Origin of the sequence: Limnobacter sp. CACIAM 66H1, assembly GCF_001601825.1 — a bacterium.
GTDB lineage: Bacteria > Pseudomonadota > Gammaproteobacteria > Burkholderiales > Burkholderiaceae_B > Limnobacter.
Genome location: NZ_LUJK01000009.1, coordinates 1 through 57,671, shown reverse-complemented (window position 1 = coordinate 57,671; position 57,671 = coordinate 1). Strand labels below are relative to the sequence as shown.

47 protein-coding genes and 3 pseudogenes (1 of these 50 running past the window's edge) are annotated in these 57,671 nt (G+C 53.9%); 26 read left to right on the top strand and 24 right to left on the bottom strand.

The window, feature by feature from the left end; translation table 11 throughout:
- A protein-coding gene (locus A0129_RS04460; RefSeq protein WP_291712763.1) for an SIMPL domain-containing protein crosses the window boundary here: on the top strand, window positions 1-376 show its 3' portion. 359 nt of this gene lie to the left of the window's left edge; the window shows 376 of its 735 coding nt (coding positions 360-735); its start codon lies off the left edge, out of view; its stop codon occupies window positions 374-376.
- Window positions 377-379: 3 nt separating this feature from the next.
- Here the strand turns inward: A0129_RS04460 and A0129_RS04455 are convergent, their stop codons facing one another.
- From A0129_RS04455 to A0129_RS04435, 5 genes and pseudogenes are all read right to left on the bottom strand, one after another.
- A complete protein-coding gene (locus A0129_RS04455) occupies window positions 380-1,513 on the bottom strand; it encodes a GDSL-type esterase/lipase family protein (protein WP_291712761.1) in 1,134 nt (377 codons plus the stop codon).
- Window positions 1,514-1,640: 127 nt separating this feature from the next.
- Window positions 1,641-2,420 carry a nitroreductase family protein gene (locus A0129_RS04450; protein ID WP_291712759.1) on the bottom strand — a complete coding sequence of 260 codons (780 nt, stop codon included), beginning with the start codon at window positions 2,418-2,420 and terminating at the stop codon, window positions 1,641-1,643.
- Window positions 2,417-5,528, bottom strand: a pseudogene (locus A0129_RS04445) (efflux RND transporter permease subunit). Before A0129_RS04445 ends, A0129_RS04450 begins: the two are co-directional and overlap by 4 nt.
- Complete coding sequence (locus tag A0129_RS04440) at window positions 5,525-6,637, bottom strand: efflux RND transporter periplasmic adaptor subunit (RefSeq protein WP_291712756.1); 1,113 nt, start codon at window positions 6,635-6,637, stop codon at window positions 5,525-5,527. Before A0129_RS04440 ends, A0129_RS04445 begins: the two are co-directional and overlap by 4 nt.
- The gene (locus A0129_RS04435) at window positions 6,634-7,281 is read right to left on the bottom strand and encodes a CerR family C-terminal domain-containing protein (RefSeq protein ID WP_291712754.1); all 648 of its coding nucleotides are present in this window, start codon (window positions 7,279-7,281) and stop codon (window positions 6,634-6,636) included. The genes A0129_RS04440 and A0129_RS04435 overlap by 4 nt, the downstream gene beginning before the upstream one ends.
- A 220-nt stretch (window positions 7,282-7,501) precedes the next feature.
- Here A0129_RS04435 and A0129_RS04430 point away from each other — a divergent pair, with 220 nt between their 5' ends.
- The 4 genes from A0129_RS04430 to A0129_RS04415 all read left to right on the top strand — a co-directional run bounded on the left by A0129_RS04430 (window position 7,502) and on the right by A0129_RS04415 (window position 11,561).
- The gene (locus A0129_RS04430) at window positions 7,502-7,918 is read left to right on the top strand and encodes a hypothetical protein (protein ID WP_291712752.1); all 417 of its coding nucleotides are present in this window, start codon (window positions 7,502-7,504) and stop codon (window positions 7,916-7,918) included.
- A 20-nt stretch (window positions 7,919-7,938) separates the two neighbouring features.
- Window positions 7,939-9,108 carry a hydroxymethylglutaryl-CoA reductase gene (locus A0129_RS04425; RefSeq protein WP_291712751.1) on the top strand — a complete coding sequence of 390 codons (1,170 nt, stop codon included), beginning with the start codon at window positions 7,939-7,941 and terminating at the stop codon, window positions 9,106-9,108.
- A 126-nt stretch (window positions 9,109-9,234) separates the two neighbouring features.
- A complete protein-coding gene (locus A0129_RS04420) occupies window positions 9,235-10,380 on the top strand; it encodes a ferredoxin reductase (protein ID WP_291712749.1) in 1,146 nt (381 codons plus the stop codon).
- A gap of 26 nt (window positions 10,381-10,406) precedes the next feature.
- The gene (locus tag A0129_RS04415; protein WP_291712747.1) at window positions 10,407-11,561 is read left to right on the top strand and encodes an acyl-CoA desaturase; all 1,155 of its coding nucleotides are present in this window, start codon (window positions 10,407-10,409) and stop codon (window positions 11,559-11,561) included.
- 4 nt (window positions 11,562-11,565) lie between these two features.
- On the opposite strand, the gene A0129_RS04410 is transcribed toward A0129_RS04415, so the two are convergent.
- Entirely contained in the window at window positions 11,566-12,168 is a 603-nt protein-coding gene (locus tag A0129_RS04410; RefSeq protein WP_291712745.1) for a LysE family translocator, read from the bottom strand.
- Between the two features lie 156 nt (window positions 12,169-12,324).
- On the opposite strand from A0129_RS04410, the gene A0129_RS04405 reads away from it, so the two are divergent.
- Both A0129_RS04405 and A0129_RS04400 read left to right on the top strand, forming a co-directional pair.
- Window positions 12,325-13,482, top strand: a complete 1,158-nt coding sequence (locus A0129_RS04405) for a YbfB/YjiJ family MFS transporter (RefSeq protein WP_291712743.1) — start codon at window positions 12,325-12,327, stop codon at window positions 13,480-13,482.
- Window positions 13,483-13,485: 3 nt separating this feature from the next.
- Complete coding sequence (locus A0129_RS04400; RefSeq protein ID WP_291712741.1) at window positions 13,486-14,928, top strand: PLP-dependent aminotransferase family protein; 1,443 nt, start codon at window positions 13,486-13,488, stop codon at window positions 14,926-14,928.
- Here A0129_RS04400 and A0129_RS04395 read toward each other — a convergent pair.
- Window positions 14,914-16,473 carry a carbon-nitrogen hydrolase family protein gene (locus A0129_RS04395; RefSeq protein ID WP_291712740.1) on the bottom strand — a complete coding sequence of 520 codons (1,560 nt, stop codon included), beginning with the start codon at window positions 16,471-16,473 and terminating at the stop codon, window positions 14,914-14,916. The two genes, A0129_RS04400 and A0129_RS04395, sit on opposite strands and share 15 nt — an antisense overlap.
- A 168-nt stretch (window positions 16,474-16,641) precedes the next feature.
- Between A0129_RS04395 and A0129_RS04390 the strand changes: the two genes are divergently transcribed.
- Window positions 16,642-18,234: a gamma-glutamyltransferase family protein gene (locus A0129_RS04390; protein WP_291712738.1), complete on the top strand. Its 1,593-nt coding sequence runs from the start codon at window positions 16,642-16,644 to the stop codon at window positions 18,232-18,234.
- Here A0129_RS04390 and A0129_RS04385 read toward each other — a convergent pair.
- From A0129_RS04385 to A0129_RS04360, 6 genes are all read right to left on the bottom strand, one after another.
- Entirely contained in the window at window positions 18,231-19,142 is a 912-nt protein-coding gene (locus A0129_RS04385) for a hypothetical protein (protein ID WP_291712736.1), read from the bottom strand. The two genes, A0129_RS04390 and A0129_RS04385, sit on opposite strands and share 4 nt — an antisense overlap.
- Window positions 19,143-19,145: 3 nt before the next feature.
- The gene (locus tag A0129_RS04380) at window positions 19,146-19,883 is read right to left on the bottom strand and encodes a phosphonate ABC transporter ATP-binding protein (RefSeq protein ID WP_291712734.1); all 738 of its coding nucleotides are present in this window, start codon (window positions 19,881-19,883) and stop codon (window positions 19,146-19,148) included.
- Entirely contained in the window at window positions 19,880-20,356 is a 477-nt protein-coding gene (locus A0129_RS04375; protein ID WP_291712732.1) for an ABC transporter permease, read from the bottom strand. Before A0129_RS04375 ends, A0129_RS04380 begins: the two co-directional genes overlap by 4 nt.
- 25 nt (window positions 20,357-20,381) lie before the next feature.
- A complete protein-coding gene (locus tag A0129_RS04370) occupies window positions 20,382-20,762 on the bottom strand; it encodes a hypothetical protein (protein WP_291712730.1) in 381 nt (126 codons plus the stop codon).
- 18 nt (window positions 20,763-20,780) lie between these two features.
- The gene (locus A0129_RS04365) at window positions 20,781-21,647 is read right to left on the bottom strand and encodes a phosphate/phosphite/phosphonate ABC transporter substrate-binding protein (protein WP_291712729.1); all 867 of its coding nucleotides are present in this window, start codon (window positions 21,645-21,647) and stop codon (window positions 20,781-20,783) included.
- Between the two features lie 151 nt (window positions 21,648-21,798).
- Entirely contained in the window at window positions 21,799-22,701 is a 903-nt protein-coding gene (locus tag A0129_RS04360; protein WP_291712727.1) for a VTT domain-containing protein, read from the bottom strand.
- Window positions 22,702-22,882: 181 nt separating this feature from the next.
- On the opposite strand from A0129_RS04360, the gene A0129_RS04355 reads away from it, so the two are divergent.
- Entirely contained in the window at window positions 22,883-23,167 is a 285-nt protein-coding gene (locus A0129_RS04355; RefSeq protein WP_291712725.1) for a coiled coil domain-containing protein, read from the top strand.
- Window positions 23,168-23,180: 13 nt separating this feature from the next.
- On the opposite strand, the gene A0129_RS04350 is transcribed toward A0129_RS04355, so the two are convergent.
- Both A0129_RS04350 and A0129_RS04345 read right to left on the bottom strand, forming a co-directional pair.
- Window positions 23,181-24,788 carry a neutral/alkaline non-lysosomal ceramidase N-terminal domain-containing protein gene (locus A0129_RS04350; RefSeq protein WP_291712723.1) on the bottom strand — a complete coding sequence of 536 codons (1,608 nt, stop codon included), beginning with the start codon at window positions 24,786-24,788 and terminating at the stop codon, window positions 23,181-23,183.
- 9 nt (window positions 24,789-24,797) lie between these two features.
- Window positions 24,798-27,251, bottom strand: coding sequence for a hypothetical protein (locus A0129_RS04345; RefSeq protein ID WP_291712721.1), 2,454 nt, complete (start codon window positions 27,249-27,251; stop codon window positions 24,798-24,800).
- 126 nt (window positions 27,252-27,377) lie between these two features.
- Between A0129_RS04345 and A0129_RS04340 the strand changes: the two genes are divergently transcribed.
- The 5 genes and pseudogenes from A0129_RS04340 (at window position 27,378) to A0129_RS04320 (ending at window position 33,608) form a co-directional block, all read left to right on the top strand.
- Window positions 27,378-27,977: a TetR/AcrR family transcriptional regulator gene (locus A0129_RS04340; RefSeq protein ID WP_291712719.1), complete on the top strand. Its 600-nt coding sequence runs from the start codon at window positions 27,378-27,380 to the stop codon at window positions 27,975-27,977.
- Between the two features lie 335 nt (window positions 27,978-28,312).
- Window positions 28,313-28,876, top strand: a complete 564-nt coding sequence (gene ahpC, locus A0129_RS04335; protein ID WP_105029543.1) for an alkyl hydroperoxide reductase subunit C — start codon at window positions 28,313-28,315, stop codon at window positions 28,874-28,876.
- A 96-nt stretch (window positions 28,877-28,972) separates the two neighbouring features.
- Window positions 28,973-30,543: pseudogene (gene ahpF, locus A0129_RS04330) on the top strand (alkyl hydroperoxide reductase subunit F).
- A 164-nt stretch (window positions 30,544-30,707) separates the two neighbouring features.
- Window positions 30,708-32,912, top strand: a complete 2,205-nt coding sequence (locus tag A0129_RS04325; RefSeq protein WP_291712718.1) for a TonB-dependent siderophore receptor — start codon at window positions 30,708-30,710, stop codon at window positions 32,910-32,912.
- A 15-nt stretch (window positions 32,913-32,927) separates the two neighbouring features.
- The gene (locus A0129_RS04320; RefSeq protein ID WP_105029546.1) at window positions 32,928-33,608 is read left to right on the top strand and encodes a Fe2+-dependent dioxygenase; all 681 of its coding nucleotides are present in this window, start codon (window positions 32,928-32,930) and stop codon (window positions 33,606-33,608) included.
- Between the two features lie 3 nt (window positions 33,609-33,611).
- Here the strand turns inward: A0129_RS04320 and A0129_RS04315 are convergent, their stop codons facing one another.
- From A0129_RS04315 to A0129_RS04305, 3 genes and pseudogenes are all read right to left on the bottom strand, one after another.
- The gene (locus A0129_RS04315) at window positions 33,612-33,920 is read right to left on the bottom strand and encodes a DUF3325 domain-containing protein (protein ID WP_105029547.1); all 309 of its coding nucleotides are present in this window, start codon (window positions 33,918-33,920) and stop codon (window positions 33,612-33,614) included.
- Window positions 33,913-35,632: pseudogene (locus A0129_RS04310) on the bottom strand (PepSY-associated TM helix domain-containing protein). Before A0129_RS04310 ends, A0129_RS04315 begins: the two are co-directional and overlap by 8 nt.
- Before the next feature lie 12 nt (window positions 35,633-35,644).
- A complete protein-coding gene (locus A0129_RS04305; RefSeq protein ID WP_105029548.1) occupies window positions 35,645-35,944 on the bottom strand; it encodes an iron uptake protein in 300 nt (99 codons plus the stop codon).
- Window positions 35,945-36,078: 134 nt separating this feature from the next.
- Between A0129_RS04305 and A0129_RS04300 the strand changes: the two genes are divergently transcribed.
- Together A0129_RS04300 and A0129_RS04295 are read left to right on the top strand one after the other, a co-directional pair.
- Window positions 36,079-36,657: a hypothetical protein gene (locus A0129_RS04300; protein WP_291712716.1), complete on the top strand. Its 579-nt coding sequence runs from the start codon at window positions 36,079-36,081 to the stop codon at window positions 36,655-36,657.
- Window positions 36,658-36,741: 84 nt separating this feature from the next.
- Complete coding sequence (locus A0129_RS04295; RefSeq protein WP_291712714.1) at window positions 36,742-38,667, top strand: alkaline phosphatase D family protein; 1,926 nt, start codon at window positions 36,742-36,744, stop codon at window positions 38,665-38,667.
- 22 nt (window positions 38,668-38,689) lie between these two features.
- Here A0129_RS04295 and A0129_RS04290 read toward each other — a convergent pair whose 3' ends face one another.
- Together A0129_RS04290 and A0129_RS04285 are read right to left on the bottom strand one after the other, a co-directional pair.
- Window positions 38,690-39,823 carry an efflux RND transporter periplasmic adaptor subunit gene (locus A0129_RS04290; RefSeq protein ID WP_291712712.1) on the bottom strand — a complete coding sequence of 378 codons (1,134 nt, stop codon included), beginning with the start codon at window positions 39,821-39,823 and terminating at the stop codon, window positions 38,690-38,692.
- Window positions 39,824-39,826: 3 nt separating this feature from the next.
- Entirely contained in the window at window positions 39,827-42,949 is a 3,123-nt protein-coding gene (locus tag A0129_RS04285; protein ID WP_291712710.1) for an efflux RND transporter permease subunit, read from the bottom strand.
- 153 nt (window positions 42,950-43,102) lie between these two features.
- Between A0129_RS04285 and A0129_RS04280 the strand changes: the two genes are divergently transcribed.
- Complete coding sequence (locus A0129_RS04280) at window positions 43,103-43,993, top strand: DMT family transporter (RefSeq protein WP_291712709.1); 891 nt, start codon at window positions 43,103-43,105, stop codon at window positions 43,991-43,993.
- A gap of 8 nt (window positions 43,994-44,001) precedes the next feature.
- On the opposite strand, the gene A0129_RS04275 is transcribed toward A0129_RS04280, so the two are convergent.
- The 3 genes from A0129_RS04275 to A0129_RS04265 all read right to left on the bottom strand — a co-directional run bounded on the left by A0129_RS04275 (window position 44,002) and on the right by A0129_RS04265 (window position 46,967).
- Window positions 44,002-45,630, bottom strand: coding sequence for a pilus assembly protein TadG-related protein (locus A0129_RS04275; RefSeq protein WP_291712707.1), 1,629 nt, complete (start codon window positions 45,628-45,630; stop codon window positions 44,002-44,004).
- Window positions 45,623-46,060: a TadE/TadG family type IV pilus assembly protein gene (locus A0129_RS04270; protein ID WP_291712705.1), complete on the bottom strand. Its 438-nt coding sequence runs from the start codon at window positions 46,058-46,060 to the stop codon at window positions 45,623-45,625. The genes A0129_RS04275 and A0129_RS04270 overlap by 8 nt, the downstream gene beginning before the upstream one ends.
- A gap of 334 nt (window positions 46,061-46,394) precedes the next feature.
- Window positions 46,395-46,967: a hypothetical protein gene (locus A0129_RS04265; protein WP_291712703.1), complete on the bottom strand. Its 573-nt coding sequence runs from the start codon at window positions 46,965-46,967 to the stop codon at window positions 46,395-46,397.
- Between the two features lie 133 nt (window positions 46,968-47,100).
- On the opposite strand from A0129_RS04265, the gene A0129_RS04260 reads away from it, so the two are divergent.
- The 4 genes from A0129_RS04260 to A0129_RS04245 are packed head-to-tail and all read left to right on the top strand — an operon-like array spanning window position 47,101 to window position 49,425.
- Entirely contained in the window at window positions 47,101-47,484 is a 384-nt protein-coding gene (locus tag A0129_RS04260; RefSeq protein WP_040513516.1) for a PA2779 family protein, read from the top strand.
- Window positions 47,481-48,434 (top strand): PA2778 family cysteine peptidase, encoded by a 954-nt coding sequence (locus A0129_RS04255; RefSeq protein ID WP_291712701.1) that lies wholly within the window; start codon window positions 47,481-47,483, stop codon window positions 48,432-48,434. The genes A0129_RS04260 and A0129_RS04255 overlap by 4 nt, the downstream gene beginning before the upstream one ends.
- Window positions 48,434-48,697, top strand: a complete 264-nt coding sequence (locus tag A0129_RS04250) for a SemiSWEET transporter (protein WP_291712700.1) — start codon at window positions 48,434-48,436, stop codon at window positions 48,695-48,697. Before A0129_RS04255 ends, A0129_RS04250 begins: the two co-directional genes overlap by 1 nt.
- Complete coding sequence (locus tag A0129_RS04245; protein ID WP_291712698.1) at window positions 48,694-49,425, top strand: SDR family oxidoreductase; 732 nt, start codon at window positions 48,694-48,696, stop codon at window positions 49,423-49,425. The genes A0129_RS04250 and A0129_RS04245 overlap by 4 nt, the downstream gene beginning before the upstream one ends.
- A 23-nt stretch (window positions 49,426-49,448) precedes the next feature.
- On the opposite strand, the gene A0129_RS04240 is transcribed toward A0129_RS04245, so the two are convergent.
- Window positions 49,449-50,753, bottom strand: coding sequence for an NAD(P)/FAD-dependent oxidoreductase (locus A0129_RS04240; RefSeq protein ID WP_291712697.1), 1,305 nt, complete (start codon window positions 50,751-50,753; stop codon window positions 49,449-49,451).
- 186 nt (window positions 50,754-50,939) lie between these two features.
- Between A0129_RS04240 and A0129_RS04235 the strand changes: the two genes are divergently transcribed.
- The 5 genes from A0129_RS04235 to A0129_RS04215 form a co-directional block, all read left to right on the top strand.
- A complete protein-coding gene (locus tag A0129_RS04235; RefSeq protein WP_291712695.1) occupies window positions 50,940-52,100 on the top strand; it encodes an efflux RND transporter periplasmic adaptor subunit in 1,161 nt (386 codons plus the stop codon).
- Window positions 52,101-52,124: 24 nt separating this feature from the next.
- Window positions 52,125-55,259, top strand: coding sequence for an efflux RND transporter permease subunit (locus tag A0129_RS04230; RefSeq protein WP_291712693.1), 3,135 nt, complete (start codon window positions 52,125-52,127; stop codon window positions 55,257-55,259).
- A 1-nt stretch (window position 55,260) separates the two neighbouring features.
- Window positions 55,261-56,745 carry an AdeC/AdeK/OprM family multidrug efflux complex outer membrane factor gene (gene adeC, locus A0129_RS04225; RefSeq protein WP_291712691.1) on the top strand — a complete coding sequence of 495 codons (1,485 nt, stop codon included), beginning with the start codon at window positions 55,261-55,263 and terminating at the stop codon, window positions 56,743-56,745.
- Window positions 56,729-57,328, top strand: a complete 600-nt coding sequence (locus A0129_RS04220) for a TetR/AcrR family transcriptional regulator (RefSeq protein ID WP_291712690.1) — start codon at window positions 56,729-56,731, stop codon at window positions 57,326-57,328. Before adeC ends, A0129_RS04220 begins: the two co-directional genes overlap by 17 nt.
- Before the next feature lie 56 nt (window positions 57,329-57,384).
- Window positions 57,385-57,671, top strand: a 287-nt coding sequence (locus A0129_RS04215) for an iron chelate uptake ABC transporter family permease subunit (RefSeq protein ID WP_291712688.1), incomplete at its 3' end; no start/stop codon positions are given.

Here is a 57,671-nt window from a genome sequence, read left to right as displayed (position 1 = left end):
GCCGGTTGAACCCGGCAAACGTTGGCGTGCACAAGGTGGCTTCGTGCTGGAGACCGCCAAGGTGGATGCGGTGGAACAGGCCTCGCTGAACAGCGATGTGTTCCTCAACGAGGGCATTCTGGTCGAGTCGAGCTTTATTCAGTTTTACTTCACTGACTTGAACAGCATCAAGCCCCGGATGCTGAAAGCCGCCACCGACAATGCCAAGGAGGCTGCACAAACTTTTGCAGCCGATTCAGGCGTGAAAGTGGGTGCCTTGAAAACAGCCACCCAGGGATTGTTTTCCATTTCAGCGCCACTGGGCGATTACGGTGGCGAAAACTCGGTGATGAAGAAGATTCGAGTGGTCACCAGGGTGCAGTATCTGGTTGAATGATTTTCAACGCGGTTTGGCCTTGCCCACCCATTCACCCAACGGTGTTGCCGCTGCCCATAGCGCGTGCCCCGCATCGTTGGAGTGAATGAAATCGCCACTGTTGTACTGTGGCAGGAATGTAAGCCCGCCCGGGGCCTCCACTTCTGCGTTGTAATCCGCCACGCCATCACACTCGCCACTGTTCAATATCCAGTCATTCAATTTGGCGCGTTCACCGGTCAAGTTGGCCTGAAACGATTGGGCACCGGGAATCCAGGTGGGGCAAAACACATTGATGCCGCGTGCGTGGGCTTGGGCAATGACATCCTTGTAATTGGCGATGATTTCATCGGCACTTCGGCTGGACAAATCATTGGTGACCCAGACCACCACCGAACTGACACCCACGGTGTCGAACACATCCCGTTGTAGGCGCGTCGCGCTGGCATTCTGCAAGGTATCTCCGCCAATGCCCCGGTTCACAATGGTGTTGCGCTGTCCCGGTGTAATCTCATTCAACATTCGAACCGACAGCAAATCGCTGATGCGCTTGAAACCATTCTGGCTGGTGTTGTAACCATGGAAGCTGGAACTGCCCAAAAACACCATGGCTCCTTTTGCGTCCCTGGTGAGCACCTCAATGTCGCGAAGCGCGTACACCGCGCAACCATTGCACATGATAGGCAAACCGGGAGGCGTGGAAAAACGGGTGTCATCGATCAAACCGTAACCCGCCCCGGAATCCTCAAGGGTTTGATTGCCTGAGCCATTGGGCAATTTGTAGGATTCAATCCAGGTGGCTCCGTACTCGCCCGGGTTGTCTGCACCCTTCACATACAGGCTAACCGCAAGATCATCCTGATTGCTCACTTTGAACGCAATCGGATCGCTGTAAAACGATTCGGTTTGGGGCGGAATGGTGGCGCTGGTTTGGCCGCAGTTGAAGGTGACTGCCTTGCTGCTGTTCAACTTCAGGTTTGCGCCTGTGGCGCCTTGACGCATACCAATGCTTGCGGCACCAATTTGCATGGGCTGATCGCTCAGGTTGATGAAACGAATACGCACCGCATTGCCACTGGCCGTGACACGGGCAATGTTTCGAACTGTTGTTTCCACAGGCGCCGTGCCGGTGACATGGGTAACACCCCAGGCTGACATCCACCGCGCACCGTCAGCCGCATTCGAATTGCTGTTGCAAGACAAACCCGAAGCCTGCGTGTTGCTGCCCGAGGGGCGGGCCTTGACAGATGCAAACCGGGATTAAGGGCTTACCGCAGCAGAACAATTACACTTCGTGTACGAACAATTCCCGCTCAAATCGGATTTGAGGCCAGAAAACGCCGTCGTCAGCGCGCTCGCCAGCGCCAATCACCATGATGGGGAACGCGTCGTCGCTGAGCTTCAACAATTTGCGAACACGGGCTTCATCGTAACCTTCCATCATGCAGGTATCAAAACCGTGCGCACGAAATGCCAGCACCAGGTTTTCACAAGCCAGTGCCGCGCTTTTTGCCGCCCACAATTCCACCTCGCTGCGGGTGTAGGGGCCGCGTGGCAAAGGTGCAATCAAACCACCCACATTGGATGCTGCTTTTTTCACCATGGCAAAACTGTTCAAAGGGCCGGGTGAATAATTGTAAGGAATTAACTGGTAATAACGGCGCACCAGTGTGGGCACTTCCGGCATGGGCCAGTCTTTGATCATTTTCTTGGAAAAGTCGCTGACACGGTCTACGCGCGCCACGCACACAATCAATTCCTGCGCGGTTTTTGCAGCCAACTGGCCCAGACAGGCGGTCACCAGCTTGGCTTTTTTCGCTGGCGTTTTGACAACGTAAAACTCCCACGGCTGCAAGCCTGACGAACACGGGGCCAACAAAGCCATGTCCAGGCATTCGTCTAACACCTCTTTGGGAATGGGTTTGTCAGTGAACTTGCGAACCGACCTTCGGCTTTCCACTACTTTTTTGAAATTGGCGGCGCTGATTCCCTTCGGCGCCGGTTCGTAATAACGTTGCTTGCCATCCACTTCAATGGTCTTGAATTTCTTTGCGGCTGCTTTCATGTGTTGCGTGCTCCAGACTGCTTGAATGTTGAACCCATTTTTTGATACAAACTTTTCATGCCATGCTCAAAGTCATCCATCAAGGTATACACCACGGGAATAACCAAGAGGCTCAAGAAAGTGGATGTCATCAAACCACCGATGACCGCAATCGCCATTGGACTGCGAAAGCTGGTGTCTGCATCGCCAGTGCCAATGGCGATGGGTAACATGCCCGCCGCCATGGCAATCGTAGTCATGATGATGGGGCGGGCGCGCTTGTGACAGGCGTCCACCACCGCATCCAGCCTGCTCATGCCTTTGTCATTGCGCGCCATGATGGCGTACTCCACCAACAGAATCGAATTCTTGGTGGCAATGCCCATCAACATGATCAAGCCGATCAGTGAGGGCATGGAGAAGCTTTTACCCGCAATCAACAGACCCACGAATGCCCCCCCCAAACTCAGCGGAAGTGCGGCCAGAATGGTGACTGGTTGCAGGAAATCCTTGAACAACAACACCAGCACCACAAAAATGCACAACACACCTGTGAGCATGGCCAAACCGAAACTGGCGAACAGTTCTTCCATCACCTCGGCATCACCGATATTGCGTTGAGCCACACCAGGTGGCAGGTTTTTTGATGCTGGGCAGTTGCTGAACCGCTGCAGCCACATCACCCAACGGTTGACCCTGCAATTCAATTTCAAAGTTCACGTTGCGGGCACGATCGTAACGATCAATCACCGAGGGGCCCGCGTTGATGCCCAAAGTGGCGACCTGGTTCAAAGGCACACTGGGGCACTCCTGGCTTGCTGGAGGCACTGCAAGGCGCTCAAGCACGCTGAGGTCGGCACGCGCTGCCTCGTCCAGACGAACCACGATCGGCACCTGGCGTTGAGACAAATTCAGTTTGGGCAAGGCCGCGTCATAATCACCGACCGTGGCGACACGCAGGGTTTCGCCCATGGCTGCGGTGCTGACGCCCAAATCGGCCGCCTTGGCAAAATCGGGCTTGATCCAGACTTCGGGACGAACCAAAGCTGCACTGGATGCAATGGAGCCCAAACCGGGAATGGTGCGAAGATCACGCTCCACTTCCGCGGCGGCCTTGGACAACGCGTCACCATCATCGCCTGACAGCACCAACACATACTTCTCGCCAGACGCACCCAGCCCCACTTTGTAACGCACACCGGGCAGGTTGCTGAGCGCCTCACGCATTTGTGTTTCGGTCACTTGCTTGCGTACGGCGCGTTCACCGCGCGGATCGAGCAGCACCGTGAGCGTGGCTTTGCGCACCTCGGCCTGACCGCTCATCATGAATGGATCCGTTCCCGCAGAACCACCGCCAATGGTGGTGTACACACTGCGAACGTATTCCACTTCACTGACCAGCTCACGGGCTTTTTCCGCAGCCTCACGAGTTTGCTCGTACGTGCTGCCCGGTTGCAGTTCCAGATAAACCTGGGTTTGTGACAGATCATCGGGCGGAATAAAACCGGTGGGCAACAGTGGGATCAACATGATGGAGCCCACGAAAAAAGCACCCGCCGCAATACAGGTAATCCACCTGTGAGCCAGCGCCCAGCGTACCCAGTCCAGGTAGCGGACCATCATTTTCCCGGGCTCGTTTTTCTCGCTTTCGTGACCCGCTGGCTTGAGCATGTAAGCTGCCATCATGGGCGTCAGCATGCGCGCCACCACCAGTGAGGCGAACACAGCCAGTGAGGCTGTCCAGCCAAATTGAACGAAAAACTTGCCAGCCACGCCGCTCATGAATGCGGTGGGCAGGAACACGGCAATCAAGGTAAATGTGGTGGCAATCACTGCCAGACCGATTTCATCGGCGGCTTCGCGTGCAGCATCAATCGGGTTCTTGCCCATTCTGGAGTGTCGAACGATGTTTTCAACCTCCACGATGGCATCGTCCACCAATATACCCACCACCAGCGACATGGCCAGAAGTGACACCACATTCAGACTGAAGCCCAGGTAATACATGCCGGCAAAAGCCGGAATGATCGACAAGGGCAAAGCCACTGCAGACACAAAGGTGGCGCGCCAGTCGCGCAGGAAAAACCACACCACCACCACGGCCAGAAATGCTCCCTCGTAGAGCATTTTCATGGAGCTGTCGAAATCCTCTTTCACAGGCTCCACGAAGTTGAACGCCTCCACAATGGTGAGGTCGGGCCGCTGAGCCTGCAGATCAGCCAGCGCCTTGGCCACCCCCTGCCCCACTTCCACTTCACTGGCACCCTTGCTTCGCGTGATCTCAAAACCCACCACGTCCTGACCATTCAGTAAAGCCGCCGAACGCCGGTCTGCAATCGTGTCTTTGATCGTGGCAATTTCAGTCAGCTTGACCCGGCGACCATTGCTCAAGGAGATGGAGATTTCCTTTAACTGATTGGCATTCTCCACGGTGGCGATGGTACGCAATGGTTGCTCGCCAACGCCCAAGTCTGCGCGACCACCCGCGGCCTCCAGCTGGGTGTTGCGCAACTGGCGCGACACGTCCAGCGCACTCACACCCAGGGCCTGCATCTTCAACGGGTCTAATTCAACCACCACCTGGCGTGTTACACCGCCCACCCGGTTTACAGCGCCCACACCTTTCACGTTCAACAGGGTTTTGGTGATGGTGTCGTCCACATACCAGGACAAACCTTCTTCATCAAAAGCTGTGGATGCAATGGTGTAAGCCAGCACCGGGGCACCGCTCAGCTCCAGTTTGTTGATCACCGGGTCGCGCAGATCAGTGGGCAAGTCTGCACGCACACGGGACACCGCAGAACGCACATCGTCCACCGCTTCCTGGGTGTCTTTTTCCAGGTTGAATTCAACGGTGATACTAACGATGCCGTCCTGAATCTTGGTGTAGATGTGTTTGAGTTGTTGCAGTGTGGCCAGCGAGTTTTCAATTTTGCGCGCTACATCATTTTCAAGCTGCGCAGGCGATGCACCCGGCAGGCTGGCAGTCACCAGCACCGTGGGCAACTCGATGTCCGGAAACTGCTGGATCTTCATGCTTGAAAAGCTGAAGAGCCCTGCCACCGTGAGCAGGAAAAACAGCATCACCGCAGGAATCGGGTTCTTGATTGACCAGGTTGAGACGTTCACTGAACCACCTTCACGAAATCACCATGGGCCAGGAAGGCCACACCGCTTCTCACCACCTTGTCACCAGGCTTCAAACCATTGAGCACTTCAATGAATTCGCCCTGGGCCCGGTTCACCTCCAGCTTCACGCGTTGAACCTGACTGGTTTTTTCATCCAGCGTAAAGGCGTAGGTAAACCCGTCACGTTCAATCACCGCGGTTTGCGGAATCACCGTGGCCGTTTGTTCACCCAAATCAAACTCACCGCGCAAGTACATGCCAGGCTTCAAGCCCTTGGAATACGCTCCGGGCAAATCGACATACACCATGCCATTTCTTGATTGTGAATTGATGACCGGGCTGATGGTACGAACAATCCCCTTGATGGGCTCTGCTTCATGGAGCACCTGCACTGCCATGCCCTCCTTGATGCGAGTCAACTCAGAATCCGTGACCTCCGCCTGCCACTCCAGGCGCTGCTGACGCACCAAGCGAAACAGCTCTTGCCCCGGGGCTGGCACTGAACCCAAGGTGGCCGTGCGCGCGCTGATCACGCCATCGTCCAGGGCAGTGACCGTGGTGTTGCGCAAACGAATTTCCTGTTGGGTTTGAAGCGCCTTGGCTGACAACAAACGGGCCTGTGCAGACTTCTCTGCGGCGATGACCTGATTGCGCTCCTGTGCACTGACCGCCCCTTGGTCGGTGATGTTGCGAATCATGTCGGCATTCAACCTGGCTTGTTCAAACAGGGCTTGCGCCTCGGCCACTCCCGCTTTGGCCTGTGCCAAATCGGCATTCACCGTTTGTTGATCGAATACGGCCAGCGTTTGACCTTTCTTGACCACATCGCCCACTTCAGCCCGCAAGGCATCAATGCGTACACCGTTCAACTGGGAACCGATCACGGCCTCTTGCCAGGCCGCCACGCTGCCATTCACCGACAGTTTCAGCGGAATCGTTTTCTGTTCAATCACAGCCAACTGAACCGACAAACTGGCTTTGCCGGGCGCTTGTGTGTCGCCTGCCACTTCAGGCTCGGCTTGCTCGGCGCTGGGTGAACAAGCTCCCAGCAGCAAGGTTGCCGCGAGCATGGCGACGGGGTATTTGCTTAAAACCATTGAAATGTTCATTTGCTGCAATCCTGTTTGCGTCGTTTGCTTTCACTTTCCAGCATGGCCTTGGCATAACCGGCCAAGCGATCACTCAAGGTATCAATGGCTTTGGCGTTGCCCATCAATTTGGGGCAAATCACATCGACCACATCTTGAGCCACATAAAAATTAACCGCCATGCCCATCATGGCGAAGGCCAGGCGTTGAATGTCCAGGTCGGGTTTGGTCAAACCAAAATAGGCGGTCAGCATGTTGACCAAGGCCATGTGCTGTGGCTTGATTTCCGCGTCTATTTCATGTTCCCAGGCACCGGTGGGTTCAATCATTTCGCGAAAGTGCAATTTCATCACCAAACGAAATGTTTCACCGTGCTTCAAAGGCTCCAGAAAATCCCGGAACAATTGCTTCAGCGCCTTGTCCACATCGGTGCTGTTCAAATCAGGAATGCCCTGCTCAAACGGCGTGCCGCACAGGGGCTCGGTATAAGCGGCCCTGTAAAGACCAGCCTTGTCGCCGAAGTAATAGCGAATAGAGGATATATTGGCACCCGCCTTGTCGGCGATTTCGCGCGTAGAAGCGCCCTCATAGCCTTTTTCAGCGAAGGTGATCAGTGCGGCCTGCACCAGCTTTTGCCGTGCGGACTGCTGCTTGTCTTGAAGCATGGGAAAAATCCAGAATTAATTCAATCGATTGATTTAAAAATATATCAAACGATTGATTAATCAGCAATCTGGAATTCAGATTGACACGCGGTTTAGAGGACCTTATCAACCCAGCTGCAATACGCTGAATGGCGGAGAATCTTTAGATTAAGCGCCACTGGCGTTTGGAAACTTGCTACTCTTTGCTTGTAATTCCAAAAACAACAATCAGGAGACAAGCATGGGCGTGGCAGAGAAAGGTGGTAACGCATTGCGCAAACTGAAAAGCGCGGCACAGAAAAGGGCATCCAGCCTGCCTGCAGGACACTTGATCAACGCAGTGGTTGACCAGGTGAATCAATTTGAAACCGGTATCAAGCAAACAGTAGATGGTGTTCAGGACAAGGTCAAAGGCTTGCAAGCCAACTTGTTGAAAATGTATCAAGCCAACAAAGAACTGGAGCAGGAAAACCGCGAGCTGCACAAAACCATGGTCGGGCTGGAGAAAGACAACGCCCACCTGACCATGCAACTGGACCGCACCCAAATGGAACTCAATGTGCTGAAGGCCAAGCTGGAAAACATTGGCAAGCTGGTGAGCGGCTACGAAGAGTCGATTGCTGCGGTCACCCGTGGCACCAAACCCAAGCGCAAATAAACAGAAAGACGAGCCCGCTGATGACCCGCACACCCATTCCACGTTTTGACGACAACTATTCGGAAGATGCTGCCAAAGCGCGCCGCGAATTTTTAACACAACAAACCGGAGCTAGCTTGCACCACACTGGCACCTATTCCCTGCCCCCTGAAAGTTTGAAAAGCAACACTGAGAACTTCATTGGTGTGGTGCAAATGCCGGTGGGTGTGGCAGGACCAGTGTTGATTCATGGTGAACATGCCCAAGGCTGGTTTTACGTGCCACTGGCCACGACCGAAGGCACACTGGTGGCCAGTTATAGCCGGGGCATGCGAATGGTGAGCGAATCGGGCGGCGTAAAGGTGACGGTGGCCGAGGAATACATGCAACGTGCACCACTTTTTGAATTCGAGGATGCCCGCGCGGCCAAAAGGTTTTTGCAATGGATCAATGAAAACCTGGCCACGGTCAAAGCCGAAGCAGAAAAAACCACCAGCTTTGGCAAACTGGAGCACATTCAAACCTGGCAAGTGGCGCGCATGGTGTACACGCGCTTTAACTACACCACAGGTGATGCAGCCGGCCAGAACATGTGCGGCAAAGCCACGCACGCAGCCTGCCAATGGGTGCTGAAAAACAGCCCGGAGGCCATCAGCTATTTCGCATTGAGTGGTGCCATAGAAACCGACAAAAAACATTCGCACATGAACCTGCTGCACAGCCGGGGCAAGCGTGTGATTGCGGAAGCCACCATCAAGCGCGAGGTACTGCAACGGCTTGCCCGCACCACGCCGGAAACAATTTTCAAGCAACGCCAACGTAGTGCCATAGGCGCGCAGCTGGCAGGCAGTGCCTACAGTGGCCCCCACTCGGCCAATGGCATTGCCGCCCTGTTTATTGCCACAGGGCAAGATGAAGCCAATGTAGTGGAAAGCCACACAGGCATGGTGTTCATGGACATTACAGCCGATGGGGATTTGTACTTCTCTGTCACATTGCCCTCGGTGATCTGCGCCACCAAAGGCGGTGGAACGGGCCTGGCCACGCAGGCCGAGTGCCTGAAAATGCTGGGCTGCGAGGGGGCTGGCAAAGCTCGCAAACTGGCTGAGATTGTGGGCGCCACGGTACTGGCCGGAGATTTGTCTTTGCTGTCCGCCATTCTGGCGGATGAATGGGTTTCCTCCCACGACGCCTACGGAAGGAACCGTTAAGCCGATGCAAGTCAGCGCCCGTCTTTAGGCGCTGTCAGTAAATCACCGACCGCTGGTGCAGTGCGGAATGACTTCAAATGTGTTTCAGTGCACACTCGTTTTACAATACAAAAACGAGGAGACACAATGCAGTCTGAGGCAGGATCCGCGCAGTTCAACAACTCATTGATCAAACGTGTAGCTGGCCTCGTGACGAAAGTCTCCGATGCCTTTGCATTTCCCCTTCGAACCTCCCACTACATCGAACTGGTCAACCCGCTGTGGAGTACTCATGCCCTGCAAGCGCGGGTTGAAGCGGTGTGGGATGAAACATCGGACTCGCGCACTATCACCTTGCGCCCTGGCCTGAACTGGCGAAGCCACCGCCCTGGTCAGCACTTGCGCATTGGCGTGCCCATTGGCGGGCAACATTTCACGCGCACCTATTCAATCAGTTCAGCCCCGGAACGCAATGATGGCTGCTTCACCATCACGGTGAAAGCCATCGACAATGGCCGCATGTCGCACCACCTGGTGCGCAAGCTGAAAGTGGGCGATTACGTGCCGATTGGTGTGCCACAAGGCGACTTTTACCTGCCCGACGCACAGCCTGTGCTGCCCCTGTTTATTACTGCGGGCAGCGGCATTACACCGATCATGAGCATGTTGAGAAGCCTGGTGCTGCAAGAGCGAATGCCCAACACCGTGCACATTCACTACGCGCCCCACACTTACGATGTGATTTTTGGGCGTGAACTGAAAGGAATTGCGGACAAGCAAAAGCTGTACAAACTGAACCTGGTGCACACCCGGGAACCTGGCCAGAAGCCTGAAGACATAACCGGCAAACGCCCCCACTTTTCCAAAGAGCAACTGGAGCAACTGTGCCCCGACTGGCGAAAACGTGATGTGTATGCCTGCGGCCCGCAAGCCATGCTCGATTCAATCGAGCAACTGTATGAAGCCGAAGGGCTTCGCCGACAGGTGCACACGGAGCGGTTCCGCGCTCAACTGGCTGGCGTTCCCACCGAGGTGAAAACCGGCGTGGTGAAGTTTTTGAACAGCAAAGTGAGCGCCAACTCAGACGGTGAAACCAACCTGCTTCGCCTGGCCGAAGATTCGGGCTTGAATCCGGAACACGGTTGCCGAATGGGGATTTGCCACGGTTGCGATGTGAAACTGGCCAGCGGCTGCGTGCGCGATTTGCGGACCAATGCACTGATCAATGAAACCGGCCAGGTGATTCAGATTTGCGTGTGCGCCGCGGTGGGCGACGCAGAAATCGAAGTGTAAGCAACTCGGGAAGCAGGAGACACAACATGGGCATGCCAAAACATTTGAGCGCCAGCGACATTGAGGAATTCGGTCGCGAAATGGACGCCATACGCAATGAAATTGCTGACTCGCTGGGTAGCAAGGACCGCGCTTACATCCTCTCCGTCATCAAATGGCAGCGCAGCCTGATGCTGGCCGGGCGTATTGTGGTGTTTCTCAGCTTTTTCCTATTGCCGATGAGCGAATGGCCATTCACCGGCTGGCCACAGTTCTGGGCCGTGCTGCTACTGGGCGCGATCATGTTGGGGGTATCGAAAAGCATTGAGAACATGGAGCTGGGGCACAACATCATGCACGCCCAGTTCGACTGGATGCGCGATCCCAATATTCAATCCAACACCTGGGAATGGGACAACGTCTGCCCTTCTGACCAATGGAAACACAGCCACAACGTAGTGCATCACACCTGGACCAATGTGCACGGCAAAGACCCCGACATTGGCTACGGTGTGCTGCGGGTTACCGACGACCAACGCTGGCATGCCAAGTACCTGTTCAACCCGGTCATCAATTTTGTGTTGATGATGCTGTTTCAGTGGGGTGTGGCCCTGCACGATCTGGAAGCAGACAAACTCATGGCTGGCCAGAAAAGCTGGAAGGAGGTGATCCCCATGCTGAAACGCATTGGCTGGAAGGTGCGCCACCAGCTGTTAAAGGATTATGTGTGCTGGCCTTTGCTGGGCGCCGCGGTCACCGTGCCGTTCACGGTGTTCTTCGGCTTTGACATTGTGCACATTGCCTTGGTGGCCATGGGCTTCACCGTTGTGGCCAATTTGATTGCCAACGGCATTCGCAATATTTGGTCAAATGTGATTATTTTCTGCGGCCACTTCCCGGCAGGTGTGCACCACTTCACCAAGGAAGAAGTGGAAGGCGAAACCCGCGCAGCCTGGTATGTGCGCCAACTGCTGGGCAGCTGTAACATTCAAGGCGGCAAACTGTTCCATATTTTGTCGGGCAACCTGAGCCACCAAATTGAACATCACCTGTTCCCGGACATTCCTGCCAACCGCTACGCAGAAATGTCACCACGGGTGCAGGCCTTGGCAGCCCGGTATGGCTTGCCCTACAACAAGGGCAGTTTCACGCGCCAGTTTGGCACCACCACCTGGAATATCTGGCGACTGTCCTTGCCTTGATCGATCAAACGGCCTGTGCGGTGCTGTACGCGAAAAACAGCACCAGGCTGGCAGCCATGGTTCCGTTGAACCACTTCAAGCGCAGCGGGCTGTTGATAAAAGCCCGCAAGCGCGCACCCAACACCAGCCACACGCCCACACACAACAGGCCCACACTGGCCATGATCACGGCCACCATCAACACATCCAGCACAGGCGTATTCGAGCGGGCGGGAAACAGGGCCACGGCGGCAGTCGCCATGAACCAGGCTTTGGGATTGACCCATTGAAACAGCACGGCGTTGACAAAGCTCAAGGGCCTGGAACCAGGTTTCAGCGCATCCTCGGAAGGTGAAAAGCTGGCAATTCGCCACGCCAAATACACCATCATCAGCAAGCTGAACACCAACAGTGCATTGTGAAACCAGGGCAGGCTTTCAAACACAGCATTCAAACCAAGCCCCATGGCCACCAGCATCAGCGGAAAGCCCACAATGATGCCGAAGAAATGCGGCAGGCTTTTTCGCACACCAAAATTCATGCTGCTGGTCATGATCATCAGGTTGTTGGGTCCGGGCGTGATGATGCTTAAAAACGCAAACAAAGCGATGGCTTGAAAGTGCTGCATGGCGAACTCCTTTCATGGAGTAAAAATGGAACACTCACTGTAAGAATTTTTGCATTTTCAGTACAGATTCAGGATAATGAAATAATGTGCAGTACAGAATACGCGGTAAAAAATCTGTACTGCTTCTGACCATTGACTTCTGTGCGGGTGGCCCCCATGAAACTGGAACGTTGGCAAGTCATTGCCGCAGGTATGTGTTCACTCGTCCTGACCGTGGGTTTGGCCCGCTTTTCTTACACCCCCTTGCTGCCCATCATGCGCGAGCAGGCTGGCTTAAGCGCCTTTGATGGTGGCTGGCTGGCCACGGTCAATTACATCGGCTACATCAGCGGTGCCTTGCTGGCGTCCACACTGAGCAACCTGAATTACAAATACTTGCTGTACCGTTTTGGCCTGATTGTGGCGGTATTCAGCACCATCGGCATGGGACTGACCACCGACACGAACCTGTGGGTCTTTCTGCGCTTTATTTCGGGTGTGTCCAGCACGGCAGGTATGTTGATTGCTTCAGGCTTGATCATGAACTGGCTGGCCCGCCAGAACCTGAAAACCGAACTGGGCTTGCATTTCGCCGGCGCGGGCATGGGCCTGGTGTTGTCTGGCCTTGCGGTCATGGCCATGGTCGACCACCTGGCCTGGAACCAACAATGGTGGGTGCTGGGGGTGGTGGGAATTCTTTTCTTCGTACCAGCCTGGATATGGATGCCAAAGCCCGCCAAAGCAGGCAGCACTGAAGCACAGGTGGCTGATGTACCACCGCCCAGTGCGAAATGGATGCGATTGATGCTGGGCGCCTACTTCTGTGCCGGTTTTGGCTATGTGATCAGCGCCACCTTTATTGTGGCCATTGCTGAAACCTTGCCCGAACTTCAGGGCAAAGGCCCCTGGGTGTGGGTGGTGGTTGGTTTGGCTGCAATTCCCTCCTCGTTCATATGGGACCGCGTGGCGCGCGTCACCGGCGTGTTTGAAGCCCTTGTATTGGCTTACCTGCTGCAAATCATCTCGATTGTGATGGCAGCCCTGATCGACGGATACTGGGCCAACATGGTCAGCGCTGTGCTGTTTGGCGGTACATTCGCCGGCATTGTGAACCTGACCTTGAGCATTGCAGGCAGGCAATTCCCCGCCAACCCCAGCAAGGCCATGGCACGCATGACACTCAGTTATGGCGTGTCGCAAATTGCGGCGCCCGCCTTGGCCGGTTTGATCGCTGAACGCACGGGCACCTATCGCGGCTCGCTGTACCTGGCGGCGGCCTTGATGGTGGCTGGCATGTTCATGGTGTGGCAACTGAAAAAGCAAACCGAGGCTTGAACCATGGACAGCTCCTCTTGCAAATACGAAACACTGGCGTTGAACCTGCAGGCCTTGATTGAGAACAATCACTTTGCAGCGGGGTACAAACTGCCGTCGATCCGGAAGCTCTCAGAGCAATGGCATTACTCCATCGACACAGTACAAAAAGCATTGAACCTGCTGGAAGACCGGGGCTATGTGCAACCTGTGGCCAAGTCAGGTTATTACGTGCAAGCCCGCACCCTGCCCAGTGCTGCGGCCTGTACGCAGGCGCCTGATTCAATCGTGCTGGAGCCACCGGTGAACCTGGAGGTGGCCAATCAAATCGCCATGCTGCTCAGAAGCTCCACCCGCGAAGGTGTGGCACCACTGGGCGTTGCATTCCCAGCCCATGAATTGCTGCCAATTGCCACCTTGCGTAGAAGCTACGCCACTGTGAACCGTACCCGCCCTGACCTGCTCACCTTGGGTAGCCACGTTGAACCCAATCAACCTGAACTGGTGCAGCAACTGCAACAGCGCTTTGAGTTGATGGGCATGAAATTGAAACGCGATGAGTTGGTGATCACCGATGGGTGTACTGAAGCGCTCAGCCTCGCCTTGCAAAGCGTGGCCAAACACAACGACATTGTGGCAGTTGAGTCGCCCGGTTATTACTTGCTGCTGCAAATGATTGAATCACTGGGCTTGCGCGCACTGGAAATTCCGAGCAGTCCGGAAAATGGCATGTCGCTTGAAGCACTGGAAATTGCAGTGAAGCAAACCCGAATCGCGGCCTGTATTGTGTGCCCCACGGCCAGCAACCCCATGGGTTCTGTCATGCCCGATGCCAACCGAAAAAAACTGCTGGAGTTGGCCGAGAAATATGATTTTCCGATTGTAGAAGACAATGTGTATGCCGACCTGTACTTCGAGCGTTTTCGACCACGGCCATTGAAAGCCGGCAAGCAGAGCGACCGGGTTCTCATGTGTGGTTCATTTTCGAAATCACTGAGCCCGTCGCTACGAATCGGCTATGTGGCAGGCGGCAAGTACGCCGCACGGGTGTTGTCGAAAAAGCGAATTTTAAGTGGCTCCACCAACCCGATCACACAGGTGGCTGTTGCGCATTATCTGGAGAAAGGATCTTTTGAGCGGCACTTGCGCACCCTGCGCCAGCAGTTTGAAACGCAGGTGCGAGCCATGGGCAGTTTGGTACTGAAACATTTTCCGCAGGGCACCCGAATTTCAGAACCCAAAGGTGGTTTCGTGTTATGGGTTGAACTGCTAGGCGATGTCGACACTGCAGCCTTGTTCAACAAGGCGATTGCCCGAAAAGTGGCCTACATGCCAGGCAGCGTATTCTCTGCCAGCGGCCTGTACAAAAACTGTTTACGGCTGAACTGTGGCCACCCGGTGACAGACGACACCGCAGTGGCGATTGCAAAGTTGGGAGCCCTCTTTGACGCCTCACTCGTCGCCTAACCACACCACTTTGTACAAGTCGCGGCGGCGATCGAGGTAATTGCGAACCGAACCTTCGTTTTTCAGAATTTGAAGCTTGTCCAGGTCCACATCCACAATCAGGGTCATCTCGGTGTTGGGTGTGGTTTCCGCCATGATGGCGTCGTGTGGAAATGCGAAATCAGAGGGTGAGAACACCGCAGTTTGCCCGTACTGAATGTCGACATTGTCCACCTTGGGCAAGTTACCAAAACTGCCTGAAATGGCCACATAGCACTCATTTTCAATGGCACGGGCCTGGGCGCAACGGCGCACGCGCAGGTATCCGTTTTTGGTGTCTGTCCAGAAAGGAACCAACAAAATTTGCATGTCTTTGTCGGCCAGCACACGCGACAACTCAGGAAACTCGGAGTCGTAACAAATCAGGATTCCGATCTTGCCAAAGTCGGTGTCAAACACACTCAGGTTGCTGCCACCCTCCATCATCCACTCACGTTTTTCATGCGGAGTGGGGTGAATTTTGTATTGCGCCTCCACAGTGCCATCTCGGCGGCACAAATAGGCCACGTTGTACAAGGCACCATCTTCCATCACCGGCATGGAACCGGCCACCACATTGATGTTGTAGCTCACCGCCATGCGACTCATCTCGTCGCGAATTTGATCGGTGTAAGTGGCGAGGTGACGAATCGCCTCCAAGGAATTGCCATTGCCCGCCAAACCCATCAGGGGTGCATTGAAAAATTCGGGGAACAGGGCGACATCACAACGGTAATCTGAAAGCGCGTTGATGAAGTACTCGGCCTGTTTCACCACGTCTTCCACGCTGTGGAATTCACGCATTTGCCACTGCACACAACCCAGGCGTGCGGTGGTTTTGGGTGCGCCAAACAGCATGGGCTTTTCGGGTTCATAGTAGATGTTGAACCACTCCAGCAAGGTGGCATAGCCCTGCGATTCTTTGTCTTCCGGTAAATAGCCTTTCAGCACCTGCTTCACTTCAAAGTCGTTGCTGAGCTGAAAAGTAAGAATCGGGTCGTAAATGTCTTTGCGTTTCACTGCGGCAATGTACTGCTGCGGCGACATGTCTTTCATGTGCGCTTTGTAACCGGGAATTCGCCCGCCCGCCATGATGGCGCGAAGGTTGAGGTTTTGGCACAATTCCTTGCGCGCCTCGTACAGGCGGCGACCCAAACGCATGTTGCGGTATTCAGGATCCGCAAACACATCAATGCCGTATAACACGTCACCCTTGGGGTCATGCGTGGTGGCGTAAATGTTGCCGGTGATCTCCATGTAAGTGTGTTTGTCGCCAAACTTGTCATAGTCGACCACCACTGCAAAGGCCGCGGCAATCACCTTGCCATCGTCTTCAATGCAAATTTGCCCTTCCGGAAATGTTTTTAGAATTGAACGAAATTTGGCTTCTGGCAAAGCACCGCCAGCGCTGTGGTAGACCACCTCCATAATTCGCTTGATATCGGGGTAATCAGAGGTCTGTAAATTGCGCAAGCTCAACTTGTGTTCGGTGTGTTCATACTCGGTATTTTCTATTTCTGTCGACATGGTCACCGCTCCATTCGTTTACTTTTTGAACCTCCCTATTAGAACATATTTAGAAAATTGATGAATTTTTGATCAGTCCGGGCTCAATAAATCGGGTTTTACTGAATGGCGAGTTAAAAAATAATTCAAGACAATTAAACATCGATTTACGACGAATAATTTCTGAAGATGATTCATACCAAACGCGCACTGGGTGGCGTGTTCGTTGCGCCCCACCATTTGGCTGCACAGGCTGGCCGGGATGTGTTGAAAGAAGGCGGCAACGCCGCGGAGGCCATGATCGCTGCTGCAGCGACAATTGCAGTGGTGTACCCGCACATGAACTCGATTGGTGGTGACGGTTTCTGGCTGCTCAGCGAACCTGGCAAAGCCCCCTTGGGAATTGATGCCTGCGGCAAGGCGGCAACAAAAGCCACGCGGGCTTTTTACACGGATCAAGGGTTCGACAGCATTCCCAACCGCGGGCCATTGGCTGCGCTCACTGCAGCGGGAACAGTCGGTGGCTGGATCAAAGCCCGGGAGGTGGCCACACAATGGGGCGGCAAATTGCCTTTGAACCGCCTGCTCAGCGACGCCGTCATCCACGCGCGAAATGGTGTGGCTGTGAGCAGCAGTCAGGAACGTTTAACCCGCGTGAAGTTCGATGAGCTGTCCACTGCCCCTGGCTTTGCCGAACATTTTTTGATGGATGGTCAGGTACCGGTTGAAGGCAGCGTACTCAAGCAAACTGCTTTGGGCGACACCCTTGCACGCATGGGTAAGGCTGGCCTTGACGATTTTTATCGTGGCGAGCTGGCGCAAGCCATGGCCGAGGATTTGGCCCGCGTGGGCAGCCCGATCAGCTTGGCTGATTTGAACAGTCACCATGCGCAGTTTGTGACCCCACTGCAAACCGAGCTGAATAACAGCACGATTTACAACATGACACCGCCCACTCAAGGCATGGCATCACTCATGATTCTGGGCATGTTCGACACGCTGGGTATCAAGCAGGCTGAAGGATTTGAGTACCTGCATGGCATGGTGGAAAGTACCAAGCAGGCCTTTCTGGTGCGCGACCGCTATTGCACTGACCCCGCCTACATGACTGTGAACCCCAGCGATTTTCTGACCCGTGAAGCATTGGCCGAACGTGCGAAGAAAATTGACATGCAACAAGCCCTGCCTTGGCCCCAAGACCCCTGGCAGGGCGACACCATCTGGATGGGTTGCATTGACAGCGAAGGCCGCACCGCCAGCTTTATTCAAAGCGTGTTCTGGGAATTCGGTTCGGGCGTGGTGTGCCCATCAACCGGGGTGATGTGGCAAAACCGTGGCATCAGTTTTTCATTGAAAGAGGACGCGCTGCACAGGTTGGAGCCAGGCCGCAAACCTTTCCACACTCTGAACCCGGCCATGGCGCGTTTCAAAGATGGTCGCAGCATGGTTTACGGGACCATGGGTGGCGAGGGTCAACCTCAAACTCAAGCTGCAGTGTTTAGCCGCTATGCCTTGTTCAATCAGCCTTTGCAAACTGCGGTAACCGCACCGCGCTGGCTGTTGGGCCGCACCTGGGGAGAGCAAAGCACCACCTTGAAACTGGAAAACCGGTTTGATGACAATCTGGTTGCACAACTGCGCGACGCAGGCCATGTACTGGAGGTACTGCCAGAAGCTTTTAGCGACACCATGGGGCATGCGGGTGCGGTGGTACGTCACCCCAACGGCATGATGGAAGGGGCGGCTGACCCACGTTCGGATGGTTCAGTGGCCTGTGTTTAAATACCTTCGCTGATTCGTTTGAAATACGAAGTATGCGCAGCAGTACCCTCGGGCCAATGCCTTAAAAAATGCTGCTGCCATGCAGTTTGATCAAATTGAACACGCACCTGCTCAATCCACACGCCGTTCAACTGCGTGGATTGAAACACCAAAGCGGGGTTGTTCAAAGACGTCATTGAAATTCGAGTGAAGAGCCCGTCCATCTGCGCGCTGGGCATTCCGGCTGCACCGTTGTTGCTGATCAATCCGGTTTGCCCATTGGGCAGTGGCTCCGGGTGAAACCCGGCACTGCAAGTGTGGCTGCTGGCAAATACGTTCACCTGTGCTTTTTCAAACAAAGCGGCACGCCACAAAGCTTCATCCGTTTGCTTCAAGTGAGCAGGGTCAAAACGCCAACCGGCCAGTGAATCGCCATCGCCGTGCACCACAGCCACCTTCAATTCATCCACGCTGTACCGTGCAAAGAAAGGTTTGGCCAACAACTTGCTCAGCAACTCGGGTTGTTGTTGTGCGCACCGCTTCAGCTCGGTATGAATGAAGTTCGACCGGTCCACCACGCCTTGATCCACATTTTCGGGATAGGCACAGCCGCAATCAGCCACATCCAAAGGTTCGCCAAGTTCAGCTTCCACGTTGCCCAGAATGCAATCGTGATTCAACACACGCTGGTTAATGTGAACAAAGTCTTCAAGCGATTTGTTGAACCAGTTAAAGTCGCCATTGAAACAAATGCGAACATTGCCCGATTCTCTCGAGGCCAGTTTTTCAATCGAATCCAGCGCAAATGGGTTGCCATACAAACCACCGACCACATACAACACATCGCATTGTGTAGCGGGGACCTGTGCAATTTTGGCCGCACCGTACTGGTATCGAATCGGGCAACTGCGCCCTGCCTTCTCAATCATGTTTCACTCGTACAAATCATCAAGGTGGGCCTGGGTTAATTCATGGCTTGCACAATCAAGGACCACCTCGCCCGCTTTCAGGCCGATGACCCGTTGGCTAAGAAGGGGGACCAGGCTCACATTGTGAACCACAGTAATCAAGGTGGAATTCTCTGTGGCCTTGACCAAGAGTTCACACACTTCATCTGCCGCTGTAGGGTCAAGCGCCGCTGTGGGCTCATCGGCCAGCACCAGTTCAGGTTGTTGCACCAGCATGCGGGCAATCGCCACCTTCTGTCGTTCACCACCCGACAGTTTGTCGGCCCGCTTTTCTGCCAGATGGGCCATACCGACTGCTTTCAATGCAGCTTGCGCACGCTGGGTTTCTTCATTCGTGAAAATTCGCGCCCAACTGCGCAAGCGCGGCATGCGTGCCAAACCACCCACCAACACATTTTCCATGGCGCTTAAGCGCGCAACCAAATGCAGGCCTTGCAAGACCTGCCCCACCTCGGCTCGCACAGGGCGCAAATCACGCTCACGACGAAGCGGAAACACGGTGTGGCGGTTGACCACGATGTGCCCGGCAGTGGGTTTTACAAAGCCGTTCAAACAACGCAACAGGGTCGATTTGCCTGCACCGTTGCGCCCAAGAATGGCCACCTTTTCGCCACGTGCAATGTGAAGCGAATCCACTTTCAGAATGCGTCGCCCGGCAATCACCATTTCCAGGTTTTGAATGTCGATCATGGGGGTGCTCATAGCAAGGCCGTCCGGATTCTGCGACTGATGGCATCGAAGGCGGTCACCATCAACACCACCACAATCAAAATGCTGGACAAGCGCCCCCATTGAAACAGGGACACTGCCTCAGAAATCAGCAGGCCCAAACCACCCGCACCAATAATTCCGAGAATGGTGGAGTCGCGAATGTTGTACTCCCACAAGTACAAGTGACTGCTGACCCATTGTGGCAACACGCTAGGCCACACCGACCAGAAGAAAGTTTGTGAAGGACTGGCACCTACGCCCCGGACTGCTTCGATCGAGGCCATGTCCAGTGTTTCAATGGATTCGGCAAACAACTTGCCATACGTGCCCAGGCTGTGAAATGCGATGGCCAGAATACCTGCTGTGGGACCTAGCCCCACAATGCCCACCAGCACCAAACCAAACACCAGAGTGTGAATGGAGCGTGAGGTGTCCAGCACCAAACGCGAGAATGCTGTGACCACACGAGGCGCCTTGATGTTCCGGGCGCTAAGTACTCCAAAAGGCAATGCCAGAATGGCCCCCCAACAAAGACCCCAGAGTGGCGATTTTGAAGGTGGTCCAGGTGGCAAAACCCAATTGCACCAACCACTGTTTTTCGACTTCCTGTCGATTCTCAGTGCGCAGCACGGTGCCATCGTCGCTTTTGTATTCGTATGCGGGGTCGCCCAACCACACGTCGACAAAACTGGGGCGTGCGAACTCCGTGGCTGTTTTAATGAAATTGGCCACCGGGTTGCGGCCCATGGACAAATCACCGGCCGTGGCCAGACTGTAAATACAGGCCAACACAATGAGCGCATACAAAAAAACCAGCCCGAAAAACCCGAGCCGGCCTCGCAAGTGAAGCTTGAACTGCATCCAATTCATGATGTGGCGGTCAATTCCTTACTTGGGTTGCAAGCGGCCGGTGGCCAGGCCTGCATCACGAATGGGTTTGTAGTAGCTGTTGTCTTTCTTGGCAAACCCGGTGTAGCGCGGTGGCAGCAGGTTGGGCTGGTTTTTCAGTTCCGCGCCAATGCCCAGCAGGGCCTCCTGCAATTTGGCCACAAAGGCTTTGTCTTCAAACAATTTTGCACTGACCGCAAATGCATCGTTGGGCAAAGGGTCCGAAGTCCAGATGATTTTGGAATCTTCTGCCTTGATCAAACCATCGGCAATCATGGCGTCGCGGTTGCGGTTGTAATCTGCGCCCGCATCAATTGCACCTTGGGTTACCTGGGTTTGAATGGCCTGATGGCTGGTGTTGATTACTTTCGAGAAATACGTGTCGGGGTTAATGCCCTGCTTCTGAAAATAATGGAAGGGAATGAGATAGCCAGACGTTGAACCTTTGTCGCCAAATGCAAAGGTTTTGCCTTTCAAATCGGCCATGCTTTTAATGCCGCTTTTCGGGTTGGTCACCATGATGCCAAAGTATTCCGGTTTACCTTCATATTCAATGGTGGCCACCGCTTGGGCTTTGGCTTCATTGTTGGCCAACACATAACCCCAAGGGCCCATCAGGGCAATGTCGGTCTCTCCATTGGCCAGCGATTTGGCCAACCCTTCCCAGGTGCTCACCGTGCGCAGCTTGACGGGTTTGCCCAGTTTCTTTTCAAGGTATTGGGCCAAAGGGGTATAGGTGGCGTCGTTTTTGTCTTTGTCAGGCTGGTACAAGCCCACACCAAACTGAATCACTTCTTGGGCAACAACTGGAGTAGAAACCAGGGCAAAACTGAAAGCACCGATCAGGGCTTTGGTCAACAAACGCATGGTCAAGTTCCGTAATGAAATTGAAGAATTGGGATATAAAAGAAAACAACAAGACTTATTACGCTAAACAATTCACAAAGGTTACAGTAAATCGATTTAAGTTCGATGAGGATTGTTGCGCCAGTGGCCAGATAGCGCTTCATTCTTGCGATTAATCGGATTGCTTGATGGCCAACCAGGCCTCGTAACCACCTTCCAGCGCTTTGGCCTGCCTGTAACCCTGTTTGCGCAAAAGGCCAGCCACATGGGCGGCACTGACATCATCAGGACAAGCACACATGGTCACGATCAAGTCAGTTTTGGGCCAGGCGCGGGCTGCGGCCAAAGCGCTTTCGGCGTTGGCGGGTAACCAGCCTGCCAATGGCTCGGCTTCCTGAACTATGGCGGGCCGCAGATCGACGAGCCGTAGATTGGAATGACCGGTTTTGACCAAAGCCAGCACTTCATCGGCGGGCACTTTGGGCATTTTCAAGCGCGCCTGAAATGCATCGCGGCGGGCCAACTTCCACATCAGCCAGAACGCGCAAATCAGTGCGGCCACCACACCCACAATGAAAAGATTGTCCTGCAAAGCTGCAAACACTGCATTGACCTGATCCTGAAACAACCAGCCAGCCAACAGGGCAGCCATGGCCCACAAAAACGCGCCCACAGCCGAGGCAATCGTGAACTTGAGAATGGACATTTTCACAGCGCCTGCAATGGGAGGCGCCACCGTGGAAAACCCGGGAATGAACTTGGCGACCACCAGTGACCAAGGACCCCACACGCGAAAACGGGATTCAGTTTGGCTGACACACGATTCAGGGTTAATGGACAATTTACACAGTATGGAGAGGACCCGGTAGCCGTAGTAACGACCCGCGATGTACCAAATCCAGTCAGCAATCAAGGACGCAGAAGTTGCAATCACTGCCAGCAAGAAAATACCCGACCACTGCCCTGACAAACTGGCTGACAAGATCATGGTGGGCACGGCAGGCACAGGTGCGCCCAACTGCTGCAACAGCACGTTGAAGAAAACCAGAACTTCTGTGGTTTCAAACAAAGACATGGTGAGGACCGCCAAAAACTGCCCGGCAAAAATGTGCGCTATTTGCAGATAGCAACATCATAAGCATTTTCCAGTGACGGAAACGTGTTTTAGAGGAATGACTCTGGGTTTTGGTCAACGTCGGGTCACAAAGTGACGTTACCCTGACACCTCGAGTAATTCAACATGAAGGAGTACACACATGGCAGACCTCGAACACTACAAGGCCAAGCTGAACGCCCAACTGGACGAATGGAAAGCAGACCTGGACAAACTCAAGGCCAAAGCCGACGGTAAATCTGCTGACGCCAAAAAAGAGTTGAACGAATCAATCGATGCACTGGAAGCCAAGCTGGCGCAGGGCCGCTCAAAACTGGAAGAGCTCAAGGGCGCCAGCGCTGAAGCCTTCGACAGCTTGAAAGAAGGTGCGAACAGCGCTTGGGACAGCATCAAAGAGGCCTTTGACAAGGCCAAGTCCAAGTTCTAAACCTTGATGAGGCTTATTGCGCAAACAGCGGATCGTAAGCCTGCAAATTCAACGCTGGGGTTGTAAAAGGCCCCAGCGACACAGTCTCCTCATAAAACGATTGGCATTCAAACAAGCCGTTGCCAAACTCATTTTCCGTCAAGATATATCCCAATGAATTGTGGGTCAGGCCCAGCAACATCATGGGGTTTTCGCTTCGCGCACGAATGGAGTCAGCCATGCCTTTGGAGCCTTCGCCAGGAATGGTGACCAGCTCCAGCACCTTGCCCTCGCCCTGCCCCAATTGAATTCGGCTGACCGGCGTTTCCGCATACAAAGCCACCTGCGGCAAGTTCTCGAACCCCGGAATATTGGCTGCAAGTTCCTCGCCCAGCGGGGTGAAGTTGTAATAGCCATTGAAACTTCGCAGGCCGCCTGCCCCCACGAACAGCGGGTTGGTCACCGGAAGAAATGCGGTGGCATGATTCACCAGCAAACCACCCTCTACCTTTTTGCGACCAGGCAAGGCATTCATCGCGGCTTGCGCCACTGACACGCCCATGGCGTTTGCCCTTTCATAGGGGTCTTCCGCAGCGGGCGCACGGGGCGATGCATCTGCAATCGCACCGTTGTAGAACAACACTGTTGAATCGAAGTTTCGCTCCAGCAAGCGCAGCGCTCCTCCCACCCAGTCGGTGTGCACCAGGCGGTTGCTGGAATTCAATACAGTGGGGTGTGCGGCATAGTTCAACACAGAGCCCAACACCTCACCTCGGGCAGTGCGGGCCTGCAGCAAAGTAAGCGTCGGGTCGGGAATTCTGGAATCATCCGGATCACATCGCCGGAAGTTGTTCAAGCGCGCTTCGCCTTCCAGTGCAGTTTGCGCGAAATCAATATAGGCTGGCTTCAAGTTGGCCACAGCCTCAGCCGTGGCTTCGGCGGCCAATTGGTACAGGCCACCTTTCAAAGCCGGGTCACATGCCTGCGCAGGGTCAGCCTTCTCACAATTCAACCAACTGGCGGGTACTCCACCCCACAAACCCTGCAGATCGGCACCGGAGTGCGAATGGGTTTGTGCAAACAATACATTGTTGGGTGGGACACTGGCAGCCTGAGCTACGGCGGCTTTCAGTTTGTTTTGAATCACATTGCCCGCACCTATCGCGTCGATGGTGACAAACACCACCCGGTTCGCAGGCTCAGCCTGCCCCTCCAGCACAAACACACGCACAAAAGTGCCATCGCCGATTCCGTTGGCGGGTGGCCCGCCGATATCGAAGTTCACAAGGTCTTGCGGTCCGTTGAATGCAAACCCGCCATACCCGCCCAGATTGAATTGTTGCAGCTTGCCAACCACCGGCGTGCTGCTGGTGACCACACCCTGAATTTGTGCGGGAGTCGGGTCAATGTTTCGTTTGGCCGAAGCTGCACGAAATTGGGAAGTGTCGAGCAAGTTCGGATTACCGCCACCGTTGCCGCCACCATTGCCACCACCGTTTCCAGGGGGTGGATCCACGATCACAGGTGGGTCGTTTTCATTGGTGTCAGTTCGCGAGGCAGTCACTGAATCGTTGCCGGAATTCAAACAGGCCGATAACAAGAAGCACTGAAACAAGGCAACCCATCGAATTGTTTTGATCATTGCGGCCCCTTACTTCAACGACGGGTTGAACCCGCGAGACGTGCATGGCATGCCATTGCACACATCAATCAACGCACCCTGCTTTTTCAAGAACGCAGACTTCATGTCCATGTTTTTTTCTTCGTTGCGGGGGTGACCGTGCGGATCGGCACCATAACCTGTGGTCATGGGTCGGTTGTCCAGCGGCGGCGGCGCACTGCCATTGGGATTCGCAGAACCATCGGCATTCGTCATGGGGCCGCTGTCCCACACGGTGAGCGCATTGCCTGCATGCGGATACTTTTTGATGCATGGCAAACCGAAATACGGATGATCATCGGGGTGCCTGCGCCCGAAAGACACATTCGGAAACTGCTCCTGTTCGGCACGCACAGCAGGGTGGGCCTGCTTGAGCACCGCAGGCCCGCGCTGAGCGGAAGGACCACCCACCACGGCGGGGCATTGCAATGGCGCCTCTATGGTTCTCGCCATGATTTCCGCAGTGTTCATATACACCTGGTGATCAGCAAATGCGGGGATCAGCAATACACGCTTGTTGGGTCGCGTGCCAGGCAACTCCCGACCTGGGGCCAAACTCCAGGCGTAACCATTGTTCTCACCCCGATCCCACAACATCTGAATCAGCGAGAGAATGAATTGCTGATCCAGCGAAGCGGGATAAGCCTCGTAAAACGCTGGGGCGTAGGGTGCAAAATCCACGGAGCGTTGCAACAAGGTGGAGTAAGCCATGCCCGGTACACCCAACGTTGCGGCTTGAATGTCCGGCGAAATCGCTGTGACAGGTCCACCATTGATGCCGCCTTGCGAATTGCCGTCGTAAAACAATTCGCTGCGGTTAATCAGGCATTTGCCCTCTTTCTGAAAAGCGGGGTGAGTACAAAATCCATTCTCGGAAATCATGGCCCGACCCAACATCGTGAAGTTCAAAAAGCCCTGTTGCAACCGATCGGTGAGGCGATTGAAGCCGCTGAAGTCCGTCAACATCAACACCGTACTGGCCAAATCACCGCCCGCCGCATCCCAGAAGGGATCGTATTTGCGATTGTCATCGGGATCATCAGGCTGATTGCCCGTGGCCAAGCCGGCCCAATCCACCATGCAGAACAGGAAATTGTGGCGCTCGGCCATCATGCGCACATTCAAATCATAGGTGTTGCCTTCATCGCGAGAGCCCAGCAAACCATGACCATACAAGGACGCGCGCGCAGGTTCACCCGTGTCCAGGTTTTTGCGCGCAATGGAGCAAATGAACGGCACGCTGGCATTTGGCGTCAGGGGGTTTCGCTGCGGCAGGGCTGTGGCCGGGCTGCCAGTGGGCACCAGCGGATAGTTGTAAGTGCCACCCGACAAACAATTCGGGCTGGTGAGAAAACATGGCACATCAATGTGACCACGAATTCGTCTTGCGGTAATTTCACTGGCTGATCCGTTCTCCGGATTCTCAATCACTGCATCAATCGTAAAGTTGGGCGATTGCGAGGCTGTCGCTTCGATGGACACATCACGCGCATGAATCAGGCGTTCAGTCAGGTTCCTTTCTGATGCGACAGTGAAGTCCCATGCAAGGTAGAGATTTTCACGTTCAACACCCGCCAGGTTCAGCACGCTGAAAATATTTTCCATCAGCGGTTTGCGGGCATTTTGCGCAGCGTTCGCCAGCGGTGTGCCATCCCGGTACGCCTTGAATACCGGGTTGGGCTGTAGGGTGTCGCCAGCACTGTTTTTCAGATTTCGCATGGCCACGATGTAACGTCGCCCCGGTTCCAGATTTTTGGCCACCCGAATGACCAACGCGGGGCCAGGATCTGCGTTGGGCAAGCTCAAACGGCCCTGGGTGATGTTGGCGTCCAGTTCAGCCCAAATCAATTGTTTCTTCAAAGTCAAGGTGTCAATCAGCACAATCGGCTGATTGCGCTGCAAACTCGCTTCGATATTGGTAATGGGCACTGCACCCGTTTTTTGCAAATCAAGCCCGGGTACACGCGTCAGAATAGGTTGACCGGGAGAAAACCCGTCATTGCGATTCCAGTCAGTGGGATCGATGGGCTTGCCCGCAATGTTCTTGGGCATGGCCAATGCATTCAAATTCACCCGCATCTTGGTGTCGGTTTGCGTGTCTGCGGTTGTGAAGTAATTGTTCGGAAATGGGAACAGACAGTAGGCCGGGTCCAGCGGATCACAGCGCTCGGCACCCGCTGGCGCAGCGCCGGTGCCGGCTGGCTCAGTTCGTACCACAGGGTCTTTAGGAAACAAGGGAGGCTCAACACCCCCGCCACCATCGTCACCCCCGCCATCGCCAGGGTTGTCTGGATCTTCCGGATCCACCGGCGTGTCGGGTTCCTCCTCATTGGGATTGGTGATGGTGGGGTTGTCAGCCTGCGGCGATGCTGAATCGCCCATGCACCCACCCAATAGCAAAGCCCAAGCCAATACAATGGCCCCAACCCGGTTTGTCGTCCTCATGTCTCTCTCTTTGTACGTGGGGCCTTGTGTTCGACCCTTAAGTTACATTACTGTAACTAGAGATTAATTTATGAAGTTGTAATACGTCTAGTGTAGTTTTTCCATAGTAAATTCAACGAGTTAACAATGTTAAAACCAGTGCAAACCCGCATGAAACCTGAGGACAGAGAACGTCAACTGCTCGAAGTTGCGCAGCGGATGTTTGTGGAAAGGGGTTACCAAGGCACAGCCATGGAAGACATCGCGAGAGCGGCTGGCGTGACCCGGCCCGTGGTGTACAAATTGTTCGGCAACAAAGATGGCATTTATCTGGCCTGCCTGAAAAAAGCACGAGAAGTGCTGAATAGTTACATTATTGAGCGCGCCCTTACAGGTGAAGGCCTTCAGGGTCGCTTGCGCGGCGGTATTGAGGGTTATTTTTCATTTGTGGAAGTTGAGCGAGATGCGTTTCGATTTCTCTACGACAGTGGTGCTGCTGTAGCTGGCCCAGCCGCACAAGCCGCAGGGCAATTGCGCTTTGACACGGTAAACCGCATAGCCCTTCTACTGGGCGATTTAAAAGGCATTGTGTCGGAAGAAGAAATTGTGGCCACCGCCCACGCCCTGTCGGGCGCAGGAGAACAACTGGCCAAGTGGTGGCTGACTCAACCCCACTTGCCCAAAGCCACGGTGGTGAACACCATGTTCAATCTGCTTTGGGCGGGGTTGATTCAACATCAAAAATAATGCTTAGGGTGGTGGACGACACGTTTACGATCACAGTCGGGGTTTGTTTTGCAGTGCACCACCACACTCAAGAAAATCATCAGAAATTCGTCAATCAGCATTTTTTTAGAGTCTTTTTTCAAAACAATTCTCATCCATCATTCTTCAAAAAACCCCTCAAAACCCTTTTCCCTTTTGGATTAGAGAGTTAGAGTCGATTCAAGCAAGCAATTGACTTGATAGTCATTTTTCATTGATAATCTTATCCAATAAACTTTTGCAATCGCACAATTTATTCGATACAATGGCATGGAATTAATTTACTGACTGTTCATTAACTTTTTGGAGGACTTCAAATGTCTCTGATCAACACCACAATCAAGCCATTCAAAGCCACTGCTTACTGGAACGGCAAAGAAATCAACCTGACCGAAGCCGACGTGTTGGGCAAGTGGTCTGTGTTCTTCTTCTACCCAGCTGACTTCACCTTCGTATGCCCCACCGAATTGGGCGACCTGGCTGACCAGTACGAAGAACTGAAGGCCATGGGCGTTGAAGTGTTCTCTGTATCAACCGACACCCACTTCACACACAAAGCTTGGGCCGACGCCACCGAAACCATCGGCAAAATCCGCTTCCCAATGATTGGCGACCCCACCGGTCAAATCACACGCAACTTCGGCGTGATGATTGAAGAAGAAGGTTTGGCACTGCGCGGTACTTTTGTACTCGACCCACAGGGCGTGATCAAAGTGATGGAAGTGCACGACCTTGGAATTGGCCGTGACGCATCTGAACTGAAGCGCAAGATTCAAGCCGCACAGTACATCGCCAAGAATCCTGGCCAGGCTTGCCCTGCCAAGTGGAAGGAAGGCGATGCCGCTTTGACTCCTTCACTGGACCTGGTTGGCAAAATCTAAATTCAAATTACCTTTGAATTTTTAGCAGTAAACCGCTCCCCACAAGGGAGCGGCCCCTTGTTCACACACATCTGACGAACATCCCCGGAGTACCCCATGCTCGACGCAAACATCAAACAACAACTGAAGACCTATCTGCAAATGCTGCGCCACCCCATTGAATTGGTGGCCTCGCTGGACAACAGCGAAAAGGCACGCGATATGGAACAGCTGGTGCAAGAAATCGCGGAGTGCTCAGACAAAGTGTCTGTGCGCCTGGACGGCAACTACAACCTGCGCCCCTCATTCTCAATTGCCAAGCAAGGTGAGGAAGGCCGCGTGCGTTTTGCCGGTTTGCCCATGGGACATGAATTCACCTCGCTGCTGCTCGGCCTGCTTCATGTAGGCGGCCACCCACCCAAAGTGGAAGCAGATGTGATCGAACAAATCAAAGGCTTGCAGGCACCCGCCCATGGTGGTCACTTTGAAACCGTGATTTCATTGAGCTGCCACAACTGTCCTGACGTTGTACAAGCCTTCAACACCATTGCAGCATTGAACCCGGCATTTAGCCACACCATGATCGATGGCGGCATGTTCCAGCCACTTGTTGAACAGCGCAAGGTCATGGCAGTCCCCACCGTGTTTCAAGGCACACAGGGGATAGCAACGAAAGCTTTGGCTCCGGCCGAATGACACTGGAAGAAATTGTCGCCAAGCTGGACACTGGCGCTGCTGAAAAGGACGCAGCCAAACTGAATGCCAAAGGCGAGTTTGATGTGCTGATTGTGGGCGGTGGCCCCGCCGGCGCAGCCGCTGCGATTTATGCTGCGCGTAAAGGCGTGAGAACCGGCATCGTCACCGAGCGCTTCGGTGGCCAGGTTCTGGACACACTGGGCATTGAAAACTTCATTTCCGTGAAAGAAACAGAAGGCCCCAAGCTGGTGGCTGCACTGGAACAACACGTGAAGGAATACGACATCGACGTGATGAACCTGCAACGCGCCAAAGGCCTGCAGAAACTGAGCGACGGCAAGGTTGAAGTTGAACTGGAAAACGGTGCCAAGCTGACCAGCAAAAGCATCATTTTGAGCACCGGCGCACGCTGGCGCGAAATGAATGTGCCAGGCGAAGCCGAGTACCGAAACAAAGGTGTGGCCTACTGCCCGCACTGCGATGGCCCGCTGTACAAAGGCAAGCGTGTTGCAGTAATTGGCGGCGGCAACAGCGGTGTAGAAGCTGCCATTGACCTGGCCGGCATTGTGAAAGAAGTCACCCTGTTTGAATTCGACACCAAGCTGAAAGCCGACGCGGTATTGCAGAAAAAACTGTACAGCCTGCCGAATGTGAAAGTGATCTTGAATGCGCTGACCACTGAGGTAAACGGTGATGGCACCAAGGTCTACGGCCTGACCTACAAAGACCGAGCAACGGACGAAGTGAAACAGGTTGAACTGGAAGGCATTTTTGTTCAAATCGGTTTGCTGCCCAACACCGACTGGCTGAAAGGCACACTTGAATTGAGCAAGCATGGTGAAATCGTAGTGGACCACAAGGGCCACACCAGCATGGAAGGCGTGTTTGCCGCAGGCGACTGCACAACAGCACCTTACAAGCAGATCATCATCGCCATGGGCGAAGGTGCGAATGCGTCGCTAGCCGCGTTTGATCACTTGATCAGACAGTAAAACGGCTCAAGGCCAAACCTAACAAAAACCCCGGTGTAACCCACCGGGGTTTTTTGTTTTCAACAGCCCGACTTTGCGACAAAAAAGACAGTGTTACAAAAAATATTTCATGACATTAATGATATCGATTATCATTCGTCTTCATATTATTTTTTGAGACGACTATGCAGCACTCTCCCAAACCCATCGCACTTGCCGTGGCGCTGGCTTTAAGCAGCCTCGCCAACGCACATGCCCAAGAAAACCCCCAAACTTTGCCTGATGTGGATGTCATCGACTTCCGAGGCGAACAAATGGACAGCATCAAGTACACGCGCCCATTACAAGAAACTCCACGCATCATCACCGTATTGCCGCAAGATCTGCTTGAAGAACAAAACGTCACTTCGCTCAACGAGGCGCTGCGTAACATACCGGGCATCAGCCTTCAGGCTGGTGAAGGCAACCCACCGGGTGGTGATCAACTTAAAATTCGCGGTTTCAATGCCCGTGATGACATCAATGTCAACGGCATGCGCGACATTGGCAACTACTTCCGCGATCCGTTTTTCATCGAACAGCTGGAAGTGGTCAAAGGTCCGAACTCTGCGTTCTCGGGTCGCGGCTCTGCGGGCGGCACCATCAACTTTGTGACCAAACAACCTTTGGGTGTTGATTTCAATCGCGCAGAAGTCAGCGTGGGGACCGACAGCTATTTCCGAACCACACTGGACATGAATCGTGTGTTGGACGATGACGAAGCTTTGCGCATCAACTTGATGAAACACAGTGCAGACTTGCCCGGCCGAAACACGGCAGAAGAAGACCGCTACGGTGTTTATGCCGCCTACACATGGGGCTTGAACAAACCCACATCGATTACAGCCGATGTACTACACATCAAAACCAATGACATTCCCGATGCAGGTTTGCCTTTTGACCGCCGAAATGGCGGCACAGGTCGCCTGCCGGATGGCATCAACTTTGACAACTTCTACGGCCACACCAATGACTACAAAGACATTGAAGTGAACCAGATTGGCCTGGCAGTTCAACATGCACTGGCCAGCGGACAAGTGATTCGCAACCAAACACGCTTTGCACAAGTCGGCAACGACTCGATTACATCGTCCCCAAGATTTGTGGACAACGGAACGGGCGCTGGCAACAACAACCCTGCATCAGGCTTTGCTGTGGGTAATTTGAAGCCTCGTGATCAGGTCGACACCAGCTTCAGGAATCAGACAGACCTTTTGTTCAGCTTGAATACCGGCAGTATCCAACACGACATGGTGGCAGGTTTCGACTTTGGTTTTTATGAATATGAAAACCGACGACGCCTGGACACCAACGGCCCTGTCACCAGCCTGTTTAACCCCGCCGAACGCGAGTTCACAGGCACACTGGCCTACGGTGGCATTCATCGGTTCGAAACCGAAGAAATGGGCCTGTACCTGCTTGACACCATGAAGTTCAACGAAAAATGGGAGCTGAACGCAGGCATTCGTTACGACAAGGTAAAGGCCTTTGCGAATGAAGAAGATCGCCAAAATTCCACTGCCGCAGGCCTCACACCACAACAAGCCGAAAACCGCAGCTTCATGCGCGAAGACACGGAGACGAGCTATAGTTTGGGCCTGGTGCACAAGCTAACACCCAACCACGCCTTGTATGCCTCTTACGGCACAGCCTTCAACATTTCCGGTAACTTCGACCGCAACCAAATTCAACTGGCCGGCGGAAGTATGAATGATCGGGTGGCTGGCAACACATTCGATACTCCTACCGAGAAGATTCAGGCGTACGAACTGGGCAGCAAAATGACCATTGGTGCGGGGCTGGATATCAACGCTGCTGTATTCCGGACTGAGACTGATGAAGGTCGTCTGCCCGCGCCAGCGGCGGGCGGAGTCACCACGCCGAACGTGGAATATTACATTGATGGTTTCGAAGTACTCGTTGCAGGTCAAGTGACCAAGGCATGGAAACTTTACTCAGGCTACACCTTCCTTGAATCTGAAGTGACCAGTGCACCCACCTCACCCTTCTCTGTCGGGCAAGAATTGGGCGGCACACCGAAGCACTCATTCAATGTTTTCACTACCTACGACATCACACCCAAATTCACTTTGGGCGGTGGCTTGCAGTATGTGGATGAACAAACCAGTGGTGTTCAACCCAACACCACCGGTAACGTGAAGGTGAGCATTCCAAGCTACACCGTGGTTGACTTGTACACCACCTACAAATTCACCAAAGACGTTCAGGTTCGTGTGAACTTGTACAATGTGTTCGACGAACGATACATCTCTCAACTGGCTGAAGGCGGCGGACAAGGCATTCCCGGAGAAGGTCGTCAGTTGATCGCCACTTTAAGATACGACTTTTAATTAAACGACACACACATGCTGGTCACCATCGACAATATTCTCAGTACCGAGGAGCTTGCGAGCATCCACAAGATGCTCAAGCAAGCTGACTGGGCGACCGGTCAAAGTGCGGGCACACAGGCCCGCCTTGCCAAAAACAATCTTCAAATTCCGGAAGGGAGCGAAGTGTTGAGAGACCTGCGTGTGCTGGTGATGCGCGCGTTAAACAGAAGCAGCCGATTAATTTCGGCTGCCCTGCCCTACAAAATACTGCCACCCAACTTCAATCGCTACGCCGGTGAAACGAATCACTATGGCTTGCACACCGACAGCACTGTGCGTTATCTACCCGACGGCAGCGCGTTGCGCACCGACATTTCTGCCACGCTGTTTTTATCCAATCCCGAGGATTACGAGGGTGGTGAGCTGGTCATTGAAGACACCTATGGCATGCAAAACGTTAAATTGCCCGCGGGCAGCCTGGTGGTTTACCCGTCGGGCTCCATGCACCAAGTGAACCCTGTGACCCGGGGTGAGCGATTGGCCTGCTACATGTTCATGCAAAGCATGGTGAAAGATCTGGAATGCAGGCGCCTGCTGTTTCAAATGGATGAATCCCTCATCAAATTGCGAACGCAATATGGCGAGGGTCACCCGGAGCTGGTTCGGCTTACAGGTTTGTACAACAATCTGTTGAGAAAATGGACTGAGTGTTAAGGATCAAAAACAAAACGCCTTCAGCAGTCGGGGTCGATGTGCGAGTATAAACGCCACCGCCACAGCAGACCCAACCATCAACATGATCCACACCAGTGCCGCAATCGAAGGTCGATCTGCAACAAGGCACACCACCAGTGACACAACAAGGGCAAGATAACCCAACAGTTTCAACACCGTTCGAGGTGGTTGGCTATCGGCCAAGGGAATCTGCTTCACCTGTGCCCAATGCACATCCATGGACAAGGCCAACCACGCCATGCCCACCAGGCTGAGCAAAGCGGCGGCAGTTAAATAAAATGCCTCAGGCATGGGCCACCTCACCCGTGTCAGATCCAGATTGTTTTTCAGTTTTACCAACCGGCACATCCGCACCACGCTCTCGGCGTGCAAGTTTCAATGCCGCCCAGCCGCTCATCACGGCACACGCCATCAGGCTCAAATCAACGCCTGCGACAGGCCAATACGTGTCAGTGAACACTGTTTTGATCAAATGGTCGCCAGTGGTGGCCCAGTTCAACAGAACCGCTGAAATACTGAGTGCTACTACTCCCCAGCATTGCTCACGCCAGGCCGGGTTGAACAAACCATGTGCAACAGGCGCACTGCGAACGTAAGCATGAACAAAGCTAAGGCCCCACACAGTCCAGAATGCAGCTTTTTCCCAATCGGCCTTGCCCAACAGGTCCGCTGGCAAAATTCGATTGATGACCAGCATACCGACTGCGGCCATCACCATGCCGGTCACTGTAGTAACGGCCAATGAATCGACCACACGGCTACCATTGCTGCCGCTTTTTGCATGTTGGGATTTTCGTTTTTCAACGAAGAAAATAAAACCAGTCGCAATACACACGGCACCGAGCAAGCCACCCAAGACATACAGCCAACGCAAGAACCAGTGCTCAAAGTGCTGCAAATGCAAGCCCGTCAGGAACTCATTCACCTCAGATACCGGCGTGCGTGGCGGGTCTTCGCTGAGCACTTCACCCGTGCTGGTTTTAAAATGAATGCCCTCGCCCACCAAGGCCACGCGGTCACTGCCAGCGCGGTAAATGCTCACATAACTGTTGGCATCGCCTACGTGGTGCATCACCAGAAAACCAACTTCACCCGCCATGTCGCGAGCTGCCCAACGGCGTTTGGCCTCTTCCACCATGGCATCCACACTGCTCATGGTGCCTGGCACACCCGCTGCCTCATGCGGCAAACCGGTGGCGGCCGCCTCGTGAATTTCATGTTGCTTGTGCAGGGGGTCAAGCAGAGTGCTGGTCACCGGCAAAAAATAAAAACTGGCAAAAATAACCAAACCCGTGAATGCAAAAAAAGAAATGGAATGGCAAAGCCACCACACCAGTCAGGTTGTGCAAATCCAGGCTGGCACGTTGTGTTCGCTTCCAGGGGCGGAAGGTGAAAAACTCGCGGAACACCTTTCGGTGCATGATGACACCCGTCACCAAGGCCGCAAGCATCATCAATGCGGCAAGGCCAACAATCCAGATGCCCAGGTTTTTCCACTTCAGCTGCAAACTGTAGTGCATGGGATAAAACCAGTGACTGCCAATTTTCAACTTGTCGTCTGGCAACACTTCGCCAGTTCGGGGGTCCAGCGTCACGTTCTTGTGAATGTGGTTGTGGTCTTCCGGGTTCTTCGCCAATGGCACACCATAACCCACACCGGCCGCCAACACAGGGTCGCGGTGGGTCACATAAGCCCAGTATTCATCGACAGGCAGTTCAGTGCGAGGTGTCATCTCGCCTTTGGCTGGGTCGTGCAGCCTGGGCATGTTGGTGGCGTAGTCCACCTCATCGGGCTCCAGCTGTTGCAAAGCAGGCAGAAGCACTTTGTCGAAGGACGGCATGGGCTGCGCATCGAACCGGGTTTCAGGAATGGCCCAGCGATCAATCTCCCGGTCAAACACCGACAACGATCCAAAGAAAAAACAGACCATTAACACAAAGCCCAACACCAAACCGAACCAGGTGTGAACCCAGGTCATGGACAATCGAAAATTACTGAACACCAAACTTCCCCTTCAAGACAACATGCTTTGCTGAATCCACCAGGCCGACAGGGTCATCAACACCCCACCCCCTGCCAACACAGCCCACACACGGGCCACACTGCTGCTGGCAAAAGCCCACAGAAAAACGCCCAGAAACACCAGAAATGCAAGCATCAAAATACCGGTTTCGGCCTCATGAAAATCAACACCGAGCGCGGCAAGGCCGGCGATGCCCAAGGATGAAAAACCCCACGTGAATGCATAGCCGCCCAGTAGCGCTGACAACACCCGATTCACAACCCAGTAGTTGAGACTGCCGACCTTATTCATTGCTGAAACGCTCATATTTTTTTAATGAACAGTAATGATAATTATTCTTACTTATTTAATCAATTGATACAGCGATTTAATTTGTTGATTGATCTGCTACGATCAGGGCCTTGCGGTTCACATGGATGGTCAACATGCCTATGTCCAAAGCCAAAATCGGCACATTACTGATGCTCTTGGCCTGCCCCGCCTTGCAAGCTCAAACTCCAGCCCCGGAACAGGCAAATGAAAGCGACTTGCGGGCCTGTTTACAACTCGAACAGCAGGGCCTGAAGCGGTTCAACACACTGGAGCAACGGGCCAGCGACCTGCGTGGCAGCGAGAAACTCTTAAGCGAGCGGCGCGTTGCCTTGCAAAACCAGAAAGCCAAACTGGATGCGGGCAAGCCCGATCAAAAGGCAGTTGCGAATTTCAATGAAGCGGTGAACACCTTTAACCTTCAGGCTGACCAGTTGAATGCAGACAAAGCTGAGTTTGAGAAAGAGTCAGCTACTTACGACAACTGGGTCAACAACAACCTGAAACCGGTGTGCAACAAGGTGATCAACAAACCGGTGAATCCGGTGACGTCGTATTACGCTTGCGGCTTTAACAGCACACAGCCGCTGGTCGATGTGCCCCACTGCAAAACCCTGCCCAATCTGGACAGCCTGAAAACCTGCATTCAAAAAGCAGGCAGCAAAACTGCCGCCTTGGAGGCTTGCAAGGGGTAACCCATGTGTGGGCTGTCCACCAAATTACTAGCTAAACGTTGATAGGGTTTGTGCATTGTTCTCACACCTCACCCCAATCGCAGTATGAGCATCAACACCCTTCTGGCTGGCCCCGTGTTGCGTCGCATGCAAAGCGAGCGAATCACTTTGTGGTTGGCAACATCGCAGCCCGTGCAATGGCGGCTTGCCCTGTTTCCGGACAAACATGACTCGCAGGTGCATGAAATTCGTGGGCATTGCCGTGCATTGAAAGTGGCCGAGCACTATTACATCCACCTGATTGACCTGCCTTTGAACATGCCTCTGCCGGCCGACACCTGGGTGGGTTATGAACTCAGCTACAAACATGGGGCAGATGGCGAATGGATCAACCTGACCCAGGAAGCACCACACTTGCTTTACCCGGGCAGAAGTACGCTGGGGTTTGTCATTCAAAGCCAGGTTCGCAGCGTATTACACGGTTCTTGCCGCAAGCCGCATTACGCCCGCAAAGAGGGTAGCTCAGCCGGCGATGGGCTGGTTCGGGCAGACCAACACTTGCTGGAACTGGCCGCCACACCCACTGAATGGCCAGCACTGCTGATGATGGGTGGCGATCAAATTTACACCGACGACGTAGCGGGCCCCATGCTGGTGGCCATACACCGCTTATTGGATGAATTGAATTCGCCAGCCGAGCCTTTGCCGGGCACCCAACTGCACAGCAGCCATACCCTGCACCGCGACCAGCCGCACTATTACACGCGCGATCAACTGTTGCCAAAAACCAAAGCCAACAAAGACATTCGCACCGTGCTGTTCACGGGTGTGAAAAAACCCGTGTTCACCACTGACAGTGCCCGAAACCATTTGATCTCCCTGTCCGAAGTCATGGCCATGTATTTGTTGGTGTGGTCTCCCATTCCCTGGCGCTACACCGACATGACCATCCCACCAGAAGTGCCCACTGAATTTGCAGAACGCTATGAAGCACAACTGGAAGCGATGGAAGAATTTGTCGCGGAACTGGACTGTGTGCACCGCTTGATGGCCCACATACCAGTGGCCATGATGTTCGACGACCATGACATCACCGACGACTGGAACCTGAGTGCCGAGTGGGAAGAAACTGCTTACGGTGAGCCATTCTCCCGTCGCATCATCGGCAATGCGCTGGTGGCTTACCTGGTGTGCCAGGCCTGGGGCAATGCGCCAGAAAACTTTTCCGATGACATGATGAAGCGCTGCGATGAGGCGCTGCAATTGCCCGGCGAGGAAGCGCATGAAGATCTGATTTCCGAGTTGATTGCCTTTCGCGGCTGGCAATACAAGTGGGACACCAAACCTGCTTTGATGGTGATTGACACGCGAACCAACCGCTGGCGGTCGGAATTCAACCCGGCTCACCCCTCGGGGCTGATGGATTGGGAGTCATTGTCAGAGTTGCAGCAAAGGCTGCTTGGCCATGATGCTGTGTTGCTGGTCTCACCTGCCCCAATGTTCGGTGTCAAATTGATTGAAACCATCCAAAAAGTGTTTACCTGGTTTGGCAAACCCTTGATGGTCGATGCGGAAAACTGGATGGCTCACCGAGGCGCCGCGAATACGCTACTGAATTTGTTCCGGCACGGTAAAACACCCCAAAATTTTGTGATTCTTTCTGGCGATGTGCACTATTCATTCGCTTATGAAGTGGAACTTCGCAGCAAGAAAAACAGCCCCAATATCTGGCAAATTACCAGCAGCGGTTTCAGAAATGAATTTCCGCGCAAACTGCTCGACATTCTCGATCGCTTGAATCGATGGCTGTACGCACCTTGGTCACCTTTGAACTGGTTCACCAAACGCCGAAAAATGCGCATTGTGCCGCGCAAACCCGACCATGGCAGTCGTGGTGAGCGCTTGGTCAACGGCAGTGGAATCGGTTTGCTGACTCTGGATGCTGCCGGTGCACCATTGAAAATTACACAACTGCTGGCCGATGGCGACACCATTGAATTTCGCAAGCGCATGGAGGACGAAGCGCACTAGCGAATGGACTGGGCCGAGGCTTTCAGCTTGCTGCAGGCTTCGCCACTTCCACCTGCTGGCCTGGCTTCAATAAAGCGTTGGGGTTCACCACCACGCGGTCCTCAATATTCACGCCCTGAACTACCTCTACCGTGGTCGGGAAATTTTTACCCAAGGTAATTTTTCTGAACTCAACCTGATTGTCGGCATTCAACACCACCAAAGTAGCACCACCATCCCGATACACAATGGTGTTGGCAGGCACGGTGACGCTGTTGCCTTTGCCGTTTGATTCAATTTTCAAGTTGGCATTCAACCCTGCAGGCAAGGCCAGTTCACGGTTGTCAAACTCATACTCAATTCGTACTGTGCCAGTATCCGCGCGCAATTCCTGGGACGAACGCTTGAAATTGACGGCAACCATTTGTCCCGGGCGCTCGGCAATACTCAGGCTGGCTTTGCTGGCCTGCTCAATGCGAAACAACTGGGGTTGCGGCACATCGACCTGCACACGAATCACATCACTGTTGATGATTCGGTAAAGCATTCGGGTGTCATTCGGGCTGACACGGTCGCCCCGGTCAATATTGCGTTCAGTAATTACGCCATCAAAGGGCGCCTTCAAAGTGAGGTAAGCCACTTCACTTTGCAGGCGGGCCACCTCTGCTTTTGCAGCACTCAAATTGGCCTTGGCCACTTCTTCAATGCCCATCAACTCATCGACTTGCTGGGCCGACACCGCACCTGCAGTGCCCAATGGCTCTACGCGTTCCCGATTGCGCGTGGCTACCAGCAATTCTGCTTCGCGTTGTTTCAATGCAGCCCGCGCAGAATTCAGTGATGCTTCCAATTCGGGTGCAGAAATACGTGCAAGTACCTCGCCTGCTTTGACTCGTGTACCAATGTCAGCATACCGTGCTTCGACAAACCCTGAACTGCGGGCAAACAGGCTGGCCTCGCGCGAAGGTGCCAGCCTCGCTGCGAATTGAATTTCACTGCTGGCCTGCGACAACGCAGGTTGCACCACATTTACCACGGGCAGGTTTGCCTGATTTTGGGCCGGTTTTAAATTGGCTTTGGCATCCTGCCCCCAATAGGCGAAACCTGCACCGCCAGCAATCAGCACGGCCACAGCAGATCCGAATAGAAACTTCTTGCTCACAAGTGGTGTATTCACGGTTTACTCCTCAACCAGCGGTTTGCCGGGTACTGCGTTTTTCATCGCAAATGTGAAAATCAAAGGCACCAAAATCAAGGTGGCCACCGAGCCTGTCATCAATCCGCCAATCACGGCGCGGGCCAATGGCGCGTTTTGTTCAGCGCCCTGCCCCAACGCTGTGGCCATCGGGATCAAACCCACGATCATGGTCAACGCGGTCATCAGAATTGGGCGAATTCGCTGACGCACAGTTTGCAACGCAGCCTCCCAGGCACCCATGCCCTGAACCCACGCGTCTCGGGCAAAAGACGTCAGCAACACGCTGTTGGCCGTGGTGATGCCCATGGTCATGATCAAACCCATAAGCGCAGGAACACTGATCGGTGTTCCGGTGACATACAAGGCAGCCACCGCACCCGAGAGCGCCACCGGCAAACTGCTCAAGGCCACAAAAGGCAAAACCCACGATTGAAAGTTGAACACCATCACCAGCACAATCAAGGCCAAGGCACCCAGCAAACCAATCGCCAGTTCCCTGAAGGCTTCGGTCATCGCGGTGGCCTGCCCATTGATCTCAATTTTGTTGCCAGGCTTCAAACGCGACTGCAAATCTGCCACCGCCTCTTGAGATTGCGCTGCAAGCACCTTTAAATTGTCGCCCGGCGCATTCGCCAGTACGCTGACCACCGGTTGCAGGGTGGAACGCACCACGGTAGCCGGTACAGTGCGCGGAGTGATCGTAGCGATTGCACCCAGTTGAATGCTTTCTCCGCTCGGCGTTGTAATAGGCAAACGCAACAAATCTTCTGCTGAGCCAATGGTTTGCAACGGAGCCTGCACCTGCACCACATAAGAAATACCCGCGCGCGGATCCGACCAATAACTGGGTGCCACGGTGCCACCTGTGCCCAGTACACCCAACAAAGTTTGAAGAGCATCCGCCGAAGTTACCCCCAAGGCAAGGGCACGGTCGCGGTCAATCGACACCATGTACTCTGGCAAATTGCCCACCTGCCGCAACATCAAATCGCTGATGTCACTGGAGCCATCCAGTTTCTTGAGCAACTCTTGGGCAATACCCATATTGCCAGGCACATCACGGCCAATCACCCGGATTTCAGTCGACGTTGGGGTAAGGCCGGAGAGTGTTTGATTGGTGATGTCGGCGGGTAAAAACAGAAACTTGAAATCAGGGTAACGTTGAGTCAGCTCCTCGCGCAGCAGGGTTTGATACTCAAAAGTACTCGCCTTCCTGGGATTTAACTCGATCAGCATTTCACCATCGAAACCGCCAATCGTCATGGTGTCGACCCACGACATGTTCACGGGGTCGGGCTGCCCAATCAATTCCACAATCTGCTTGACTTCATCCGCAGGAATCAACTCACGAATGGTGGTTTGCACCTGTGCAAACTTGTTGGCGGTTTCCTCCACACGCGTGCCTGCCGGGCCGCGCACGTACAGCTTCAACAAGCCTGCATCGGTGCGCGGGAAATACTGTTGCGGGCTGATGGCCAGCAAAGTGCCTGCGCTGGCCACAATCAACACCACCACCAACGCCACCACGGGCCACTTGGCGCGCAGGGCAGGCAGTCGGTTGGCAATGCCGTCACCCAAACGGTCAATGGAGGCTTCAAGCGTGTGAAAACCCTTGTAGTGTTTGTCATTCTTGCCGAGATTTAGTGCAGCAAGGGTAGGCACCACAGTTCTCGAAAAGAAGTACGACGCCGCCAACGCAGCAATCACTGTGATGGCCAATGGCTGGAACACATAACCCGCAATGCCCTCCAGCAAGAAAATGGGCGTGAACACAATGCAGGTGGACAGGGTGGACACGAATTCAGGGAACGCCACTTGTTTGGCCCCCGCCAAGGCGGCCTGCGGTGCACTCAGCCCCAAACCGATGTTGCGGTTGATGTTTTCAATTTCAACCATGGCGTTGTCCACCAGAATACCCACCGCAAGGGCAAGACCGGCCAGGCTCATCAGGTTAAGGGTATGCCCTGTCAGTTTGACTGCAATCACCGCGACCAACAGTGAAAGTGGAATCGATACCAGAACAATAAGACTGGATTTAATCGACCCCAGGAAAATGAACACCACCAGGCCCACGAGGAAACCCACAATCAGAATTTCCTTGGCGATGATGTCTACCGCACTTTGTACAAACACGGACTGATCAAAAATCGGAGTAATTTTTGCACCCGCGGGCGCCGCAGCTTGAATTTCTGGCAGTCGCTCTTTCACTTTCTTGATGATGTCGGTGGTGGAGGCATCGCCAATTTTGATCATCGACACCAACACGGCGCTGCTGCCGTCCACACGGGTCAGGTTGGTTTGAATGGCACCACCATCGCGCACATCGGCCACATCACGAAGCTTGATGATTCTGCCATCCCTGGCACTGATGGGCAGGTTGGCAAACACCTCAGCGCTTTCCGGACTTGCATCAACGGAAATTTGCATGTCGCGCGTACCCTCACGCACATTGCCTGAAGGCAGGGTGAGGTTTTGCTGGTTCACAGCCTCGGCAACATCGGCTGCAGAGAGTCCAAATGCCGGGAGCGCATCGGGTTTCAAATCAATCATGATTTGTCGAGTGGCACCGCCATAGGGCAAAGTCAGGCGCATGCCGCCAATGCTTTGCACCTGCCCGCGCAATTGAATTCGTGCGTAATCGGCCAATTGGCTTTGGCTGAGCGTGTCAGAAGACACCACCATGCTGAGAATTGGGCGACTGGACAATGAATTGCGCACCACGATGGGAGGACTGGTCCCCGCAGGCATGCGACGCAAAATGGTTTGCGAAATTGCACCGACCTGGGACAAGGCCACATCAATTTCCACATTGTCCTGAAACACGATCCGAACCAGGCCCACACCATTAAACGTTTCGGAGGAAATTTCCTTCACGTTGTCCACGTTGTTCAACAAGGCGAGCTCAGAGAACGAGGTAATCTTGGTGGCCATTTCACGGGCATTCAGACCCTGATAGGTCCACACCACATTCACCACCGGAGTTTTTACTTCAGGAAGAATATCAACCGGCAATTGCCGTAAGGATGACAAGCCCAGAATGAACACGAGAATTGCCAACGCGCCCATTGAGTAGGGTCTTCGCAATGCGTACTTCACCAACCACATTGTTAGTCCTTTAACTGCTGCCTCTTTGCACAGCCCACTTTGAGCGCCGTTGCTCGAAAATGTTCAAAATATTTGAGAATTATTCTCGAATCCCTGCAAAGGGATCGCTAATTTAAGCATACTTGCGCATTCACTCACCACCTGCTGAAAACCATGAGTCAAGCCAGTGCACTGCGATTGTTGTTGCTGTCCATGATCTGGGGCTCGTCGTTTGTGTTTTACAAAATTGCAGCCGCCGACATGGCACCTACTTTGATGGCAGCGCTTCGGGTGGTGTTCGGCGCACTGTTTCTGGGCGGACTTTTTGCACTCACCCGCAAGCAAACCCAGGTTGGAAAGCGCTGGAAGTTAATTGCGGTGATTGCCGTATTTGCCTCTGCCTTGCCTTTCACTTTGGTGGCCTACGCCTCGTTCACGGTCACCGCGTCGGTGCTGGTGATCATCAATGCCACGGCTCCAATTTGGGCTGCACTGGTCGCCCTGGTTTGGACTCGCGCAGTACCCTCGCCCATGGCCTTGCTCGGGCTTGTGTTGGGTTTACTGGGTGTTGCCATAATCGTGGGTTTTGATGCAGCGACCCTCAACACGGAAGGGACTGGACTGGGGGTTGCTGCGGCACTGGCCGCTGCGGCTTGCTATGGGATTGCCACCAACATGGCTAAATACCTGGGCAGTGACATTGACCCGCTCACCAATGCATTTGGCTGCCTGTTGATGGGTTCATTTATTTTGATGCCATTTGTGCCGTTCAACCTGCCTGAGCAAATGCCCGCAATGAGCAGCTGGCTGGCCATTCTGGGTGTGGGTGTGTTGTGCAGTGGTGTTGCTTACCTGCTGTATTTCAGGCTGGTCATGGACATTGGCCCCACCTCAGCACTTACCGTCACTTTTTTAACCCCGGTATTCGGCGTGCTGTGGGGAAACCTGTTTCTAGGTGAAACAGTGGGTTGGCACACCTTGATTGGTGGCTTGGTGGTGTTGGCTGGTACAGCCTTGGCGGCTGTGTACGGCCTGCAAAAAAACGAAGCCGTTCCTGTGGACTGACATTGATTTCAACGCGTCAACACCACACTTTGACAGTCCATGGAATCCACATTGACTGTCACCGTGTTCAGATCCACGCCCAACACCTGCAACAAACCATCAAGGATATTGCCTACCAGTCCCAGAATGGGACTTAACACGGGTTCAAGTGCATTGAGCAACAGGTTTACCAAACCGTTCACAACGCCGTTAATCAACGGGCCAACCAGTGGCAGTTCAATACCAAGGTCCAATTCCGTGTTTTGCAGCAAATTGCCCAGCGTTTCCCCCACACTCAGTTCAATGGTTTCGCTGAAAGGCGCCATGCCATCGAAGCTGTGTTGAACAGGGTCGGAGCGCAAACTGGTCTCGGCTGCCAAAGTAACGCCGGCATTCACCAAGCCCAGAAAATTCACATTCAGGATATCGGCAGGTGCTCCGCACTCGAGTGACCCCACAGTGGTGTTCAAATTGCCCGCGCTGTCCGAAATGCACACTTCTGCTACAGCAGGTACCACGGTCATTACCATGTTGTTGGTTGAACGGGGGTAACGACAGGTCAACTCATTTACCTCGGCCAATCCACCTGCTACCCGCAGTTGAAGCCCAAGATCGAGCGCACTTAAATTAACAAGTGCCAGATTAAGATTCAAAGGCTGGCGCACTCGCACATCCAGTGCAACCTGCGCTGTTCGACCCGTGGCGATGGGGTCTTTGTAGGGCATTTTTCGGCCCACAAACACCTGTGGCGCTTCCAGAATATTCACGCCGACATCCAGATTCAGCAAACCCGATGAAATAGGCAATACATAACCCACTCCTTCCACCGCGTTCAACACAGTGACCTGCGCAAGCTGACCCAGATTGACATCCAGGGTGGTGTTGGTTCGGCCAGACAAATCGAGCGCCAACAAATCCCCAACGGTCACATTGACGTTATTCAATGGTCCACTCAAGGCACTCAGAATACCTTCAACTTCCATTTTGTCGGCTGCATCGGCATTGCCTACCAACAAGGCGTCTTGCAGCAAGCCCAATGCCGACACGTTCAACGACAACAAGTCATTGACATTGGCCACACCCAATTCTGTAGCCAAGGCCAATAAATCCACACGGATGTCACTGCCGAGCAAACCGCCCCACTGGGCCACCGTCAAATTGATCGCACCACCACCCAAAGCGGTCAACAGGCCATTCAACAAGGCAGACTGGTTGGTGTCCACACTGACCAGGCCGCTGGACACCGACCCCACCACTGTGGGTGCCACGGTTGCTTCGGCCAGTACCGACACATCACGGTTTGGCAAGAAAGCCAGCAAACCATTGACCGGACGAACAATCGTGACCCGGCTGGTAATGGAGTTGTCGCAATCATTGGTAGGTGCATTATCGATGATGCACTCGATGGTCAAATCATCGTCTTCGCTCAGACCATTGGCCTGTGCGATGGCCTGCGCCTCGGCGAATTCAGGTCCGTTGGCCATTTGGCGGGCAGCGGTCAGGGCAACCAGATCGGCGACCCCTTGCAAGCGGGTTTTCTCCCAGGCCATGTGGCCCACAGCCAACACGCCAAGTGCGCCAACACTCATGATGAGTACGAACACGGTCAATAGGGAATAAGCACCGCGTTGCGAGCGCCGAGAACGTCGATTAACCATCATTGGGCTCCACACGTGTTGTGGACTCTGCTGACAAATTCTCGGGCAAAGGAATGAAGAAGGAATTCCCGACCAGCGGGTTGCTGCTGTAATTGGGGTAATCGAGACGCACCCGCAGGCAGGTTGAATCGCCGCAAGCAAAAGAATTCACGGAAGGCACAACGCTGTCCCGGAAAGAACCTACATAGCTGGGCAACATGTCTTCCAGCGCGTCTTGTGCAAGGACTTCATAATCGCTGACAGCAAAACCGCTGCGGTAGACCGTGGCTTGGCGGGCCGCCTCGCTGGTGGTGTTGTTCATGATCAACATCGCACCCAACAACACAGAGTATTCAACGATCGCGAAAATCACAGCCAGCAATATGGGCAGTGTCAGCACCAACTCGATCATGAGCGCACCTTGCTGACGTAATTTGGACCGAATTTTCATGGTGGGATCGTCTTTGCCGAATGGGTTAGTCAAAAAGTGTTAATCAAAACATTACCTAATCACTTTGCCATTCGACACTGAAAATAATAGGGATGAATAGGATGAATTTTACCCTCTTATTTGGGTAAAAGAAAAATATTTCACTTACATTTCAATTAGATAAAGCTTATCGCGATATCAAACCCAAATTCAATCAAACAATTGATCGATAACTCATTGGCTTACATTATGTCAGATTTTTACTTACAAATGATTACCCTGTCTTGGTAAAAAAACAAAAGCCGGCTGAACCAGCCGGCTTTGTGAATTCAAACTAAAACTGATTTTTTACAACTTAGTCGTCTCGACCTCGACCATGTTTGCCATGTCCATGGCCCCGATCATCGTGTTTCCAGTGTTTTCCATGTCCACGGTGATCGTGGTCACGGCGATACTCACGGTAATCACGGCGATCATAGTCGCGGCGATCGTAGTCCCTGCGATCATAGTAGTCGCGGCGGTCATAACCTCCACGGTTTACATAGGTCACACGGTCACGATAAATATAGCGCTGCTCAATGTAACGTGGGCTGAAGTCGTAGTAATCGCGAGACTTCACGAAATACACCGGCCGTGAACATGCATCATAACGACCGCAATAGCGACCCCATTTTTTCAGATGCCCCGGTGGCACGTGCAGGTAAATTGGCGAAAGAATTCGCGAGGGGCGAGTCACGATCAGCGGTTCTGCATAGACCAGCGTTGGGTAGCGCCCGTTGTCGATATTGACAGAGCCATATACGCCAGGAAGCACCTCCCCGCCAACGCCGATGGAGATGTTAACGGCCTGAGCCTGTAGGGGTGCCATCAGAAGACCAGTCAAAACAGCAAAGCTGGCCGAAAAAATCCTGAACAATCGAGTTTTCATCACAAATCCTCCTTGCTGTGATGTCAACTAAAACGCAACGGCCTTCGTTTGGTTGACTCGGAATAAATGAGCAGTAAAGCTTGTTTAACCCTATGATGGTCTTTCCCACACACAAGAATGATGGAGTTATAAAATGACTAAAACTATGCGCGCAACAGCAATGGCAGTTTTGTTGAGCTTTTCAAGCAGCTTTATTGTGGCACCAGCCCACGCAGCAATCGTGAGCACCGAAGAAGCGGTTGCCATGCATCAGCAAGACCGTTCCGAACTCAAACAATTCTTTGACCGTGAAGACATTGCCAAGGCCCTGCAAGCTCACGGCGTCAGCCCTGAAGTTGCCAAGGCCCGTGTGGATTCAATGACCGAAGAAGAAGCACAGAAGCTGGCCGCCCACATTGAGAATGCGCCCGCAGGCGCCGGTATTGTTGGTGTACTATTTACTGTCTTCATTATTTTGTTGGTAACCGACATTCTTGGCCTGACCAAGGTATTTCCGTTTACCCGTTCCGTTCGATGAAATTACGTTTTCCTAGTACCGCCTGGGCCCGCATGGCGGGCTCAGCAGTACTTGTAGGGCTGTTGGCTTCCTGTTCAGTTTTGCCAACAGTTCCACAAGATCTTCAAAACACCGTCCAGACTCAAGCCCCGGTTGAACTCAAAAATGTGCCTTTTTTTGCACAAGAGGAGTTTTATTGTGGTCCGTCCACCCTGGCCATGGTGCTCAACCATGCCGGTGAAAACACCGATCCGAACAAACTGGCTGAACTGGTTTATCTGCCTGGCCGCCAAGGCAGCCTGCAACTTGAAATGCTGGCTGCGCCACGCCGCTTGGGCTACCTCAGTTACCAAATAGAACCCAAGCTACCCGCCCTGTTTGAGGCCCTCAATGCTGGCGCACCCGTGGTGGTTTTGCTGAATCTTTCCTTGCCGATTGCACCGCAATGGCACTACGCCGTGGTGGTGGGCTACGAGCCTGGCAGCAACAGCATGATCTTGCGCTCCGGCCCGAAGGAACGTGAGTTGATTCCCGTGGCCACTTTTCTGAAGCTTTGGGAACGCTCACAAAACTGGGGCTTCACTGTGATTAAAACCACGGTCGAGCCTCCCAGCTATGTCAATGCCCAAGGCTATTTGAATTCGGCGGTTGCGCTTGAGCGCTCCAACACCGAAAAGGCTGGCCAGGCTTACCAGCAAGGTGCAAAAACATGGCCGACCGAGCCCTGGTTTCATTTCGGTTTGGGGAACCTGGCCTACGGCGCAAAAAGTTACGTAGAGGCCGAGCAACATTACCGCAAGGCCGTCGGTGTATACCCGGACATGGCCGACGCCTGGAATAACCTGGCCGAGACCTTGATCAAACTGGATCGCAAAAATGAAGCCCGTGCGGCAATCAACAAAGCAATTGCCATCGGCGGCGGGCGCCTTGCGGCTTACAAAGAAACAGCCCAGAAAATACAGGCCGACTGATGCAGCTTGATTGGGCCCAAGCCTTGGGCTTTGTGGCCGCAGCGCTCACCACTTTCGCCTTTATTCCACAAGTGGTGTATTGCTGGAAAACCCGTGACACGCGAAGCATCTCACTGGGTATGTACGCGTGTTTTTGTTTGGGTGTGCTGTTGTGGCTGGTTTACGGCCTACTGGTGCAGCAATGGCCTGTTGTGGTGGCCAATGCAGTCACATTGTTGCTCGCCAGCTCCATTTTGTATTTGAAACTGAATCAAAAATCATGATCAAGGCAATTTTGACGGGGCATAGCAAAGGGCTGGGCCTGGGCATCGCTCGGGCCTTGTTGAAACGGGGACATGCTGTATTGGGCATTTCCCGATCACAAAACACTGAACTTCAACAGCAATACAACGAAGATCTTCAGCAAATCAGCCTGGATTTGACACAACCGTCAGCGCTTGAACAACTTGAAAGCAGCACTCAATTGCGGAAATTCATTGCAAGCGCAACACAATTGCTTTTGATTAACAACGCGGGCTTGGTGTCACCGATTGGGCCACTGAATGCCCAAGCCAATGGCGACATTTCCCGCAGTGTTCAGCTCAATATTACAGTGCCTTTGGCCCTGAGCGCCCTGCTGGCCCGAGAAGTTCAGGGCAACCAACAACTTCGAATACTGCATGTCTCCAGTGGCGCAGCTCAAAGTGCTTACCCGGGCTGGAGCGTGTATTGCGCCACCAAGGCCGCGCTCGACATGCACGCACGGGCTGTGCAAGAAGACCAACTTCCGAATGTTGCCATTTGCAGCCTGGCACCCGGGGTGATTGACACCGCCATGCAAACACAAATTCGGGAAACCGACGAATCGCTTTTCCCCAACAAACAACGATTCATCCAGTTAAAAAACAGCAATTCTCTCAGCAGCCCAGAGTCAAGCGGTGAACGCTTGGTGCAGTACCTGTTGAGTCCGAATTTCGGCAGGCTTGCTGTGGACGATCTACGCGCCTACTGACCCGCAAACCCGCCGAAACAGGTTTAGTGCAGCTTCACCAAGGGTGTGGCGCGTTTGAGCAGAAAACGCGCCATGGCGAGTAAAAAAGTTTTCATGCCGCCCAGCACGGCATAGTGGTGCATCAAGTGCAAACTCGCGTACATGCTGCGTGCAAAAAAACCTTCCACAAACATGCTGCTCGCTTTGAATAATCCGCCCATCAAACTGCCCACAGAGCTGCGAGAACCCAGAGACACCAAAGAGCCATGGTCCTTGTACAAATAAGGCTTGCTCGACGCTGGCTTGCCGCGTTCGGCGTTCATGATGGTTTTGTAAATGTAATCAGCCTGCTGGTGCGCAGACTGTGCGCGGGGCGGAACCATACTGCCATCAGGTTGCACACAGGCTGCACAATCACCCAACGAAAAAATGTGCTGCTGACCCTTCACCCGCAAATCGCCCTCCACTTCCAGCTGATTGTTGCGGTTCACGGGCAAACCCAGATTGGCGAGCCAGGCAGGTGCCTTAATGCCCGCGGCCCACACGCACAAATCGGCCTTGTAGCGGTTGCCACTGGCGTCCTCCACTTGCTTGGGTGAAATTTCCACCACCCTGCAATTGTTGACTACCGTAATGTGGCGCTGCTCGAGCAAACGCAAGGCCGCGCTCGACACACTTTCTGGCAGCACAGGCAGAATGCTGGGAGCTCCTTCCAGAATGGTGATGGTCACATCGCTGGCTGCGTTTATACGGCTGAAACCATAACGGCTGTGAACGTGGCTGGCTTCCCGCAACTCCGCGGCCAGCTCAACACCGGTGGCACCGGCGCCAATAATGACTATGTCCAGGCTCGCCGATGGATCCAGTTTCTTGCGCAAATCAAGCGTGGCCAAATGCTTGAGCATTTTCAAGCGGAAGCTCTCGGCCTGTTGCGGCCCGTCCAGCGAAATGGTGAAGTCTTGCGCACCTTTCACACCAAAATAATTGGATTGACTGCCCACGGAAATCACAAGCGTTCCAAACTGCAACACGCGCCTGGGCAACACCTCATCGCCCACGTCGTCACGAACCGCAGCAATTTCAAGCTGTTTGCTGTGGGCATCCAGCCCCTCCATGGCACCCAGTACAAAGTTAAAACCATTGTTGTGGGCCAACATGGGATAAGACAAACCTTCCTGATGAATGTCCAGCGTGCCCGCCGCCACTTCATGCAGGGAGGGTTTCCAGATGTGGTACATCTTGGCGTCGATCAGCGTCACGCGGTCAGGCCCCAGCTTGCGCCCGAGTTTACAGGCCAACTCCAAGCCGCCTGCACCACCACCGACAATCACGATTGATGAAAGGTCCAAATCTTTTCCCCTTGATATAAAACCAATTGATCACATTAGAAGCCTAAGCGGTCTCTTCAGCAAATCCCATTCCTGCCCAGTGGTAAACCCCAAATTGACACCCAATTTTTTCAATGAAAAAATGAACGTTCATTCAGCATTCTAGTCTACTTACTGTTCCCGCATTGCTTATTTCGAGGTAGTACCATGATTAATAAAAGAAAAATGGCGCTGGGCACCAGCGCCTTGTTGACTGTTGGCACGTTGACCCTGGCCGGTTGCGGCAGTCAAGAAGGCGGTGCAAATGCAGCAGCTGCCCCCGCTTTGCCCAAAGTTCGGGTGTTTGAGGTGGCCGCAAAGCCAGTGTCGCTCTACACCGAATTGCCTGGCCGAACCAGCCCTTACCTCATTGCCGAGGTGCGCCCCCAAGTCAATGGCATTATCAAGGCACGCCAGTTTCAGGAGGGTGGCGACGTAAAAGCAGGCACCTCCCTGTATCAAATTGATGCTTCCACCTACCAGGCCGAATATGCCAGCGCCAAAGCCATGCTCGAAAAGGCGGAAGCCAACCTCACCAGCGCAAAAATCCGGAATGATCGCTTCCAGGAACTGGCCAAGCTCAATGCCGTGAGCCAGCAAGAACGTGATGATGCCTATGCCGCCTTGAAACAGGCCGAAGCGGATGTAGCTTCAGGCAAAGCTGCGGTGCAATCGGCACAAATCAACCTGAACTACACGAAAGTGACTGCACCCATCAGCGGTCGAATTGGCCGCTCGAGCATTACACCGGGCGCATTGGTGCAGCAGGGTCAAGCCAGCCCGCTGACCACCATTCAACAACTGGACCCCATCTATGTGGACCTCACTCAATCGACCAGTGAACTGCTTCAACTCAAGCGCGACCTGGAAAGTGGTGTTCTGAAAAGCGCAGGAAAGGACGCGGCAAAAGTCACATTGAAACTTGAAGATGGGTCCAGCTACGCGCAGGAAGGCAAGCTGCAGTTCAGTGATGTAACCGTGGACCAAAACACCGGCACCGTAACCCTGCGTGCGGTATTCCCCAACCCTAAACTGCAATTGTTGCCCGGCATGTATGTTCGAGCTTCACTTGAAGAAGGTGTGCGCGAAGACGGCATTTTGGTGCCGCAGAAGGGAATTATGCGCGATGCAACCGGTGCACCTTCGGCCTTCGTAATAGGCGAGGACAACAAAGTTGAAAAGCGCAGCGTAGAGACAGCCAGGGCCATTGGCGACCAATGGTTGATTGCAGAAGGCCTTCAGGCAGGTGATCGCCTGATTGTCGAAGGTATCCAGAAAGTTCGTCCCGGTCAGGAAGTGGAAATCCTTTCCGACTCTGAGAACAAGTAAATAACGCCTGGCAGGAGTAGTACCATGTCCCGATTTTTTATTGATCGCCCCATTTTTGCGTGGGTGATCGCGATAGTGATCATGCTGGCCGGCGCGTTGGCCATTTTCAACTTGCCTGTGGCGCAGTATCCAGCCATTGCACCGCCCGCCGTTACCATTCAAGCCACCTACCCCGGTGCCTCCGCAGAAACCCTGCAAGATTCGGTCACCCAGGTAATTGAGCAACGAATGACCGGCCTGGATGGTTTCCGCTACATGAAGTCCACCAGTGACTCCACTGGTCGACTGCGAATCGAGCTGACTTTTGAACCAGGTACCAACCCTGACATTGCTCAGGTTCAAGTTCAAAACAAATTGAGCCTGGCCGTGCCCTTGCTGCCCGATGCGGTACAACGCCAGGGTATTCAGGTGACCAAAAGTTCAACGGGTTACCTGCTGGTGATCGCCTTCACAGCCGTGGATGGTGCATACACTTCTACTGAGCTGGCCGACTTCATCACCACCAATGTACAAGACACCATGAGCCGCGTGAACGGTGTGGGTGAGGTACAGGTGTTTGGTAGCCCTTATGCCATGCGCATCTGGTTGAACCCGGACAAAATGAATCAGTTCAAGGTGACGCCTGGCGATATTCGCAATGCGGTGCTGGCCCAGAACGCACAGGTGTCTGCAGGTGAACTGGGCGGTGCACCGGCTGTGAAAGGTCAAACACTGACTGCAACCATCACCGCACAAACCTTGCTTGAAACACCGGAGGACTTCGAGCAAATCATTTTAAGAACCGCCGGAGACGGTGCCACTGTGCGCCTGAAGGACGTGGCTCGAATTGACTACGGCAGTGAGAACTACAATATTTTGCCCCGCTGGAACGGACGTAATGCATCGGGTATCGGTATTCGTCTGGCCTCGGGTGCCAACGCACTGGACACCGCGGAGGGCGTGATCGCCGAAATGGAGCGCATCACTCCCTTGATTCCCGAAGGCATGGAATGGGATGTGGCTTACGACACAACTCCATTTGTAAAAATCTCGATTGAAGGCGTGGTCAAAACCCTGATCGAGGCGATTATTCTCGTGTTCCTGGTGATGTACCTGTTCCTGCAAAATTTCCGAGCGACGCTGATTCCAACCATCGCCGTGCCCGTGGTGTTGCTGGGTACGTTTGCAGTGCTTTCTGCATTCGGTTTTTCAATCAACACACTGACCATGTTTGCCATGGTACTGGCCATTGGCCTGCTGGTGGACGACGCCATTGTGGTGGTTGAGAACGTGGAACGTGTGATGGCCGAGGAAGGTTTGTCGCCTTTGGAAGCCACACGAAAATCGATGGACCAAATTACCGGTGCCTTGGTGGGTATTGGTTTGGTACTGTCGGCGGTATTTGTGCCCATGGCATTTTTCCCGGGCTCGGCAGGTGTTATTTACAAGCAGTTTTCAATCACCATTGTGTCAGCCATGGCCTTGTCGGTGATTGTTGCACTGGTGCTGACACCGGCCTTGTGCGCCACCATGCTCAAGCCCATTGAGAAGGGTCACACCCACGAGAAAAAAGGATTCTTCGGCTGGTTCAACCGCAAGTTTGATTCAAGCAATGCGCGCTACCAAAGCGCGGTGGGTCGCATGCTGCACAAATCGGGGCGATACCTGATTATTTACGGTGGCCTGTTGGCTGTCACCGCCTTCATGTTCACCCGCTTGCCCACTTCATTCCTGCCCGATGAAGATCAAGGCGTGTTCTTCACGCAGGTGCAATTGCCGGCGGGTGCCACGCAAGAACAAACCTTGCAAGTATTGGCCAAGATGGAGGACTACTTCCTCAATGAGGAAGGTGACAATGTGAAGTCCCTGTTCACCGTGGCAGGTTTCAGTTTCTCGGGCACGGGTCAAAACTCAGGCATTGGCTTTGTGAGGCTGCGCGACTGGAGTGAACGCCCCGGCAAAGAAAACTCCGCGGCTGGCATTGTTCAACGTGCCTCGGCTGAATTCGCAAGCTGGCCAGAAGCACAAGCTTTTGCCTTTGCACCCCCAGCCATTCGGGAATTGGGCAATGCCTCCGGCTTTAACCTGTTCATTCAAGACCGCACTGGTTTGGGACGTGATGCGCTGATTCAGGCCCGTAACAGCATGATTGGCGAAGCCGCGAAAAACCCGATATTGACGGGTGTTCGCCCCAATGCGACTGCCGACACTCCGCAATATCAGCTTGATATTGACAACGCCAAAGCTGGCGCACTGGGTGTCACGGTTTCAGAAATCAGCGACACGCTCACCTCGGCCTGGGGTGGCAGTTTCATCAATGACTTTCTGGACCGAGGTCGTGTGAAGCGCGTGTACATGCAGGCCGATGCGCCATTCCGCATGTTGCCCGAAGACCTGAACCGCTTCTACGTACGCAACAGCGACGGCGAAATGGTGCCCTTCTCCAACTTCTCGTCAGCAGAGTGGTCCATGGCCTCTCCACGCCTTGAGCGTTACAACGGCCTTCCCGCTGTTGAAATTCAGGGGCAGGCTGCACCCGGCATGAGTTCAGGCGACGCCATGGATGCCATGGAGGCGATTGCAGAAAACCTGCCTGAGGGCATGGGCATTGAGTGGACCGGTTTGTCCTACGAGGAACGGCAGTCGGGTTCGCAGGCACCACTGCTCTACGCCTTGTCATTGTTGATCGTGTTTTTGTGTCTGGCAGCCTTGTATGAAAGCTGGTCCATTCCTTTCGCGGTCATGCTGATTGTGCCCCTGGGCGTGGTGGGTGCACTGCTTGCGGCCAGTGGCCGTGGCTTGGCCAACGACGTGTACTTTCAGGTGGCCTTGCTGACCACAGTGGGCTTGTCGGCCAAAAATGCAATCCTGATTGTGGAATTTGCCAAGGAGCAATTCGACCAGGGCCGCGATTTGCTGGAGGCCACACTGGATGCGGTACGCATGCGTTTGCGTCCCATCATCATGACCTCGCTGGCCTTTGGTTTGGGTGTGGTGCCCTTGGCCATCTCGACCGGCGCCGGCTCAGGCAGCCAGAATGCAATTGGTACCGGCGTACTGGGCGGCACCATTTCTGCAACCGCGCTGGGCATTTTCTTTGTACCCATGTTCTTTGTGGTGGTCACCCGCTTGTTTGGCAAAAAACGGGCCGGGAAAAACGCCACTGCACAGGGAGAATGACATGAACAAGATTCACGCATGGAAACTCACACCAGTGGTGTTTGCGCTGGCCTTGGCCGGTTGCGGCACACTGGCTCCAAGTTATGAACAACCTGCCGCGCCGGTGGCCAGCAACTGGCCCGAGGGTGAGGCCTACCAGCCCGACAGCCCTGCAGCGCAGGCGGCAATTGACCTGGCCTGGCGAGATTTGTTTGTGGACCAGCGCCTGAAGCAATTGCTGGAACTGGCCTTGAAAGAAAACCGGGATTTAAGAATTGCAGCGCTGAATATTGAGCGGGCACGTGCGCTCTACCAAGTGCAGCGCAGCGATTTGTTTCCCACCATTTCTGCTGACGGTGAAGGCAATCGTCAACGCTTGCCCGCTGATTTAAGCGGCGGTCGCTCTGGCGGTGCCACCCCGAAACAGTACAGCGCAACAGTGGGTTTTGCTGCCTATGAACTCGATCTGTTTGGCCGGGTGCGTAGCCTCAATGAAGAGGCCTTGCAGCGTTTTCTGGCCACCGAAGAAGCACGCAAAAGCACACAAATCAGCTTGATCGCAGAGGTGGCCTCCAGCTACCTCACCCTGGCCTCTGATCAAGCCTTGCTTGAACTGGCGCAAGACACCCTGAAAAACCAGCGTGATGCCTACGATTTAATCAAGCGCAGTTTTGATTTGGGTGTGGCCTCTCAACTTGATTTGCGCCAGGCTCAAACCAGCGTCGAAGTGTCCCGCGCCGATGTGGCCCGGTTTACACGTGCTGTGGCCCAAGACCGCAATGCGCTCGAGCTGCTGGTGGGCAAAAACATTCCGAAAGAATTGCTGCCTGACAGCAACCTGGAGGGTGCCGCAGCGATGGTTGAACTTCGCGCTGACATTCCCTCCGAGGTATTGCAACGTCGCCCGGATGTGGAGTCAGCCGAACGTCTGCTTCAAGCCAGCAATGCACGTATTGGCGCAGCCCGTGCCGCATTTTTTCCCAGCATCACCCTGACCGCTGATGCAGGCACTGCCAGCTCCTCGCTGGATGGCCTGTTTGAATCCGGCTCGCGCACCTGGAGCTTCATTCCCAGAATCAACTTGCCGATTTTTGATGCTGGCCGCAATAGTGCCAACCTCGAGGTCGCAAAAACAGATCAGCAAATTGCATTGGCTGAATATGAAAAAACAGTACAGGGCGCATTCCGTGAAGTGGCTGATGCCCTGGCTGCACGGGGCACACTGGATGCAGAACTGGATGCACAAAATGCCTTGGTGGAAGCCACCTCGGAAAGCTACAAACTCAGCGAGGCCCGGTTTAAACGTGGCATTGACAGCTATTTGAATGTGCTCGATTCGCAAAGGGCGCTTTATTCAGCACAACAAGACCTGATCGCAGTTCGACTGGCGCGCACTGCCAACCTGGTGACCTTGTACAAGGCGCTGGGTGGTGGCTGGACTGAGAGTGACGCTAACCTGGCGAGCGACTATCCATCGAGGGGAGGCAGCTATGATCAACGAGGCTAAAACCGTGACCAGCAAAGCGGAACTTCGCCGTCAGCAAATTCTGGATGCAGCCGCCGAGTGTTTTCGGAAAAGCGGCTTTCACGGTGCAAGCATGTCCGAGATTGCGAAATCTTTTGGCATGAGTGCCGGGCACATCTACAACTACTTCGAAAGCAAGGAAGCGATTATTGAAGCCATGGTCAAGCGTGACCTGGACCAAGCGCTTGAGCGAATCGCAAAAATTCAAGGTGAGAAAGACATTCTGAAAGCCATGCTGGGCACGGTGGATGAGGGTGTGCAGCGGCGCATTGACCGAAGCGAACTTGATACGGAGATTTTGGCAGAGGCTGCACGAAACCCGAAAATTGCCGCCACGGTTCAAGGCACCGACGCAGTGATTCGAGAGAAGGTGACGCATTTGATCAAAGGTATTCAGCCTTTGAAAGACTCGCCACCCTGCGAGTTTAATCTGGCTGCGAAATCCACGATTCTGATGGCCTTGTTTGATGGACTCCAAATTCGGGCCATACGCGACCCGGACATCAAGGCTGACGACATTGCCCGTGTGTTGAAAAGCGTCATACAGCAGATGCTTCAAAGCTGAGATTGGCGCGGCAGGCCTGGGGTATACTCGGGCTCTATTTCACTGCCGCGCCCCACATGCCACGAGCTGTCCTTCCCTACAGCCTGCCCTTGCTGCTGATCGTTTTGATCGGCATTGCTGCACTGTCGCTTACCCTGGGCGCCTACCCCTTGAGCATTCCTGAAAGCCTGCGTGCCTTGTGGGGTACCGGCGAACCAATCGCAGTGCAAGTGGTTCAAGACATTCGGCTACCCCGCACGCTCGGTGCCATTTTAGTGGGCGCTGCATTGGCGGCAGCAGGTACGGCCTATCAGCTGCTGTTTCGAAACCCGCTGGTGTCGCCCGATATTTTGGGTGTGTCCTC

What these genes read in the sequence shown, in the direction of transcription:
- A0129_RS04430 (WP_291712752.1), top strand. Translation starts at nt 7,502, where the DNA reads ATGGGCGTGGCAGAGAAAGGTGGTAACGCATTGCGCAAACTGAAAAGC.
- A0129_RS04425 (WP_291712751.1), top strand. Translation starts at nt 7,939, where the DNA reads ATGACCCGCACACCCATTCCACGTTTTGACGACAACTATTCGGAAGAT.
- A0129_RS04260 (WP_040513516.1), top strand. Translation starts at nt 47,101, where the DNA reads ATGACTAAAACTATGCGCGCAACAGCAATGGCAGTTTTGTTGAGCTTT.
- ahpC (WP_105029543.1), top strand. Translation starts at nt 28,313, where the DNA reads ATGTCTCTGATCAACACCACAATCAAGCCATTCAAAGCCACTGCTTAC.
- A0129_RS04370 (WP_291712730.1), bottom strand. Translation starts at nt 20,762, where the DNA reads ATGAATTGGATGCAGTTCAAGCTTCACTTGCGAGGCCGGCTCGGGTTT.
- A0129_RS04395 (WP_291712740.1), bottom strand. Translation starts at nt 16,473, where the DNA reads ATGTCGACAGAAATAGAAAATACCGAGTATGAACACACCGAACACAAG.
- A0129_RS04350 (WP_291712723.1), bottom strand. Translation starts at nt 24,788, where the DNA reads ATGATCAAAACAATTCGATGGGTTGCCTTGTTTCAGTGCTTCTTGTTA.
- A0129_RS04405 (WP_291712743.1), top strand. Translation starts at nt 12,325, where the DNA reads ATGAAACTGGAACGTTGGCAAGTCATTGCCGCAGGTATGTGTTCACTC.
- A0129_RS04365 (WP_291712729.1), bottom strand. Translation starts at nt 21,647, where the DNA reads ATGCGTTTGTTGACCAAAGCCCTGATCGGTGCTTTCAGTTTTGCCCTG.
- A0129_RS04360 (WP_291712727.1), bottom strand. Translation starts at nt 22,701, where the DNA reads ATGTCTTTGTTTGAAACCACAGAAGTTCTGGTTTTCTTCAACGTGCTG.
- A0129_RS04390 (WP_291712738.1), top strand. Translation starts at nt 16,642, where the DNA reads ATGATTCATACCAAACGCGCACTGGGTGGCGTGTTCGTTGCGCCCCAC.
- A0129_RS04255 (WP_291712701.1), top strand. Translation starts at nt 47,481, where the DNA reads ATGAAATTACGTTTTCCTAGTACCGCCTGGGCCCGCATGGCGGGCTCA.
- A0129_RS04355 (WP_291712725.1), top strand. Translation starts at nt 22,883, where the DNA reads ATGGCAGACCTCGAACACTACAAGGCCAAGCTGAACGCCCAACTGGAC.
- A0129_RS04305 (WP_105029548.1), bottom strand. Translation starts at nt 35,944, where the DNA reads ATGAATAAGGTCGGCAGTCTCAACTACTGGGTTGTGAATCGGGTGTTG.
- adeC (WP_291712691.1), top strand. Translation starts at nt 55,261, where the DNA reads ATGAACAAGATTCACGCATGGAAACTCACACCAGTGGTGTTTGCGCTG.
- A0129_RS04280 (WP_291712709.1), top strand. Translation starts at nt 43,103, where the DNA reads ATGAGTCAAGCCAGTGCACTGCGATTGTTGTTGCTGTCCATGATCTGG.
- A0129_RS04340 (WP_291712719.1), top strand. Translation starts at nt 27,378, where the DNA reads ATGTTAAAACCAGTGCAAACCCGCATGAAACCTGAGGACAGAGAACGT.
- A0129_RS04440 (WP_291712756.1), bottom strand. Translation starts at nt 6,637, where the DNA reads ATGAACATTTCAATGGTTTTAAGCAAATACCCCGTCGCCATGCTCGCG.
- A0129_RS04270 (WP_291712705.1), bottom strand. Translation starts at nt 46,060, where the DNA reads ATGAAAATTCGGTCCAAATTACGTCAGCAAGGTGCGCTCATGATCGAG.
- A0129_RS04400 (WP_291712741.1), top strand. Translation starts at nt 13,486, where the DNA reads ATGGACAGCTCCTCTTGCAAATACGAAACACTGGCGTTGAACCTGCAG.
- A0129_RS04455 (WP_291712761.1), bottom strand. Translation starts at nt 1,513, where the DNA reads ATGTCAGCCTGGGGTGTTACCCATGTCACCGGCACGGCGCCTGTGGAA.
- A0129_RS04320 (WP_105029546.1), top strand. Translation starts at nt 32,928, where the DNA reads ATGCTGGTCACCATCGACAATATTCTCAGTACCGAGGAGCTTGCGAGC.
- A0129_RS04250 (WP_291712700.1), top strand. Translation starts at nt 48,434, where the DNA reads ATGCAGCTTGATTGGGCCCAAGCCTTGGGCTTTGTGGCCGCAGCGCTC.
- A0129_RS04285 (WP_291712710.1), bottom strand. Translation starts at nt 42,949, where the DNA reads ATGTGGTTGGTGAAGTACGCATTGCGAAGACCCTACTCAATGGGCGCG.
- A0129_RS04315 (WP_105029547.1), bottom strand. Translation starts at nt 33,920, where the DNA reads ATGCCTGAGGCATTTTATTTAACTGCCGCCGCTTTGCTCAGCCTGGTG.
- A0129_RS04435 (WP_291712754.1), bottom strand. Translation starts at nt 7,281, where the DNA reads ATGCTTCAAGACAAGCAGCAGTCCGCACGGCAAAAGCTGGTGCAGGCC.
- A0129_RS04325 (WP_291712718.1), top strand. Translation starts at nt 30,708, where the DNA reads ATGCAGCACTCTCCCAAACCCATCGCACTTGCCGTGGCGCTGGCTTTA.
- A0129_RS04235 (WP_291712695.1), top strand. Translation starts at nt 50,940, where the DNA reads ATGATTAATAAAAGAAAAATGGCGCTGGGCACCAGCGCCTTGTTGACT.
- A0129_RS04230 (WP_291712693.1), top strand. Translation starts at nt 52,125, where the DNA reads ATGTCCCGATTTTTTATTGATCGCCCCATTTTTGCGTGGGTGATCGCG.
- A0129_RS04300 (WP_291712716.1), top strand. Translation starts at nt 36,079, where the DNA reads ATGCCTATGTCCAAAGCCAAAATCGGCACATTACTGATGCTCTTGGCC.
- A0129_RS04415 (WP_291712747.1), top strand. Translation starts at nt 10,407, where the DNA reads ATGGGCATGCCAAAACATTTGAGCGCCAGCGACATTGAGGAATTCGGT.
- A0129_RS04410 (WP_291712745.1), bottom strand. Translation starts at nt 12,168, where the DNA reads ATGCAGCACTTTCAAGCCATCGCTTTGTTTGCGTTTTTAAGCATCATC.
- A0129_RS04245 (WP_291712698.1), top strand. Translation starts at nt 48,694, where the DNA reads ATGATCAAGGCAATTTTGACGGGGCATAGCAAAGGGCTGGGCCTGGGC.
- A0129_RS04380 (WP_291712734.1), bottom strand. Translation starts at nt 19,883, where the DNA reads ATGAGCACCCCCATGATCGACATTCAAAACCTGGAAATGGTGATTGCC.
- A0129_RS04385 (WP_291712736.1), bottom strand. Translation starts at nt 19,142, where the DNA reads ATGATTGAGAAGGCAGGGCGCAGTTGCCCGATTCGATACCAGTACGGT.
- A0129_RS04295 (WP_291712714.1), top strand. Translation starts at nt 36,742, where the DNA reads ATGAGCATCAACACCCTTCTGGCTGGCCCCGTGTTGCGTCGCATGCAA.
- A0129_RS04265 (WP_291712703.1), bottom strand. Translation starts at nt 46,967, where the DNA reads ATGAAAACTCGATTGTTCAGGATTTTTTCGGCCAGCTTTGCTGTTTTG.
- A0129_RS04420 (WP_291712749.1), top strand. Translation starts at nt 9,235, where the DNA reads ATGCAGTCTGAGGCAGGATCCGCGCAGTTCAACAACTCATTGATCAAA.
- A0129_RS04275 (WP_291712707.1), bottom strand. Translation starts at nt 45,630, where the DNA reads ATGGTTAATCGACGTTCTCGGCGCTCGCAACGCGGTGCTTATTCCCTA.
- A0129_RS04345 (WP_291712721.1), bottom strand. Translation starts at nt 27,251, where the DNA reads ATGAGGACGACAAACCGGGTTGGGGCCATTGTATTGGCTTGGGCTTTG.
- A0129_RS04450 (WP_291712759.1), bottom strand. Translation starts at nt 2,420, where the DNA reads ATGAAAGCAGCCGCAAAGAAATTCAAGACCATTGAAGTGGATGGCAAG.
- A0129_RS04220 (WP_291712690.1), top strand. Translation starts at nt 56,729, where the DNA reads ATGATCAACGAGGCTAAAACCGTGACCAGCAAAGCGGAACTTCGCCGT.